The 57,671-nt window shown below is 31.1% G+C and carries 49 protein-coding genes (1 of these 49 running past the window's edge); 38 read left to right on the forward strand and 11 right to left on the reverse strand.

Annotated elements, in window-relative coordinates; translation table 11 throughout:
* Window positions 1–70 precede the first annotated feature (70 nt).
* Window positions 71–943, reverse strand: coding sequence for a hypothetical protein (locus HMPREF2897_RS03190; protein WP_002446345.1), 873 nt, complete (start codon window positions 941–943; stop codon window positions 71–73).
* Window positions 944–1,269: 326 nt separating this feature from the next.
* On the opposite strand from HMPREF2897_RS03190, the gene HMPREF2897_RS03195 reads away from it, so the two are divergent.
* Window positions 1,270–1,869: a hypothetical protein gene (locus tag HMPREF2897_RS03195; RefSeq protein ID WP_002446346.1), complete on the forward strand. Its 600-nt coding sequence runs from the start codon at window positions 1,270–1,272 to the stop codon at window positions 1,867–1,869.
* 77 nt (window positions 1,870–1,946) lie between these two features.
* Here HMPREF2897_RS03195 and HMPREF2897_RS03200 read toward each other — a convergent pair whose 3' ends face one another.
* Window positions 1,947–3,323 (reverse strand): aspartate kinase, encoded by a 1,377-nt coding sequence (locus HMPREF2897_RS03200; RefSeq protein WP_002446347.1) that lies wholly within the window; start codon window positions 3,321–3,323, stop codon window positions 1,947–1,949.
* A gap of 188 nt (window positions 3,324–3,511) precedes the next feature.
* Between HMPREF2897_RS03200 and HMPREF2897_RS03205 the strand changes: the two genes are divergently transcribed.
* The 4 genes from HMPREF2897_RS03205 (at window position 3,512) to HMPREF2897_RS03220 (ending at window position 7,653) form a co-directional block, all read left to right on the forward strand.
* Window positions 3,512–4,792, forward strand: coding sequence for a homoserine dehydrogenase (locus tag HMPREF2897_RS03205; protein ID WP_002446348.1), 1,281 nt, complete (start codon window positions 3,512–3,514; stop codon window positions 4,790–4,792).
* Window positions 4,793–4,797: 5 nt separating this feature from the next.
* Window positions 4,798–5,862, forward strand: a complete 1,065-nt coding sequence (gene thrC / locus HMPREF2897_RS03210; RefSeq protein WP_002446349.1) for a threonine synthase — start codon at window positions 4,798–4,800, stop codon at window positions 5,860–5,862.
* Window position 5,863: 1 nt separating this feature from the next.
* Window positions 5,864–6,784: a homoserine kinase gene (gene thrB / locus HMPREF2897_RS03215; RefSeq protein WP_002446350.1), complete on the forward strand. Its 921-nt coding sequence runs from the start codon at window positions 5,864–5,866 to the stop codon at window positions 6,782–6,784.
* A gap of 62 nt (window positions 6,785–6,846) precedes the next feature.
* Window positions 6,847–7,653 carry a Cof-type HAD-IIB family hydrolase gene (locus tag HMPREF2897_RS03220; protein ID WP_002446351.1) on the forward strand — a complete coding sequence of 269 codons (807 nt, stop codon included), beginning with the start codon at window positions 6,847–6,849 and terminating at the stop codon, window positions 7,651–7,653.
* A 326-nt stretch (window positions 7,654–7,979) separates the two neighbouring features.
* On the opposite strand, the gene HMPREF2897_RS03225 is transcribed toward HMPREF2897_RS03220, so the two are convergent.
* Both HMPREF2897_RS03225 and HMPREF2897_RS03230 read right to left on the reverse strand, forming a co-directional pair.
* Complete coding sequence (locus HMPREF2897_RS03225; RefSeq protein WP_002446352.1) at window positions 7,980–8,294, reverse strand: hypothetical protein; 315 nt, start codon at window positions 8,292–8,294, stop codon at window positions 7,980–7,982.
* Between the two features lie 305 nt (window positions 8,295–8,599).
* Window positions 8,600–10,048, reverse strand: coding sequence for an amino acid permease (locus tag HMPREF2897_RS03230; protein ID WP_002446353.1), 1,449 nt, complete (start codon window positions 10,046–10,048; stop codon window positions 8,600–8,602).
* A 230-nt stretch (window positions 10,049–10,278) separates the two neighbouring features.
* On the opposite strand from HMPREF2897_RS03230, the gene HMPREF2897_RS03235 reads away from it, so the two are divergent.
* The 5 genes from HMPREF2897_RS03235 to HMPREF2897_RS03255 all read left to right on the forward strand — a co-directional run bounded on the left by HMPREF2897_RS03235 (window position 10,279) and on the right by HMPREF2897_RS03255 (window position 14,638).
* Window positions 10,279–11,793 carry a catalase gene (locus HMPREF2897_RS03235; protein ID WP_002446354.1) on the forward strand — a complete coding sequence of 505 codons (1,515 nt, stop codon included), beginning with the start codon at window positions 10,279–10,281 and terminating at the stop codon, window positions 11,791–11,793.
* Between the two features lie 89 nt (window positions 11,794–11,882).
* Complete coding sequence (gene rpmG, locus HMPREF2897_RS03240; protein ID WP_001831295.1) at window positions 11,883–12,032, forward strand: 50S ribosomal protein L33; 150 nt, start codon at window positions 11,883–11,885, stop codon at window positions 12,030–12,032.
* A gap of 166 nt (window positions 12,033–12,198) precedes the next feature.
* Window positions 12,199–12,468 (forward strand): 30S ribosomal protein S14, encoded by a 270-nt coding sequence (gene rpsN, locus HMPREF2897_RS03245; protein ID WP_001831302.1) that lies wholly within the window; start codon window positions 12,199–12,201, stop codon window positions 12,466–12,468.
* A gap of 153 nt (window positions 12,469–12,621) precedes the next feature.
* Window positions 12,622–13,599 carry a GMP reductase gene (gene guaC / locus HMPREF2897_RS03250; protein ID WP_070592663.1) on the forward strand — a complete coding sequence of 326 codons (978 nt, stop codon included), beginning with the start codon at window positions 12,622–12,624 and terminating at the stop codon, window positions 13,597–13,599.
* Between the two features lie 13 nt (window positions 13,600–13,612).
* A complete protein-coding gene (locus HMPREF2897_RS03255) occupies window positions 13,613–14,638 on the forward strand; it encodes a CAP domain-containing protein (RefSeq protein ID WP_002446356.1) in 1,026 nt (341 codons plus the stop codon).
* A gap of 351 nt (window positions 14,639–14,989) precedes the next feature.
* Here HMPREF2897_RS03255 and lexA read toward each other — a convergent pair whose 3' ends face one another.
* Complete coding sequence (gene lexA / locus HMPREF2897_RS03260; protein ID WP_002446357.1) at window positions 14,990–15,610, reverse strand: transcriptional repressor LexA; 621 nt, start codon at window positions 15,608–15,610, stop codon at window positions 14,990–14,992.
* A 143-nt stretch (window positions 15,611–15,753) separates the two neighbouring features.
* On the opposite strand from lexA, the gene sosA reads away from it, so the two are divergent.
* The 7 genes from sosA to sbcC all read left to right on the forward strand — a co-directional run bounded on the left by sosA (window position 15,754) and on the right by sbcC (window position 24,001).
* Window positions 15,754–15,987 carry a DNA damage-induced cell division inhibitor SosA gene (gene sosA, locus HMPREF2897_RS03265; protein WP_002446358.1) on the forward strand — a complete coding sequence of 78 codons (234 nt, stop codon included), beginning with the start codon at window positions 15,754–15,756 and terminating at the stop codon, window positions 15,985–15,987.
* A 157-nt stretch (window positions 15,988–16,144) separates the two neighbouring features.
* The gene (locus HMPREF2897_RS03270) at window positions 16,145–16,381 is read left to right on the forward strand and encodes a DUF896 domain-containing protein (RefSeq protein WP_002446359.1); all 237 of its coding nucleotides are present in this window, start codon (window positions 16,145–16,147) and stop codon (window positions 16,379–16,381) included.
* A gap of 231 nt (window positions 16,382–16,612) precedes the next feature.
* Complete coding sequence (gene tkt / locus HMPREF2897_RS03275; protein WP_002446360.1) at window positions 16,613–18,601, forward strand: transketolase; 1,989 nt, start codon at window positions 16,613–16,615, stop codon at window positions 18,599–18,601.
* A gap of 206 nt (window positions 18,602–18,807) precedes the next feature.
* On the forward strand, window positions 18,808–19,035 hold the full coding sequence (locus HMPREF2897_RS03280; protein ID WP_001831215.1) for a YneF family protein: 228 nt from the start codon (window positions 18,808–18,810) through the stop codon (window positions 19,033–19,035).
* A 233-nt stretch (window positions 19,036–19,268) separates the two neighbouring features.
* Complete coding sequence (locus HMPREF2897_RS03285) at window positions 19,269–19,736, forward strand: CcdC family protein (protein WP_002457502.1); 468 nt, start codon at window positions 19,269–19,271, stop codon at window positions 19,734–19,736.
* A 107-nt stretch (window positions 19,737–19,843) separates the two neighbouring features.
* The gene (gene sbcD, locus HMPREF2897_RS03290) at window positions 19,844–20,968 is read left to right on the forward strand and encodes an exonuclease subunit SbcD (protein WP_002446363.1); all 1,125 of its coding nucleotides are present in this window, start codon (window positions 19,844–19,846) and stop codon (window positions 20,966–20,968) included.
* Window positions 20,969–20,971: 3 nt separating this feature from the next.
* Window positions 20,972–24,001, forward strand: coding sequence for an exonuclease subunit SbcC (gene sbcC, locus HMPREF2897_RS03295; protein ID WP_070592665.1), 3,030 nt, complete (start codon window positions 20,972–20,974; stop codon window positions 23,999–24,001).
* Window positions 24,002–24,119: 118 nt separating this feature from the next.
* On the opposite strand, the gene mscL is transcribed toward sbcC, so the two are convergent.
* Window positions 24,120–24,470 carry a large conductance mechanosensitive channel protein MscL gene (gene mscL / locus HMPREF2897_RS03300; RefSeq protein ID WP_002446365.1) on the reverse strand — a complete coding sequence of 117 codons (351 nt, stop codon included), beginning with the start codon at window positions 24,468–24,470 and terminating at the stop codon, window positions 24,120–24,122.
* Window positions 24,471–24,681: 211 nt separating this feature from the next.
* Between mscL and HMPREF2897_RS03305 the strand changes: the two genes are divergently transcribed.
* The 3 genes from HMPREF2897_RS03305 to menI all read left to right on the forward strand — a co-directional run bounded on the left by HMPREF2897_RS03305 (window position 24,682) and on the right by menI (window position 30,038).
* Complete coding sequence (locus tag HMPREF2897_RS03305; protein ID WP_070592667.1) at window positions 24,682–26,322, forward strand: BCCT family transporter; 1,641 nt, start codon at window positions 24,682–24,684, stop codon at window positions 26,320–26,322.
* A gap of 420 nt (window positions 26,323–26,742) precedes the next feature.
* The gene (gene acnA, locus HMPREF2897_RS03310; protein WP_002475187.1) at window positions 26,743–29,448 is read left to right on the forward strand and encodes an aconitate hydratase AcnA; all 2,706 of its coding nucleotides are present in this window, start codon (window positions 26,743–26,745) and stop codon (window positions 29,446–29,448) included.
* A 122-nt stretch (window positions 29,449–29,570) separates the two neighbouring features.
* Window positions 29,571–30,038, forward strand: a complete 468-nt coding sequence (gene menI, locus HMPREF2897_RS03315) for a 1,4-dihydroxy-2-naphthoyl-CoA hydrolase MenI (RefSeq protein WP_002446368.1) — start codon at window positions 29,571–29,573, stop codon at window positions 30,036–30,038.
* A gap of 48 nt (window positions 30,039–30,086) precedes the next feature.
* On the opposite strand, the gene HMPREF2897_RS03320 is transcribed toward menI, so the two are convergent.
* Entirely contained in the window at window positions 30,087–30,383 is a 297-nt protein-coding gene (locus HMPREF2897_RS03320; protein WP_002446369.1) for a HesB/YadR/YfhF family protein, read from the reverse strand.
* Between the two features lie 243 nt (window positions 30,384–30,626).
* Entirely contained in the window at window positions 30,627–31,235 is a 609-nt protein-coding gene (plsY, locus tag HMPREF2897_RS03325; RefSeq protein WP_002439653.1) for a glycerol-3-phosphate 1-O-acyltransferase PlsY, read from the reverse strand.
* 209 nt (window positions 31,236–31,444) lie between these two features.
* Here plsY and parE point away from each other — a divergent pair, with 209 nt between their 5' ends.
* The 6 genes from parE (at window position 31,445) to mprF (ending at window position 42,685) form a co-directional block, all read left to right on the forward strand.
* Window positions 31,445–33,439, forward strand: coding sequence for a DNA topoisomerase IV subunit B (parE, locus tag HMPREF2897_RS03330; RefSeq protein ID WP_002446370.1), 1,995 nt, complete (start codon window positions 31,445–31,447; stop codon window positions 33,437–33,439).
* Window positions 33,436–35,838: a DNA topoisomerase IV subunit A gene (parC, locus tag HMPREF2897_RS03335; RefSeq protein WP_002475188.1), complete on the forward strand. Its 2,403-nt coding sequence runs from the start codon at window positions 33,436–33,438 to the stop codon at window positions 35,836–35,838. The genes parE and parC overlap by 4 nt, the downstream gene beginning before the upstream one ends.
* Window positions 35,839–36,049: 211 nt before the next feature.
* Complete coding sequence (locus HMPREF2897_RS03340) at window positions 36,050–37,507, forward strand: glutamine transporter AlsT (protein ID WP_002446372.1); 1,458 nt, start codon at window positions 36,050–36,052, stop codon at window positions 37,505–37,507.
* A gap of 194 nt (window positions 37,508–37,701) precedes the next feature.
* On the forward strand, window positions 37,702–38,550 hold the full coding sequence (gene glcT, locus HMPREF2897_RS03345; protein ID WP_002457493.1) for a glucose PTS transporter transcription antiterminator GlcT: 849 nt from the start codon (window positions 37,702–37,704) through the stop codon (window positions 38,548–38,550).
* Window positions 38,551–38,696: 146 nt separating this feature from the next.
* Window positions 38,697–39,914, forward strand: coding sequence for an AI-2E family transporter (locus HMPREF2897_RS03350; RefSeq protein WP_002446374.1), 1,218 nt, complete (start codon window positions 38,697–38,699; stop codon window positions 39,912–39,914).
* Between the two features lie 248 nt (window positions 39,915–40,162).
* Complete coding sequence (gene mprF, locus HMPREF2897_RS03355) at window positions 40,163–42,685, forward strand: bifunctional lysylphosphatidylglycerol flippase/synthetase MprF (RefSeq protein ID WP_070592668.1); 2,523 nt, start codon at window positions 40,163–40,165, stop codon at window positions 42,683–42,685.
* A 192-nt stretch (window positions 42,686–42,877) separates the two neighbouring features.
* Here the strand turns inward: mprF and msrA are convergent, their stop codons facing one another.
* Window positions 42,878–43,393 (reverse strand): peptide-methionine (S)-S-oxide reductase MsrA, encoded by a 516-nt coding sequence (gene msrA, locus HMPREF2897_RS03360; RefSeq protein ID WP_070592670.1) that lies wholly within the window; start codon window positions 43,391–43,393, stop codon window positions 42,878–42,880.
* 135 nt (window positions 43,394–43,528) lie between these two features.
* Between msrA and HMPREF2897_RS03365 the strand changes: the two genes are divergently transcribed.
* Window positions 43,529–44,518, forward strand: coding sequence for an LCP family protein (locus HMPREF2897_RS03365; RefSeq protein WP_070592671.1), 990 nt, complete (start codon window positions 43,529–43,531; stop codon window positions 44,516–44,518).
* Between the two features lie 62 nt (window positions 44,519–44,580).
* On the opposite strand, the gene HMPREF2897_RS03370 is transcribed toward HMPREF2897_RS03365, so the two are convergent.
* On the reverse strand, window positions 44,581–44,766 hold the full coding sequence (locus tag HMPREF2897_RS03370; protein WP_001831035.1) for a 2-hydroxymuconate tautomerase: 186 nt from the start codon (window positions 44,764–44,766) through the stop codon (window positions 44,581–44,583).
* A gap of 143 nt (window positions 44,767–44,909) precedes the next feature.
* Between HMPREF2897_RS03370 and HMPREF2897_RS03375 the strand changes: the two genes are divergently transcribed.
* Window positions 44,910–46,172, forward strand: a complete 1,263-nt coding sequence (locus tag HMPREF2897_RS03375; RefSeq protein ID WP_046044552.1) for a Y-family DNA polymerase — start codon at window positions 44,910–44,912, stop codon at window positions 46,170–46,172.
* Between the two features lie 73 nt (window positions 46,173–46,245).
* On the opposite strand, the gene HMPREF2897_RS03380 is transcribed toward HMPREF2897_RS03375, so the two are convergent.
* Entirely contained in the window at window positions 46,246–47,334 is a 1,089-nt protein-coding gene (locus HMPREF2897_RS03380) for a prephenate dehydrogenase (RefSeq protein WP_002457488.1), read from the reverse strand.
* A 660-nt stretch (window positions 47,335–47,994) separates the two neighbouring features.
* On the opposite strand from HMPREF2897_RS03380, the gene HMPREF2897_RS03385 reads away from it, so the two are divergent.
* The 10 genes from HMPREF2897_RS03385 to HMPREF2897_RS03430 form a co-directional block, all read left to right on the forward strand.
* Window positions 47,995–49,401 (forward strand): anthranilate synthase component I, encoded by a 1,407-nt coding sequence (locus HMPREF2897_RS03385; protein ID WP_070592672.1) that lies wholly within the window; start codon window positions 47,995–47,997, stop codon window positions 49,399–49,401.
* A complete protein-coding gene (locus tag HMPREF2897_RS03390) occupies window positions 49,398–49,964 on the forward strand; it encodes an anthranilate synthase component II (RefSeq protein WP_002446381.1) in 567 nt (188 codons plus the stop codon). Before HMPREF2897_RS03385 ends, HMPREF2897_RS03390 begins: the two co-directional genes overlap by 4 nt.
* A 2-nt stretch (window positions 49,965–49,966) precedes the next feature.
* A complete protein-coding gene (gene trpD / locus HMPREF2897_RS03395) occupies window positions 49,967–50,962 on the forward strand; it encodes an anthranilate phosphoribosyltransferase (RefSeq protein ID WP_070592674.1) in 996 nt (331 codons plus the stop codon).
* 3 nt (window positions 50,963–50,965) lie between these two features.
* On the forward strand, window positions 50,966–51,754 hold the full coding sequence (gene trpC / locus HMPREF2897_RS03400; RefSeq protein WP_070592675.1) for an indole-3-glycerol phosphate synthase TrpC: 789 nt from the start codon (window positions 50,966–50,968) through the stop codon (window positions 51,752–51,754).
* On the forward strand, window positions 51,744–52,367 hold the full coding sequence (locus HMPREF2897_RS03405) for a phosphoribosylanthranilate isomerase (protein ID WP_002490508.1): 624 nt from the start codon (window positions 51,744–51,746) through the stop codon (window positions 52,365–52,367). The genes trpC and HMPREF2897_RS03405 overlap by 11 nt, the downstream gene beginning before the upstream one ends.
* Window positions 52,368–52,370: 3 nt before the next feature.
* Entirely contained in the window at window positions 52,371–53,579 is a 1,209-nt protein-coding gene (gene trpB / locus HMPREF2897_RS03410; RefSeq protein WP_070592677.1) for a tryptophan synthase subunit beta, read from the forward strand.
* Entirely contained in the window at window positions 53,572–54,303 is a 732-nt protein-coding gene (gene trpA, locus HMPREF2897_RS03415) for a tryptophan synthase subunit alpha (RefSeq protein WP_002500946.1), read from the forward strand. The genes trpB and trpA overlap by 8 nt, the downstream gene beginning before the upstream one ends.
* A 188-nt stretch (window positions 54,304–54,491) precedes the next feature.
* The gene (locus tag HMPREF2897_RS03420) at window positions 54,492–55,151 is read left to right on the forward strand and encodes a type 1 glutamine amidotransferase domain-containing protein (RefSeq protein ID WP_070592678.1); all 660 of its coding nucleotides are present in this window, start codon (window positions 54,492–54,494) and stop codon (window positions 55,149–55,151) included.
* Window positions 55,152–55,423: 272 nt separating this feature from the next.
* Complete coding sequence (locus HMPREF2897_RS03425; RefSeq protein ID WP_002490500.1) at window positions 55,424–56,677, forward strand: aminoacyltransferase; 1,254 nt, start codon at window positions 55,424–55,426, stop codon at window positions 56,675–56,677.
* A 25-nt stretch (window positions 56,678–56,702) separates the two neighbouring features.
* Window positions 56,703–57,671, forward strand: partial view of an aminoacyltransferase gene (locus tag HMPREF2897_RS03430; RefSeq protein WP_002446389.1) — the 5' portion only. Its footprint extends 285 nt past the window's final position; only the first 969 of its 1,254 coding nucleotides appear in the window; its start codon is at window positions 56,703–56,705; its stop codon lies off the right edge, out of view.

Below are 57,671 nucleotides of genomic sequence, written 5' to 3' on the forward strand. Positions count from 1 at the left end.
TATTATTTCAATAGAAATTGTCTTTTTTTATTTATCTTGGAACTTTATGTCCCAGCCTCTTTTTTGAATTTTAATTATTCATATGTTGTTTAAAGCTTTCAGAAATTTCTTCGATTTGTTTATCAGTAAGGGGGTGCTTAGATAAATCGATAGCATCCTCAATTACTTTTTCAAGTGATATCGGAGTAGATACGGTGTCAACATATTTATCACTCTCGTCGGATCCTTCAATAATATTAACGCTACCATCACTAAAGTAGATGACGCCAATACTTTGAATTTTAAAATTATAATCATTTTCAATTTTATCTTTTAATGCTTTTGCATTGTTTGCAGCTTTATCGTATGGATCGTGGTCATAAAATTCATATATTACACGATTATCCTGTAAAATCTCAATAAAAGTATAGACACCAGAACGTGTAGTTTTAAACTGACTATGATATCGATTGCTAATATAATGTCCGACAACCTTTTCGGTATTATATTGTGGTTGTCCTTCTTCAAGATGTTGATCTGGCACATCAAAATGATAGAACGTTTTTTGGTTCCAATTTTTAACATCCACATTTATCAAACCAACATCAGTAATGATAATAAAATCGAATGAACGTGCATATTCGAAAAGGGGATGTTTAACAGCCAAATTACTCGTAGGAACAATTGTAAATGATCGTAAACGACCCTCTTCTTTAAATCGATTTAATATTTTTCTTAATTCACGCTTGGCGTTTTTAAAAGCGTGCTGACCGACGTCATTGTTTGTACTTAACATTTGGTTTTTCAACGATAAATTTTCTTCACTTAAAGTTGAATTTTTAGAGATTAATTGATTTCTAGCATATTCTTCTGTTTCAATCCTATCTTTCATAAATTTTTGATTAAGAACCATAGCCATAATCAAAATAATAATTATTATAGATAAGATAATTGTTAAAGACATTACTACTCACCCAAATCTTTTAATATAATAAATTCTATTTGCAAGATAAATTATAAACTTCTTAAATTTTGAGTTCAATGAAAAGGAGAGGGGAAATGTGTTTTATCAAATAGTAGTGACGAAATATTTACATATCAATTAATTTTTCGTGAATTTTTATGAGAGCCCTATCATATGCGAAGCAAATAGTGATACAGTAACTTTTTATGAAAATAATTTTATTGAAAATAAAATAAATTTCACTAAATGTTCACATTTATTTGTTTGATAAGTGAAAAAAAGAATGTATAATTAACTATGAAAGCGCTTGCTCTAGGGGTGGTAACATGTACGTTAAAGAAGAAAAACCAGTGAATAAAATAGTCGAAATTTTAAGGAAAACATCATCTCATTTATTCAAATTTCACGGCGAGGTAGCGATGCATCTATTTCTAAATGATGATTTTATATTACCATCGAAAGTAGATATTTGTGTTGAGCGCAAAAAGTTATTGGAAATTATCAGAGTGATTCCTGAAGAATTTACGATTCATTATTATGATGAACAGCTAAATGAAAGATTAAGAGAATCTTTATCTTTATCAGATGTTGAACATGTTAAAATATTTAAAAACGATACAGAAGTCATGACAATATTTGTTTATGATGTTGTAAATGATGAATGGCTATTTAGGCTAGATCATCATATACGTTTACCTAAAAATAATATATATTTTCATTCTTTAAGTTGGAACGTAGATTATATCAAGCCAGAAATAGTTCTTATGTATGATTTAATGAGTGAACAAAAATATCATCAGTTTAGTAATTATAAAGCTGTTATTGATTCTCTTAGTTATTATCAATTCTATATTTTAAAATTAGTAGTAGGTGAACAGCGTATTAAAAAGGCTATAGTAAATAGTTCGGCTAAAAAGATATCTTAAAAAGATTTCTACATCATTGATACAGAGTTAATAAATTTACTTTATGTATTGAAAGTGATGTAGAAATCTTTTTTATTTTATTTACACAAATTTTTTAAACAAACGCCGTTGTAACAAAATTCGTACGTAGATAATACTGCTTTCTCAGCATCTGCTTCATGAATTCCAAACATCATTGAAATTTCAGAAGCACCTTGGTTTATCATTATTAAATTAATGTTTGATTCTGAAAGGGCGTGAGTAATTTTACTAGCTGTACCAACAACTTGACTCATACCTTCACCAACAATCATTAGTACTGCTAAATCATGGTCGATACTTAATTCATCAACTTCACAACGTTTGCGTATGGCATTAAGAACTTGACTTTCTTTACCTTGAATTTGATTTGTACGCATGATAATACTTATGTTATCAATACCGGAAGGCATGTGGTCAAATGATATATTAAATTCTTCTAAAACGCCAAGAATCTTTCGTGTAAATCCAACTAATCTATTCATTAAATATTTTTTAATATTAATTACAGTAAAGCCTTTATCACAACTAATTCCACTAATGACATTTTTAGAATCAATTTCACGGTCATGTAAAATGTATGTCCCTTTATCATTCGGACGATTAGTATTTTTGATAACTACCGGAATTCGATCTTTGTATAAAGGTTGTAGGGCTTCATCGTGAAAAACTCCAAATCCTGCATAAGATAGCTCTCGCATTTCCCTATAAGTTATTTCCTCAATGAGTTCAGGATTATTTATGATATTTGGATTAGCTTTATATATTCCTGATACATCAGTGAAGTTTTCATAAAGTGAGGCTCGAACGCCACGTGCTATGATAGCGCCAGTTATGTCAGAACCACCACGTGGAAACGTAACGATATAATTTTGTTTTGAGACTCCGAAAAAACCAGGAATAATTAGTTTTTCATCATAATCACGCAATTTGTATATATCATTATATGCGGAATCTAAAATTTGAGCCTGTTGTGGTAGATCAGTTACGGTTAATCCAGCTTCTTTAGGAGAAATATAACGAGTAGGAATACCTTGACTATTATTATATTGGGCTATTAATTGAGCATTAAAATTTTCGCCACAAGACAATAAAGCATCATATAAACGGTTAGGTTTGTCAGAAAGATCTTTAATATATTCCTCTAAAGTATCATTAATTGTTATTAGAATGTCATTTCCTATACCTAATTCTTCTACTATATCAGCATATCTTTGAATAATTTCTTGTTTTTTACTTTCATAATTTAATTTATTAAGTACTTTTTCATAGAGACGAATTAATAAATCAGTAGTTTTAATGTCGTCATTATGCCTTTTTCCTGGAGCTGAAACGATAATGATTTTACGTTCAGGATCTTCATTCACAATAGTTAATACTTTTTTAATTTGTTCTGCAGTTGACACAGAACTTCCACCAAACTTAGCAACTTTCATAATTTTCCTACCTTTCTAAAAAATCAGAAAATTTTATTTAGTTTTCTGATTAAGCATGGTAATATAGATTTATATTTTCAATATTAAGAACTTTACAAAAATTTAGAATGATTTTATACTAAACCATTATCTAGTATTTTTCAACAGTACAATTGTTTTTCTCAAAAGCACAAACGGAGGTAATTTACATGAAAGAGTTAAATATCGCATTACTTGGTTTGGGAACTGTCGGATCAGGTGTTGTAAAGATTATTGAAGAGAATAGACAACAGATTAAAGACACCATCAATAAGGATATTGTCATTAAACATATTCTAGTCCGAGATAAATCTAAGAAACGTCCGTTAAATATTAGTCAATATCATCTTACAGAAGATATTAATGACATCTTAAATGACAATTCTATTGATATAGTCGTTGAAGTTATGGGTGGTATTGAACCTACTGTTGATTGGTTAAGAACAGCCCTTAAAAATAAAAAACATGTGATTACAGCAAATAAGGATTTACTAGCTATCCATTTAAAATTGTTAGAAGACTTAGCTGAAGAAAATGGCGTCGCTCTTAAATTTGAAGCAAGTGTGGCAGGTGGTATCCCTATTGTCAATGCTATTAATAATGGACTGAATGCAAATAATATTTCTAAATTTATGGGAATATTTAATGGAACTTCTAACTTTATTCTCTCAAAAATGACTCATGAACAAACAACTTTTAAAGATGCGTTAGAAGAAGCACAAAGATTAGGATTTGCTGAAGCTGATCCAACAGATGATGTAGAAGGTGTAGATGCTGCAAGAAAGGTAGTTATTACATCTTATTTATCTTTTAACCAAGTCATTAAACTTAATGATGTTAAATTGGTAGGAATTAGTGACATAACATTAGCAGACATCAATGCAGCAAGCGCATTAAATTATAAAATTAAATTAATAGGTAAAGGTACATATGAAAATGGATATGTGAATGCTTCAGTGGAACCGACACTGATACATAAGAATCACCAACTTGCAGCTGTAGAGAACGAATACAATGCAATATATGTTATAGGTGATGCTGTTGGCGATACAATGTTTTATGGTAAAGGTGCAGGTAGTTTAGCAACAGGAAGTGCAGTTGTAAGTGACTTATTAAATGTGGCACTTTTCTTTGAATCAAACTTACACACTTTACCACCTCATTTTGAATTAAAGACAGAGGAAACGAAAGAAATGATGGATGGTGCAGAACCAGTGGTTATTCAAGAGAAATCTAATTACTATATAGTAATTAGTCACAGTCATAAATCTTTGGAGAAAGTTGAATATGACATAAAAAAGAAATTACCATTTCATAAATCGTTGCAACTCGTTGAGAGGGATCAAGATACCTATGCAATTATTGTTACTGGAATAGAAACATCTCCAGAAAAAGTTTTAAATCAATCAGGATTTAATGTCAAGAAAGTTTATCCTGTAGAGGGAGTTTAATAATTATGAAAAGATGGCAAGGATTAGTTAAAGAATTTAAAGAATATTTACCAGTCAATCAATCTACACCGGCACTAACACTAAATGAAGGACATACACCACTTATTTATTGTGAAAATCTTTCTCAAAAATTAGATATTCAATTATATGTTAAATATGAAGGAGCAAACCCGACTGGCTCATTTAAAGATCGTGGTATGGTTATGGCTGTAACAAAGGCAAAAGAACAAGGGAAAAAAGTTGTTATTTGTGCTTCTACTGGTAATACTTCAGCATCAGCAGCTGCTTATGCTGCAAGAGCTGGTTTAAAAGCAATTGTTGTAATCCCTGAAGGTAAAATAGCATTGGGTAAATTATCACAAGCAGTTATGTATGGTGCAGAAATTGTGTCTATAGAAGGAAACTTCGATGAAGCACTTGAAATTGTCAAAGAGATTGCTGAAGAAAATGATGAAATTGAATTAGTTAATTCTGTTAATCCATTTAGAATTGAAGGACAAAAGACAGGTGCCTTTGAAATTGTTGAACAGTTAGATGGTCAAGCCCCTGACATTTTAGCAATACCAGTGGGAAATGCAGGTAATATAACTGCTTATTGGCAAGGATTTGTTGAGTATCATAATAAAAAGAATACTCAATTACCACAAATGTTTGGCTTCCAAGCAGAAGGAGCATCTCCAATTGTTCAAAATAAAATAATCAAAAATCCAGAAACAATAGCTACAGCTATTCGAATAGGGAATCCTGCTAGTTGGCAAAAAGCTGTTAATGCACTCGATGAATCAAACGGTTTAATTGATAGTGTGACAGATGAAGAAATTTTAGAAGCTTATCAATTAATGACAACAAAGGAAGGTGTTTTTAGTGAACCAGCGAGTAATGCTTCAATTGCAGGTCTAATCAAACTTCATCGCTCTGGTAAGTTACCTAAAGGTAAAAAGATAGTAGCAATATTAACTGGGAATGGACTTAAAGATCCTGACACAGCTATTTCTCTTTTAGATAATCCTATCCAACCTTTACCCAATAATAAAGAAAGTATAATCAGATATATCAAAGGGGCAATCTAGTATGGAGGAAGTTTTAAAACTCAAAATCCCTGCATCAACCGCGAATCTAGGCGTAGGATTTGACTCAATTGGTATGGCATTGGATAAATATTTGCATATGTCTATACGTAAGATTGAAAAATCTAATTGGGATTTTCAATATTATAGTTCAGAACTAGAAGGTTTACCTAAAGATGACAATAATTATATTTATCAAACTGCTGTAAATGTTGCGCGTAAATACAATGTTACACTCCCAAACTTGCAAATCGAAATGAGAAGTGATATTCCATTAGCTAGAGGATTAGGTTCATCTGCCTCTGCATTAGTCGGGGCTCTTTTTATTGCTAATTACTTTGGTAATATTCAATTATCTAAATACGAATTGTTACAGCTAGCGACTGAAATTGAGGGACACCCTGATAATGTAGCACCTACAATATATGGAGGTTTGATTGCAGGTTTTTATAATCCAATAACTAAAATAACAGATGTTGCTAGAATAGAAATTCCGCACGTAGATATAATTTTAACTATACCTCCATATGAGCTTCGCACTGAAGACTCTAGAAGGGTATTACCCGATACATTTTCACATAAAGGTGCTGTGCAAAATAGTGCCATTAGTAACACTATGATTTGTGCTCTCATTCAGCACAAATATAAACTTGCTGGAAAGATGATGGAACAAGATGGTTTTCATGAACCATATAGACAACATCTTATTCCAGAATTCAATCAAGTACGTCAACTATCACGTCAACATGATGCATATGCAACCGTTATAAGTGGAGCTGGACCTACGATACTCACTCTTTGTCCAAAAGAAAAAAGTGGTAAATTAGTTAGAACACTACGTGAGAAAATTAATAATTGTGCTTCAGAACTAGTAACAATTAATGAAATGGGTGTTAAAGAGGAAGTAGTGTACCTAAAGTCCTAAATTATTGTAAAATATAGTTAAGAATAAACTTTTAATAACTCTTGAAAGGAGTTCTATACTATATGACTCAGTATAAAATGGTAGTTTTAGATATGGATGATACTTTAATGAACAGTGATAATAAATTGTCCATTGAGACAAAATCTTACTTATTAGATATTCAAAAGCGTGGTTATTATGTGGTATTGGCCTCTGGTCGTCCAACAGAAGGTATGTTACCTACTGCGAGAGATTTAGAGTTAAATAAATACAATAGCTTCATTATTAGTTATAATGGAGGTAAAACTATAAATATGGCTAATGAGAATGTAGAGGTCGATCAGCCTGTTTCAAAAGAAAATTTCGATAATATTGTAGATTATTGTAGAGATAAGAACTTTTTAGTACTTACTTATGATAATGGATATATCATTCACGATAGTAGTCATGAATACATGAACATAGAATCACAACTTACCGGATTAACTATGAATCGTGTTGCTGATTTGAAGGAATATATTAATCATAGTGTGCCTAAAGTTATGGGTGTGGATTATGTAAGTCATATTACTGAGGCACGTATTGAATTGGATGGTAACTTCAATAAAGACATTGATGTGACAACGAGTAAGCCTTTTTTCCTAGAGTTTATGGCAAAGAATGTTTCGAAGGGAAACGCAATAAAAGCACTTTGTAAAAGATTACAAATTCCTCTAGAAGAAGTCATAGTATTCGGGGATAGTTTGAATGATAAGTCAATGTTTGAAGTTGCTGGATATTCTGTAGCAATGGGAAATGCTAGCGATGAACTCAAGAAAATTGCTGACGAAGTAACTTTAGATAATAATTCTAATGGTATTCCTTATGCATTAAAAGAAATTTTGGTTTAAAGCATTATTTCAATGAATTAGTGTGAAAATTAATAATTTTAAGGTTAATTGAAACTGACTTCTCTGCCTATGAGTGGTAAGTCATAAAACAACGTCGATATAAATATAAGTAAGAACTTTTCATGTTAATATATTATATGAGTCTGTGACATAATTCCTAGAAAAATAGCCCGTAAATGAATTTTCAAAATTTATTTACGGGCTTCTTTATTCATTATATAAGTTAGATAATTAATCTTCATCCATGCCAATGAATATATTTAAATTTTTGTTTACTTTTCCTTTTCTTTCAAATCAATTAAAAATCGACATTTTTAATTGATTTGCTATTTCGCAGTATGTGTCCAGTCATGTTTCCCTTTAAAGCGTTTAACATGTGCATAGACTTGATCTGCAGCATAATCTAGATTTGTATAAACTGTAATACTATATGCTGATTGATTGACACCAAAAGGTTCTTCAAGAAATACTTCTTTAAGATGAGAGAAAAGGTCATTCATTTGCGTGTGCTCTAAGCTTGGATATTCTCTCAAAGTCCGTTTTAAGAGCTTACCATTTTTTTCTTCAAGTGCTTGAACAACTATAACAAAGCGTTCCTCTTTCTTTATAACATCATCGAATAAATTTGTTTGTCCAACCATGTTATCCACCTCTATACCATTTTATTATCTTTATTATACATTATAAGTTTTAATCATAAAATAACGAAAATTTATGTACGGTATTAAATCATAAATAAGAAGGTGAACAAAATTCCTATCGAATTCGAAGCTCCAACACAGTCTATAGTCACGATGTATATTTTCAGTAAAAATTAAGTATGAAGTACTCTTTAGCATCGAGGATATTGATATTGAAAGTGATGTAAGCATTTTGGGGTCAACTATCAATTACTAATATTAAGAAGGCCTGTGGCAAATACACACGTCACAGGCCTTCTTAATAATTAATTCTTGTAATTATGCGGAGTTAAATCTATTTCTTCCAGTTTGACAAAATGTGTCCGTTTGATTAATTTATGAGCAATATAGATGATTGCTAGAATAAATAATGGTGTAAAGTTTCGAATGACACCTAAAATATCACCAGATGCGATACTACCAAAGGAACTACCTAATAATAAGAATAATAATGTGAAAAGGACAATAATAGGTCCTACTGGGTAAAAAGGTGCTTTATATGGCAACAGTTTATCTGGATTTTTACCCTGTTTTTTAATTGCTTGTCTTAATCTAATTTGTGACCAAATACTAGATCCCCAAACGACAATAACCATAGATCCTATGATATTTAATAAGTTAAATACAGCATTAGCATTAAAATTAGCATAAACAATGACTAATACAATAATAATATATGTTGTAATTAATGCACGCATAGGTAATTTAGTCTTATCATTGAGTTTTCCAAAGAATTTAGGTGCTTGTTTATCAGCACTTAAAGAAAATAGCATTCTACTTGTTGTATAAATACCAGAGTTAGCTGCTGATAATAATGATGTTAAGATAACAGCATTGATGACTGATGCAGCAAAAGCGATTCCTATTCTATCGAAAACAATTGTAAACGGACTTTGTGATACAGACTCACTTTCATTAAGTAAAAGTGGGTCCGTATATGGAATGATGGCAGCTATCACAGCTATAGACAATACGTAAAAGAGTAATATTCTCCAAAATACCTGTTTGATAGCTTTAGGCATTGATTTTTCAGGATTATTTGATTCACCAGCTGTTACTGCAACTACTTCAGTACCACCAACTGAAAATCCAGCAACTAAAAGAACGCTTAATATGCCTGATATTCCACCGACAAAAGGTGCTTGACCTTTTGTATAATTCTCAAAGCCATATGTATGACCACCAAGAATACCGAAAATCATCATAATTCCAAAAATAATAAATACTATTATAGTAATGACTTTGATAAGTGATAACCAAAACTCAGTTTCTCCAAAAGCTTTAACAGAAAAAATATTAATTAAAAACAACAGAGTTAAAAAAATTAAGCTCCATGTAAGTGGATTTAAAACTTTAAATACATCCCAATATTGTAATACATTGGAAGCAACAATGATATCTACACTTGTTACAAGTGACCACATACCCCAATACAACCAACCCATTGTAAAACCAAGTGACGAATCAACAAATCTGGTAGAGTATGAACTAAAAGAACCAGAAACCGGATAGAAAGTTGCTAATTCTCCTATTGATGACATTAAAAAATAAAGCATGATACCAATTAGTATATAAGCTAATATAGCTCCTCCCGGACCAGCTTGAGAAATGACACTTCCAGTTGCCACAAAAAGTCCAGTACCTATAGCGCCACCTATAGCTATCATGGATATATGTCTCGAATTGAGACCACGTTTCATATTATTATCTTCCATATGCCGTCTCCCATCTATCTTAAAATATATCCTTCATTTTAATCTTTTTAAAGATACTATTCAATAACTTTTTAGTACTTTAAAGCGTAATTGTTAAATTTTTCTGATATTTCTTATATTTTTCTAACAATAACTTTAAAATAAGTTTATTTGCTATCGGAAAAGGGTTTAATTAAAATGGGTACTACATAGTAATCAATATTAAATATAAAGGTGAGGGGGAGCTTGCTATGTCAAAACAGGATGGAAAATTAACTGGACTTTTTGGTGCTCCAGTTTCGGATAGAGAAAATAGTATGACAGCAGGACAACGTGGACCATTATTAATGCAGGACGTTTATTATTTAGAACAAATGTCTCACTTCGATAGAGAAGTGATTCCTGAACGTCGTATGCATGCGAAAGGTTCAGGTGCATTTGGAACGTTCACAGTTACAAATGACATCACACAATATACAAATGCGAAAATATTCTCAGAAGTCGGAAAACAAACAGAGATGTTTGCACGTTTTTCTACCGTATCAGGAGAACGTGGAGCAGCAGATTTAGAACGTGATATACGTGGGTTTGCTTTGAAATTCTACACTGAAGATGGAAACTGGGATTTAGTAGGTAACAATACGCCAGTTTTCTTCTTTAGAGATCCTAAACTATTTATTAGTTTGAATCGTGCTGTAAAACGAGATCCACGTACAAATATGAGAAGTGCACAAAATAACTGGGACTTTTGGACAGGTCTCCCTGAAGCATTGCATCAAGTGACAATATTAATGTCAGACAGAGGTATGCCAAAAGGATTCCGAAATATGCATGGATTCGGATCTCATACGTATTCTATGTATAATGATAAAGGTGAACGTGTATGGGTTAAATATCATTTCCGTACACAACAAGGAATTGAAAACTATACTGACGAGGAAGCAGCTAAAATTGTAGGTATGGATAGAGATTCTTCACAGAGGGATTTATATAATGCTATCGAAAATGGAGATTATCCAAAATGGAAAATGTACATTCAAGTTATGACAGAGAAACAAGCTAAAAATCATCCAGACAATCCTTTTGATTTAACAAAGGTATGGTATAAAAAAGACTATCCACTGATTGAAGTGGGAGAATTTGAGTTGAATCGTAATCCTGAGAATTATTTTCTTGATGTAGAGCAGGCAGCGTTTGCGCCTACAAATATTGTTCCTGGGTTAGATTATTCACCAGATAAAATGCTACAAGGACGTTTATTCTCATATGGAGATGCCCAACGTTATCGTTTAGGAGTTAATCATTGGCAGATTCCTGTCAATCAACCTAAGGGAGTTGGAGTTGAGAACTTGTGTCCATTTAGTCGTGATGGACAAATGCGTTTCTTAGATAATAACCAAGGTGGAGGCCCACATTATTATCCTAATAATCAAGGTATATATGAGTCACAGCCTGAACACAAGAAGCCACCATTCCCGACAGATGGTGATGGTTATGAATATAATTATCGCCAGGATGATGACAATTACTTTGAACAGCCAGGTAAATTATTCAGATTACAGTCCGAAGATGCAAAAGAGCGTATCTTCACAAATACAGCTAATGCAATGGATGGGGTCTCTAAAGATGTCAAAGTTCGCCACATTCGCCACTGCTATAAAGCTGATCCAGAATATGGGAAAGGTGTAGCAAAAGCTTTAGATTTTGATATCAATCAAATTGATTTAGAGACAAACCAAGACGAAACATATGAAAACTTTAAATAATCTAAAATTCATAGATTGCTTACCACTGAATTTTATGATACAATCTTAAATCGTAAGAATTCCTAACAACATTAGAAAGGGTGTTTAACGTGCGCGTAAATATTACATTAGCCTGCACAGAGTGTGGCGATCGTAACTATATTACTACTAAAAATAAACGTAATAATCCTGAACGCATTGAAATGAAAAAATATTGCCCAAGATTAAATAAATATACGTTACATCGTGAAACAAAATAATTACTTATCTTTCAAATACGACAATTTGAAACGAAAACTCTCCTTAACTCATAGGGGAGTTTTTTTAGTTTATACATAGATAGAAGGATTTTCACTTGTATATTTTGAAATATATGTTATTCTATAAAACGTAATAATTACGATTTATAGAAAGAGGTTATAATATATGGCGAAAAAATCTAAAATAGCAAAAGAGCAAAAAAGACAAGAATTAGTAAATAAATATTACGAGTTACGTAAAGAATTAAAAGCAAAAGGAGACTACGAAGCATTAAGAAAGTTACCAAGAGATTCATCTCCAACTAGACTAACTAGAAGATGTAAAGTAACTGGTAGACCTAGAGGTGTGTTACGTAAGTTTGAAATGTCTAGAATTGCATTTAGAGAACATGCGCATAAAGGTCAAATTCCAGGTGTAAAAAAATCTAGTTGGTAAAAATTTACTACTTAGGTCCATTTACAATAGAAGAAAAACAATGTACATTTAAAAAGGATGAATAATATGAATGATTTTTACAAAATTAAAGGTATTATTCGTATATTGAATAAATATTTTGAAGATTAATTCTATTGTAAGGGGTTAAAAAAGATGAAAATTTTTGATTATGAAGATATACAATTAATTCCCAATAAATGTATTGTTGGAAGTAGATCTGAGTGTAATACTTCGGTTAAATTTGGGCCTCGTACTTTTAAATTGCCAGTTGTTCCAGCAAACATGCAAACAGTCATGAATGAAGAACTTGCGCAATGGTTTGCAGAAAACGATTATTTTTATATCATGCATAGATTTAATGAAGAAAATAGAATTCCATTTATAAAAAAAATGCATCATGAAGGGTTATTTGCTTCTATTTCTGTTGGTGTTAAAGAAAACGAATTTAATTTTATTGAAAAATTAGCTTCTTCATCGCTCATACCAGAATATATAACAATTGATATTGCTCATGGTCACTCAAATTCAGTTATAAATATGATTAAGCATATAAAAAAACATTTACCAAATAGTTTTGTGATAGCTGGAAATGTTGGGACTCCTGAAGGAGTAAGAGAACTTGAGAATGCTGGTGCAGATGCTACAAAAGTAGGTATTGGTCCAGGAAGAGTATGTATTACTAAAATTAAAACTGGATTTGGTACAGGAGGTTGGCAACTTTCTGCGTTAAACCTTTGTAATAAGGCAGCTAGAAAACCTATTATTGCAGATGGAGGGTTAAGAACCCACGGTGATATAGCCAAATCAATTCGTTTTGGTGCCTCTATGGTGATGATTGGGTCTTTGTTTGCTGCCCACGAGGAATCACCGGGTGAAACCGTCGAGCTAGATGGCAAAAAATATAAAGAATATTTTGGTAGTGCCTCAGAATATCAAAAAGGTGAACATAAGAACGTTGAAGGTAAAAAAATGTTTGTAGAACACAAAGGATCTCTTAAAGATACGCTTACTGAAATGGAACAAGATTTACAGAGTTCAATTTCATATGCAGGAGGAAAGGACTTGAAGTCATTAAGAACAGTTGATTACGTCATAGTTAGAAATTCAATTTTTAATGGTGATAGAGATTAGTAAAAAGTAGTAGGTGAATACAATTAAAAGATTTCTTTTATTGATTACAGTTTTACTTTGCATCGTTATTTTTACGCCAGTCAAAGAAACTACTTTTATGATAAAAGCTCAAAATGATATACGTCATCAAATTAATCGATGGATTGATTCTGATTCAAATGACGATAATACTCAATTAGCGATTCCTAAAAAACAAGAATTTGCAATCAACAATATACAGATGAATATGACTAGAAAAGATGTTGAAGCACAGTTGGGACGGCATAAGCGTATGACTTCGAGTGTGTATGGCACAAATTGGTACACATATTATTCAAATGATTATAATCAATTTTTGATGGTGAGTTATATTAACAATCATGTTAATGCATTGTATACAAATCAAAATCTTATTTCATCTAAATCTCAAATTAAGTATGATACTCCTAAAGATGTTGTTAGGGAAAGATATGGGTCCCCGATTCAAGTTATAAAAAAAGGAAAAGTTGGTTTTGATGTAAAAAGTAATGAGTATGATGTTTTCCATAAAGACCATATTTATACCACAGTATTTTATGATAAACACAGAGATAATGGTGTGAAGTCATTATTACAAGTGAGTGAGAAAATGGAAAATCGTTTAAGATATCAATATGGTAGACCATCTAAATTACTTGCAAAGAGTTTTGAGTTGCAAAATTTTGACATTGTTAATGCTGAAAGAAAACAACATGGCTTAAAAACATTAGATTATTCCAAGGATGTTTCTCATACTGCGCGTAAGCATAGTATTGACATGGTTAAGCATAATTACTTTGACCATGTAAATGAAAAGAAACTTTCTCCTTTTGATAGATTAAAAAAAGATGGAATCGAATTTAAAGCTGCTGGAGAAAATTTAGCATATGGACAATTGAATAGTATCTATGCACATGAAGGTTTGATGAATTCATTGGGGCATAGAAAGAATATTTTAAACACTCATTTTGATTATTTAGGCGTAGGTGTATATTTCAATGATCGAAGACAACCCTTTTGGACTGAAAATTATACAAGTTAAATGTTTATATATATGACTTATGGGTATAAATAGTCCGTAAGGATGTAGATAAATATGAAGCAAAAAAGTAAAAAGCAAACTGATATACTTGAAAAAGTGAAAGAAATATTAGATAAGAACAAAAAAACAAAATCGGTTGGTCAGAAGTTGTATTGAATTTTTCTCTCACAACAGGTGTAGTTCAGAGTAAAAAATTTGATAAAAGCCGTTATCTTAACACTAACACTGGCATCGAGATTAATATATTAAATACCCTAGGACATTAGTGGCTGTCCTAGGGTATTGTTTTTAAACCATATAAAAAATATAAGGAGGCCTACACTTAAAAATAAGAAATTGATTATAAATTTATTACATTTCTCTATATAATCCTATTACTTTACCTATTACAATGACATTATCTAAGTAAATAGGCTCCATAGTACTATTTTCAGGTTGTAGTCTATAACGATTTTTTTCTTTATAGAAGCGTTTAACAGTAGCTTCTTCATCTTCAGTCATAGCTACTATAATATCACCATTTTCAGCAATAGTTTGACTTCGTACAATTACTTTGTCGCCATCTAATATTCCAGCTTCAATCATACTTTCCCCAACTACATTTAAAATAAATATATCGCTGTTATGTGTTGAAGTTAAGTGCTCTGGTAGTGGAAAATATTCTTCTATATTTTCTACAGCGGTAATTGGAACGCCGGCCGTAACTTTACCGATAACCGGAACATGAATTGTTTCCTCTACATTTACCTCATCTAATTGTTCGCTAACTATCTCGATAGCTCTAGGTTTAGTAGGATCTCTTCTTATATATCCTTTTTCTTCTAATCTAGATAAATGTCCATGTACTGTAGAACTTGAAGCTAAACCGACAGCTTCGCCAATTTCTCGAACACTTGGTGGATAACCTTTTGTTTGAACAATTTTCTTAATATAATCATATATTTCACTTTGTCGCTTAGTGAGTTCTCTCATAAATAGGCACTCCTTATTATTGTTTGAGATAATTATATCATTAATTACCTTTTCTAACAAACATTTGTTCGCAATGTTGTTGACACAGAACTTATGTTCTGATAAATTACTTATACAAACAAATGTTCTAGGAGTGATATTGGATGATTTTAAAATACAAATATAAATTTTTAACATATATGGCAATAGTAATAGTGTCTTGTATTGTTTTTTTAACTTTCTTTTTAAGCGTTAACCAAGGTGCTCAATCAGAACAAACGTACGAAATGACTGACCACAAGATTCATCAACATAATCAAAAAGGAACTACTCAAAACTATAAAGACAAACAAAATAGCGAACAGAATGATCAGTCTGTGTTCGCATTAGTCAATTAATTTTCATATTATCTACTGTAAAATGAGCGTAACAATTTGGTTATGCTTATTTTTTTGATATATTCTACTCAAGTAATAAGTATCATTAAAACTAACAGAATATTTGTTAATTATTATCATAACAATAAAATTTTATGCATTAAGAAAGAGGTTTCAAATGAGTAAAGAAAATTTAAATATTGATAGAATAAATGAATTAGCCAGAAAAAAGAAAGAACAGGGCTTAACCAATGAAGAGGCTAAAGAACAGACTAAATTAAGAAAACAGTATTTAGAAGAATTTAGAAAAGGTTTTAAACAACAGATAGAAAATACTAAGGTCATTGATCCTGAAGGAAATGATGTGACACCTGAAAAGTTAAAAAAGATACAAGAAGAGAATCACAATAAATAAAACAATAGAGTTCGACTCATCATTGATATATAAGTTGAAAATTTTCGTAGTCATTGATGATTTACTTAGAAATAATTTATTTTTAATTAACTTTTAGGGAGTTAAACTAGGTATATAGTTTGAATCCAGTTATATCCTTAGATCTAATTTATCTGATTTTTCTTTATCATTTTAAAATAAAATAAGTTATAATTAAAAATAGATATTAATTGTAGAAGGGAAGACACAACGATGTTTAATGAAAAAGATCAATTAGCTATAGATACGATACGTGCTTTAAGCATTGATGCAATCGAAAAAGCAAATTCAGGACACCCTGGATTACCTATGGGAGCGGCACCTATGGCGTATACTTTATGGACGCGCCACCTTAATTTTAACCCTCAATCTAAAGATTTTTTTAATAGAGATAGATTTATTCTATCAGCAGGTCATGGTTCGGCTTTATTGTATAGCTTATTACATGTCTCTGGTAGTTTAGAACTTGAAGAACTTAAACAATTTAGACAATGGGGTTCGAAGACGCCTGGACATCCAGAATATAGACATACTGATGGCGTAGAAGTTACTACTGGTCCATTAGGTCAAGGTTTTGCCATGTCTGTAGGGATGGCGTTAGCAGAAAGTCATTTAGCAGGTAAATTTAATAGGGACCAATTTAATATAGTTGATCATTACACTTATGTACTAGCGTCAGATGGTGACTTAATGGAAGGTATCTCACATGAAGCTGCATCTTTTGCAGGTCATAATCAGTTAGATAAATTAATTGTCCTTTATGATTCAAATGATATATCTTTAGATGGAGATTTAGATAAATCATTTTCTGAAGACACAAAACAGCGTTTTGAAGCCTATGGTTGGAACTATATTCTAGTTGAAAATGGTAACGATTTAGATGAGATTGATAATGCAATCACTCAAGCTAAATCACAACAAGGACCTACTATTATCGAAGTTAAAACTATTATTGGTTTTGGTTCTCCTAATAAAGCTGGTTCAAATGGAGTTCATGGTGCCCCACTTGGTGAAGAAGAACGTGCACTTACATTTAAAGAATATGGATTAGATCCTGAAAAACGTTTTAATGTTCCTGAAGATGTATACGAAATATTTAAATCAACAATGTTAAAACGTGCAAATGAAAATGAAGAGGCTTGGAATAATATGCTTAAAAATTATAGTGAAGCCTATCCAGAATTAGCTGAGGAATTTAAATTAGCAATGAGTGGTAAGTTACCAAATCATTACGCTAATGCCTTACCAGAATATGATTTAAATCACAGTGGTGCTTCTAGAGCTGATTCAGGAGAAATAATTCAAAAATTAAGTGAATTTGTTCCTTCATTCTTTGGTGGATCAGCAGACTTAGCAGGTTCAAATAAATCTAACGTTAAAGAAGCTAAAGATTATAATAAAGATACTCCAGAAGGTAAAAACGTATGGTTTGGTGTACGTGAATTTGCAATGGGAGCAGCAGTAAACGGTATGGCAGCACATGGTGGACTTCATCCGTATGCAGCAACATTCTTTGTATTCAGTGATTATCTAAAACCAGCTTTACGATTATCATCAATCATGGGGCTCAATTCAACATTCATCTTTACTCATGATTCAATTGCTGTAGGTGAAGATGGACCCACACACGAACCTATAGAACAATTAGCAGGTCTTCGTGCCATTCCTAATATGAATGTTATTCGTCCAGCTGATGGTAATGAAACACGTGTAGCTTGGGAAGTTGCACTTGAATCAGAACAAACGCCAACATCATTAGTGTTAACTCGTCAAAATTTACCAACTTTGGATGTTGATAAACAAACAGTTGAAAATGGTGTGAGAAAAGGTGCGTATATTGTTTTTGAAACAGAACAACAACTTGAATATTTATTATTGGCATCAGGATCAGAAGTTAATTTAGCTGTAGAAGCTGCAAAAGAATTAGAGCAACAAGGTAAAGGTGTACGAGTTATTTCTATGCCAAACTGGTACGCATTTGAACAACAATCTTCTGAATATAAAGAATCAATTTTACCTTCTGATGTTACTAAACGTATAGCTATCGAAATGGCATCACCACTCGGTTGGCATAAATATGTTGGTATTGAAGGTAAAGTTATTGGTATAGATAGTTTTGGTGCTAGTGCTCCTGGAGATTTAGTAGTTGAAAAGTATGGATTCACTAAAGAAAATATTTTAAAACAAGTCCGTTCATTATAAATTTAGACAATGATTTAGTTGAACTTTTTAGGTTACTAACCATCAAAATTGGTTAGTAACCTTTTAGATATTAAAATAGAATTTAATAATATCTTTGGCTTTGTTATGATAATAAATGGAGTACTAATCGTTATTATTCAAGAATGTCTTGAAATAACAGAACGAATTTAGTAAAATTCATAAGGATACAGAAAGCGGGTGAAACAATGGCAATTTGGGTAGCAATTATTCTGATCGTTATAGCACTTATTGCAGGTTTAATTGGTGGTTTCTTATTAGCTAGAAAATATATGAAAGATTACTTAAAGAAAAATCCACCTATCAATGAGGAAATGCTACGTATGATGATGATGCAAATGGGACAAAAACCATCTCAAAAGAAAATCAATCAAATGATGACAATGATGAATAAAAATATGAATCAAAAAATGTAAGGTTCATAGACATTATATTAATGAGTGTTACAGAAACTTATCAAAATAACTGTAGCGCTCTTTTTTTACTTATTATTAATATATTAATTTTATGTTCTAGTAATGAATTAAATACTATATATGTATTAAAATGTTAAAACTTGAACATTTAAAGTGTCAATTTTATAGTGATAGTGATATACTATCAGATGATTATTTAAGCGAATAAGTTTATGTCAAAAGAGGGTGTCAATTTGGCTTATTTAGTCTTTTCCATTGTGTTTGCATTTCTAATGGGTGCTGTCGTTATAGTGATAAGAATGAAAGCACAACAGTTTCCAGTCAATGAAAAGAAAATTATCTTACCACCATTTTTCATGGCTACCGGTGCATTGATGTATGTGGTACCATATTTTAGATTAACTGGTATGGAAATGTTAGAATCTTTGATATTAGGTGTTTTGTTTTCTACTGTTTTAATCTGGACTTCTAGATTTGAAGTTAAAGATGATAATATTTATATGAAACGGTCTAAAGCATTTCCAATTATTTTAATATCATTATTAATAATAAGAACAGTTATTAAAATATTTATAAGTAGCGAAATTGATCCAGGTGAAATTGCTGGTATGTTTTTTTTACTCGCATTTTGTATGATAGTACCTTGGAGATGTGCAATGCTTTATAAATATAAAAAATTGCAAAAGAATCTTATTAAGTAATATGTTTAACCACTTATCATTATTTTGATAGGTGGTTTTTTACTTGAAAAAGGTAAAAAAAGCATATAGAATTGAAACGAACAAACGTTCTTATCAGGAGGGTAATTATGAAAATTGTACATACCGCTGATTGGCATCTGGGTAAAATTTTAAATGGAAAGCAATTGCTTGAAGACCAAAAATATATTTTAACTCAATTTAAACAACATATGGAGAAGGAACAACCAGATTTAATAGTCATTGCAGGTGATTTGTATGACACCTCATATCCAAGTAAAGAAGCGATAGGTTTACTAGAAGAGACTATTGAATACTTAAATATAGAACTTGAAATTCCAATAATCATGATAAGCGGTAACCATGATGGTAGGGAAAGATTGAATTATGGCGCTAAGTGGTTTGAGAATAATCAACTTTACATAAGAACTCAACTAGAAAATATTGATGATCCAATAGAATTGAGTGGTGTTCAATTTTTCACTTTACCTTTCGCAACTGTGAGTGAAATGCAAAATTATTTTAAGGATAAGCAAATAGAAACATATCAACAAGCATTAAACGAATGCTTAGAGCAAATGTCTAGTTCCATAGATAATAATAAGGTAAATATACTAATTGGTCATTTAACTATAGAGGGCGGTAAAACTTCAGATTCGGAAAGACCATTAACTATTGGAACAGTAGAATCAGTTGATATGCATTCTTTTCGGTTGTTTGATTATGTAATGCTTGGGCACCTACATCATCCATTTAGTATAAATAACTCTTTTATCAAATATAGCGGTTCGATATTGCAATACTCTTTCTCTGAAGTAACTCAATCTAAAGGATATAGAGTTCTTGATATTGAAAATAATCAAATATTAAATGAAACTTTTGTTCCTTTAAAACCTCTAAGAGAATTAGAAGTTATTGAAGGTGATTATGAAGATATTATTCAAGAAAGAATAAAAGTAAAAAATAAAAATAATTATTTTCATTTTAAGTTAACGAATGTTTCTCATGTTACTGATCCAATGACGAAACTGAAACAGATTTATCCCAATATATTAGCGCTATCGAATGTAGCATTTGAGCATAGTGAGAATTTTAGCCATGCCGAAATCAAAAAGCAAGATGATCAGACAATTATAGAAAATTTTTATGAAAATATGACGGATCAACATCTGAGTCAAGTTCAATCAGACAAAATAAAGCACTTGTTAAGTTTTATATTGGATAGGGAGGGATAAGATTTGAAGCCTTTACATATAGTTATGGAGAACTTTGGCCCTTTTATTAAAGAAAGTATTGATTTTGAGCAAGTTGAAACTGATCAACTCTTTCTAATTAGTGGTAAAACTGGATCTGGTAAAACAATGATATTTGATGCTATAGTATACGCTTTATACGGTATGGCTTCGACCAAAACTAGAAAAGAAGGAGATTTGAGAAGTCATTTTGCAGATGGTAAATCGCCAATGTCAGTAATTTATCAATTTAAAGTTAATAATCAAACCTTTAAAATTCATAGAGAAGCACCTTTTATTAAAGAGGGGAATATAACTAAAACACAAGCCAAGTTAAATATATATGAATTAGTTGATAATCAATTTGAATTAAGAGAAAGTAAAGTGAATCAAGGTAATCAATTTATTGTACAATTATTAGGCGTTAATGCTGAACAATTTCGTCAATTATTTATTTTGCCTCAAGGAGAATTTAAAAAGTTTCTTCAGTCAAATAGTAAAGACAAACAATCGATTCTTAGAACTCTTTTTAATAGTGAGCGATTTGATGAGATTAGACATCTACTTGTAGAAAATGTAAAGCAAGAAAAAGTACAAATTGAAAATAGATACACTCAAATTGAAAATTTATGGAATGATATAGATACATTTAATAATGATGAATTGGCCTTATATAAAGAATTAGAGAGTTCTCAGACAGATAAAATGATTGAAAAATTCCCACAATTTAATGATTATGGATACAAAATTCTCAAGTCATTTGAAGATGCTAAGATTAAAATAACTAAAGAATTAGATGATTTAAATCATAAATATAAAATGAACGTTGAATTAAGTGAGAATACTAAAAAATTAAAAGCGGAAACAATCAAATTTGACGAATTAAAAAAAGAACAAAACTATATTGATAAATTGAATCAAGAATTAAAAATGATTCAGGAATCTAAAGTATTAATTACCTATTTTACTAGGCTGCAAAGTTTAAAAAAAGGTAAAGATGAATTAGAGTCACTTCATGAGCAATCAAAATTAAATGAAACAAACTATTGCAATGAAATTAAAGATTTTCAAAAGCAACGCGACCATTTATCAACACGAGAAAATGAAATAACTCAATTTAATCAGTATCTAGAAAAAAACCAAGTTTTCTTTAATCAATTAGATATGATTATTAGTAGTTATCAACAAAAACCGGTAATTGAAGAAGAAATAAAAAGATTATACAGTGAATATAATGATTTAATAACCAAAAAAGAAAAATTGACGAAAGAATTGAACGATAAAAACAAAGATTTTGCAATTATTGATCATTACACTGAAGAGATTTATAACCTGAAAAAGATTATAGATGAATATGAAAGACAAAAAAAGGATGAGAAATTATTTGATAAATTACAACAAAATAAATCATCTTATCTTAGTAAATTAAATGAGAAGAAAGAACAGTTAAATGAAATTGAATCATCAATAATTAATATAGATGCGACTTTAATTGATTTGAATGACAAAAAGGATTTTGTAAATGAAATAAAGTCCGCTTTGTCAGTAGGGGATACTTGTCCAATTTGTGGTAATGAAATACATTCATTGGGAGAACATATCGATTTTGAATTAATTGCTCAAAAAAATAATAAAATAAAACAGTTTGAAAGTAAGAAGGTAAAAATTCGTGATGAAATAATCAAAATAGAAACTCGAATTGAGGAATTAAATCATAGAGAAAAAGAATTAAATTTTGAGAAACAAGAAAAGAAGGATATTAGTGAGCTTCAAAAACAACTTAATCATTTGAAACAACTAAAAGATGAACAACAAAGCGTAAATAAGTTAGTAGAAAATTTTGAGAAACAAGAAAAAGAAATAGTTAATAAAATACATCAGTTTGATTTAGATTTGAGTAGAAAGAACACGCAAAAAGAAAAACTGGAAATTCAAATTAATGATTTTGAACGACATTCACAATTTTCATCAGTAAAGGATTTTGAAGCTTATTATTCTCATGCTAAAAAACAAGTTGAGAACTATGAGTATGATAAAGAAAAAACTAAAAATAAATTGAACGAGTTAAATAATAAGTTAAAGATAGAAATGAATGATCAAAAACATTTAACTGAGAATTTAACTCAAACAAGTAAAGAAATAAATAATTTAGAATTAAAAATGGAAAAAGAAATGCAACAACTTGGTTTTGAGTCTTATGATCAAGTCAAAAGCGCTGCAGATTTAAGTGCCCAAAAAGATGAAATAGAAAGAGAAATTAGTATTTATAATAAGAACTATCAAAGTTTTGAAATAGAGATTAACAGACTCAATGAATTAGTTAAAGGAAAAAAATTATTAAATTTAGAAGATTTACGACAATCTATAGAAAAAACAAACTTGAAACTAGATGAAACGAATTCACAGATAGCTACGATTAGCTATAAAATAGATAATAACTCTAACAAATTTAATAACATAAAAAATATAATTCAGATCCTCGATGATGAATTAAAAGTGCAAAAAGAAATTTTCTTGCTATCAGAAATATTAGCAGGTAAAAATGATTATAAATTAACACTAGAAAATTATGTTTTAATTTATTACTTGGAAAAAATAATTTTTCAAGCGAATCAACGACTTTCATTTATGAGTGGTAATAGATATCAACTGATTAGAAGAGAGGCCATTTCCTTAGGATTAAGTGGATTGGAAATTGACGTGTTTGATTTTCATTCAAATAAATCGAGACACATAAGTTCACTTTCAGGAGGAGAAACATTTCAAGCATCACTGGCTTTAGCTTTAGGATTAAGTGAAGTCGTACAGCAAGAATCAGGTGGAATCACTTTAGATTCTATGTTTATAGATGAAGGATTTGGCACTTTAGATCAAGAAACACTTGAAACTGCGATAGATACATTAATTAATTTAAAATCATCTGGGCGCATGGTTGGTATAATCTCACATGTAAGCGAGCTTAAGCAACGCATTCCTTTGATTTTAGAAGTGACAAGCAATCAATACGAAAGTCATACACAATTTAGAAAAAATTAAAAAAATAGAGACTTAAGATTTTGTGACATGCTCTAATTTAAAGCTATTGATTTTTCAATACTTTAATAAAAACATGCATAATTTCTTTAAGTCTCTATAATTGAATATAGTGATTTGATTATTTTTTAAGCAAGTCTCTAATTTCTGTTAATAAAACAGTATTTTCTTCCACTTCTTCTTCTTTCTCTTCTTTTTTCATAACTGTATTAGCTATCTTAACAAAGATAAATAAAGCAAAAGCAATTATAATGAAGTCAATTATTGATTGTATGAAAAGTCCATACTTGATACCCCAAAAAGACCAATCTTCAGCAAAATCAACTGAACCAAATAATTTACCAATTAATGGCATGATAATGTATTGGACTAGGGATGTAACTATTTTATTAAACGCTGCCCCCATAACTACAGCAATAGCTAAGTCTAAAACATTGCCTTTGAGTGCAAACTCTTTAAATTCTTTTAACATAAAGCATATCCCTTCTTTTAAAATATATTTCTGATTATACAATATATAAATATTTTAGCAAATACTATAATTATGTAAATTTGATAATGTTGAAGACCTTTGTTAATCTATTAAAGTGTATTGGTAAAGTTAAAAATTTTAAAATAAAATTTAATTTTTTGATTTTACTGACTTGAAAAATTAAATATTCGAATGAAGGGAGTAATTAATTATGGATTCTTCTTCACAAGAGAAGAAAAATAAAAAGTTTTCTTCGGTTTTCATCTATAGTTCAATTATTGCAGCTATAGTAGTGATTATCGGTGCTGTTTGGCCTGAGAAATTCGATAGCGTTACTAATACAGCTAAGATGTGGATTACTAATAATTTGGGTTGGTATTACCTTATTTTAACAACAGTAATTGTATTCTTCTGTATTTTCTTGATATTCAGTCCAATTGGGAAACTTAAATTAGGGAAACCTAATGACAAACCAGAATTTAATACAATTTCTTGGTTCGCAATGCTATTCAGTGCTGGTATGGGTATTGGTTTAGTATTCTATGGTGCAGCTGAACCTATGGCACATTTTGCAGCTCCACCAACAGCTGATCCTGAAACGACAAAAGCATACACTGAGTCTTTAAGATCTACATTTTTCCATTGGGGATTCCACGCATGGGCAATTTATGGTGTGGTAGCTTTAGCCTTAGCTTATTCTCAATTCCGTAAAGGAGAACCTGGATTAATTTCTAGAACTTTACGTCCATTATTGGGAGATAAAGTTGAAGGACCAATAGGTACTTTAATTGATGTATTATCTGTTTTTGCTACATTAGTTGGTGTAGCTGTATCTCTAGGTATGGGCGCGCTTCAAATTAATGGTGGCTTACATTATTTATTTGACGTGCCGAACAACACTTTTGTTCAAGGTATTATTATTGTTATTGTAACAATTTTATTTATTGCTAGTGCTTGGTCAGGTTTAAGCAAGGGAATTCAATATTTAAGTAATTTAAATATAGGTCTTGGTACGGTATTAATGATTGTTACATTAATTGTTGGACCAACTGTTTTAATCTTAAATATGATGACAAGTTCTACAGGTAGTTTATTAAATTCATTCTTATTTAACAGTTTTGATACCGCTGCGTTAAACGGTCAAAAGCGTGAATGGATGTCAACGTGGACATTATACTATTGGGGTTGGTGGCTAAGTTGGAGTCCATTCGTTGGTGTATTCATCGCACGTGTATCTAAAGGTCGTTCTATAAGGGAATTTATTTCAGGTGTTTTATTAGTACCGGCACTTGTTAGTTTTATATGGTTCAGTGTTTTCGGCGTATTAGGAATTGAAACTGGTAAAAAACATTCGGATCTCTTTAAAATGTCACCTGAAACGCAGTTGTTTGGTGTATTCAACCATATTCCGTTAGGTATTGTTTTATCTATCATTGCATTATTGCTTATTGCTTCTTTCTTTGTTACTTCAGCTGACTCAGCAACATTCGTATTAGGTATGCAAACTACATTTGGATCATTAAATCCAAGTAGTCTAGTTAAAGTAACTTGGGGAGTTGCGCAAGCACTTATTGCCTTTGTACTATTATTAGCTGGTGGAGGAGATGGCTCTAAAGCCTTGAATGCTATTCAAAGTGCTGCCATTATAAGTGCTTTCCCATTCTCATTCGTCGTCATAATGATGATGATAAGTTTCTACAAAGATGCAAATAAGGAACGTAAATTCCTTGGATTAACACTTACGCCAAATAAACATCGTTTACAAGAATATGTTAAATATCAACAAGAAGATTATGAAACAGATATTCTAGAAAAAAGAGAAGTTAGAAGAAATAAAGAAAAAGAAGAATAAAGTGTAATTGCTTTATAAACCTGAGACAAACAAAATTGTCTCAGGTTTTTTTATAAAAATCACTAATATCTCACTACTAAAATTTTATTATTATATCTGCTGATAGATACAGTATCAAATTGATATCATTTCATTTTTGAGCGCATACGCTTATAAGTTTGTGTTCATTCAATTTGTATGAAGAAACCGAATAGTAGTTTGATATTTAAAATGATGTTCATTATTGATAACCATTCTCAATTAATAACATTTACTTATTGCGCTAATATCTTACGATAAGTTTTTCTTATATAAACTGATTACAAAAGCGAAATGAAAATAAAGCGTTTTCTAAAGGTACATAGTTGTTTTGATAAACATATAATAATACAATTTAATTAACGGCATATAAATATATATAAATATCAAGGGGGATATAAAATGGCTTCTAATATTAAAGAACAAGCAAAGAAACAATTCGAATTAAATGGTCAATCATATACTTACTATGACTTACAAACATTAGAAGAAAAAGGGCTAACTAAAATTTCTAAATTACCATATTCAATTCGCGTATTGTTAGAATCTGTGTTACGACAAGAGGATGATTTTGTTATAACTGATGATCATATCAAAGCATTAAGTGAATTCGGTAATGAAGGTAACGAAGGTGAAGTTCCATTCAAACCTTCTCGTGTTATTTTACAAGACTTTACAGGTGTGCCAGCAGTAGTAGATTTGGCTTCATTACGTAAAGCTATGAATGATGTTGGTGGGGATATTAATAAAATCAACCCAGAAGTACCTGTAGATTTAGTTATCGACCATTCTGTTCAAGTCGATAGTTACGCTAATCCAGAAGCATTAGAACGTAATATGAAATTAGAATTTGAACGTAACTATGAACGTTATCAATTCTTAAACTGGGCAACAAAAGCTTTTGATAACTATAATGCAGTACCTCCTGCTACAGGTATTGTCCATCAAGTAAACTTAGAGTATTTAGCAAATGTTGTACATGTAAGAGATGTTGATGGTGAAAAAACAGCATTTCCTGACACTTTAGTTGGTACTGATTCACATACTACAATGATAAATGGTATTGGTGTTCTAGGTTGGGGCGTTGGTGGTATCGAAGCCGAAGCAGGTATGTTAGGGCAACCGTCATATTTCCCAATTCCTGAAGTTATCGGAGTGCGTTTAACTCACTCTTTACCACAAGGTTCAACAGCTACCGATTTGGCTTTACGTGTGACTGAAGAATTACGTAAAAAAGGTGTGGTTGGAAAATTTGTTGAATTCTTTGGTCCAGGTGTTCAACACTTACCATTAGCAGACAGAGCTACAATTGCTAACATGGCCCCAGAATATGGTGCAACGTGTGGTTTCTTCCCAGTAGATGAAGAATCATTGAAATACATGAAACTTACTGGCCGTGACGAAGAACATATTGAATTGGTTAAAGAATATTTACAACAAAACCATATGTTCTTTGATGTTGAAAAAGAGGACCCTGAATATACAGATGTTATTGATTTAGACTTATCTACAGTAGAGGCATCACTTTCTGGTCCAAAGCGTCCACAAGATTTAATTTTCTTAAGTGATATGAAAAAAGAATTTGAAAAATCAGTAACAGCTCCTGCTGGTAATCAAGGTCATGGACTTGATCAAAGTGAATTTGATAAAAAAGCAGAAATTAATTTTAATGATGGATCTAAAGCTACAATGAAAACAGGAGATATCGCAATTGCTGCTATTACCTCATGTACTAACACTTCTAACCCATATGTTATGTTAGGTGCTGGTTTAGTTGCTAAAAAAGCTGTAGAAAAAGGATTGAAAGTACCAGAGTTCGTTAAGACGTCACTTGCTCCAGGTTCAAAAGTTGTTACAGGGTATTTGAGAGATTCTGGATTACAACAATATTTAGATGATTTAGGTTTCAACCTTGTTGGTTATGGTTGTACTACATGTATTGGTAACTCAGGGCCACTATTGCCTGAAATTGAAAAGGCAGTTGCAGATGAAGATTTATTAGTAACTTCAGTCTTATCAGGTAATCGTAATTTTGAAGGTCGAATCCACCCATTAGTGAAAGCAAACTATTTAGCATCACCACAACTTGTTGTAGCTTATGCGCTTGCTGGTACAGTAGATATTGATTTACAAAATGAACCAATTGGTAAAGGCAAAGATGGTAAAGATGTATACTTACAAGACATTTGGCCTTCAATACAAGAAGTTTCTGATACTGTAGATAAAGTTGTTACACCTGAACTATTCTTAGAAGAATATAAAAATGTATATCATAACAATGAAATGTGGAATGAAATAGATGTAACCGATGAACCATTATATGATTTTGATCCTAATTCAACATATATTCAAAATCCAACATTTTTCCAAGGATTATCTAAAGAGCCGGGTAAAATTGAACCGCTTAAAGGTTTGAGAGTTATGGGTAAATTTGGTGATTCTGTTACAACAGACCATATTTCTCCAGCAGGTGCTATCGGCAAAGATACACCAGCAGGTAAATATTTATTAGATCATGATGTTGCAATTCGCAACTTTAACTCTTATGGTTCCCGTCGTGGTAACCACGAAGTAATGGTACGTGGTACATTTGCCAATATTCGTATCAAAAACCAACTTGCTCCAGGTACTGAAGGTGGATTTACAACATATTGGCCTACCGGAGAAATAATGCCTATATATGATGCAGCAATGAAATATAAAGAAGATGGAACTGGCTTAGTTGTCTTAGCTGGTAATGACTATGGAATGGGATCTTCTCGTGACTGGGCTGCAAAAGGTACGAATTTGTTAGGCGTTAAAACTGTCATAGCACAAAGTTATGAACGTATTCATCGCTCTAACTTAGTTATGATGGGGGTATTACCGCTTCAATTCCAACAAGGAGAATCTGCAGAAACACTAGGTCTTGATGGTAAAGAAGAAATATCTGTAGACATTAATGAAGATGTACAACCACATGATCTTGTAAATGTGACTGCTAAAAAAGAAAATGGTGAAATCATTAATTTCAAAGTTATTGTACGTTTTGATTCACTAGTAGAATTAGACTATTATCGTCATGGTGGTATTTTACAAATGGTATTAAGAAATAAACTCGCGCAGTAATTTAATATAATTTTGACTCATTATTAATTCAAAGCAGTCATGCTAACTATTGTGTTGGTATGACTGCTTTATGTTATCCTTAATTGAAAGAATAAGTTAAAGTTGAAAGAAGGATTACTCCAATGATATACAGTTTGACTGAAATTGAAGCAAGATATCAAGAAACGGATAAAATGGGGGTTATCTATCACGGTAACTACGCAACATGGTTTGAAGTTGCGAGAACTGACTATATAAGAAAACTTGGCTTCAGTTATGCCTCTATGGAAGAACAAGGTGTTATTTCACCAGTTGTAGATTTAAAAGTGCAATATAAAAAATCAATTTACTATCCTGAAAAGGTTACAGTAAAAACATGGGTAGAAAAATATTCTAGATTACGTTCAACGTATTGTTATGAGGTTTATAATGAAAATGGAGAATTAGCTACGACTGGTTCAACAGAGCTTATCTGTATTAAAGCAGATACATTTAAACCCATACGCCTGGATAGATATTTTCCTGAGTGGCATGAGACTTATAGTAAGGTTAACCAGTTAAATAAAGAAGGTAAAGATGCTGAGGTTACGTTTGGCACTGATCATTTATAAATAGAAGCGAAGTGGTTTATCGCTTCTTTTTTTATATGTATAATTATATTAATTTCGTTTGTAGATGATCTCATCTTCATGATCGATTGCATCTACTGTTAGTGTTTCATCTTGAAAATACCATAAATCTTTTTCCGCAATAACGACATTTATTTCGAAGAATGTTTGTTCAAAACCTATTTCAATAGCATCTTTATTTTCTACGGTGAACGCTGGACTAAATCCTTGTTTTAATTGGAATTCTCCTCCATATTTTACATAAAACTGAAGAACTTTATTGCTTATAGGTAAATCCAATTCGTTTTTAAACCATTCTACTGCCTTTTGAGTTAATTTTATATTCATAGTGTTATCACCTTACTTTTTTAAATTTTTATTTATCTAAATTTTAAAGGCATGATAGCATAATACATTTGATATGCTCTTTTATTGTAATCGAGTAAATATAAATTCATAGAAAATAATGAATCTTTTCAAAATTTTAAGTCTTTATTTTATTTTGCCCATTAAGTTATTAATCGCTAATATATTAATAATGCCTGGAACATTGATTTGAAGTCCCAGGCTCTAAACAATTAGAAATTTGAGTTACATCCATTTAATTTTAGGTTCTTCTCCTTTAAAAATTCTAACTATATTAGATTTGTGTCGAATGATTAATATGATTGAAACAATTCCGCTAACAGCAAGTAAAATATAATCATGAATGATAATTGAACCGATCACACAACTAATTGCTGCAATGATACTTGATAAAGAAACATATTTAAAGATTTTTAATACACTAAAAAAGATAATTGCCAATATAAGAAGTAAAATAGGATTGACACCTAATACAACTCCTGCACTGGTAGCTACTGCTTTTCCGCCATTAAATTTCAGATATATTGGATACACGTGACCGAGTATTGCAAACAATCCTACTATTAAACCATTTGTAAAGAAGGTGCTTATAACACCATCCGCATGAACTGGGAACCATAGTGGAAAAAAGACTGTAATAAATCCCTTGAAAATATCTAAAAACGTAACTATAAATCCGGCTGGTCTTCCAAGAACACGAAAACTGTTAGTTGCTCCAGTATTTCCACTACCGTATTGTCTTATATCTTTTTTAAAAAATAATTTACCAATAATTAACCCACTTGGGAATGCACCAATCAGATAACTCAAGATTAACATGACGATGATCATCATAAAAACTTACACATCCTTTAGAAACTTAGCTTCATTCTACCACACTCAATATTAATTAGAACATTGTTAATTTAATTTAATTCAATAAAGTTACTCAAACAACTTAGTAATTTAAATGACACTTGCAATTTAGGTGAATTTATATAAGAATAACTATTGTATAGTTTTAATAACGAACGTACGTTTGTAGGAGGGCGAAATCATTGGCAATGAATAAACAAAATAATTATTCAGATGATTCAATTCAGGTACTTGAAGGACTAGAAGCAGTTAGAAAGAGACCTGGTATGTACATTGGATCAACTGATAAACGAGGATTACATCATCTTGTATATGAAGTTGTCGATAACTCCGTCGATGAAGTATTAAATGGTTATGGTGATGCAATTACAGTAACAATTAATCAGGATGGTAGTATTTCTATAGAAGATAATGGTCGAGGTATGCCAACAGGTATACATGCGTCTGGCAAACCTACTGCAGAAGTTATATTTACTGTTTTACATGCTGGAGGTAAGTTTGGACAAGGGGGTTATAAAACATCTGGAGGTCTCCATGGGGTTGGTGCTTCTGTTGTAAATGCCCTTAGTGAATGGCTTGAAGTTGAAATTCATAGAGATGGTAATATCTACACCCAAAATTTCAAAAATGGTGGTATTCCAGCGACAGGCTTAGTAAAAACTGGAAAAACAAAAAAAACAGGTACTAAAGTTACATTTAAACCAGACTCAGAAATATTTAAGTCAACGACGACTTTTAATTTTGATATTTTAAGTGAGCGTTTACAAGAATCTGCATTTTTACTTAAAGATTTAAAAATTACACTTACTGATTTACGTAGTGGAAAAGAACGAGAAGAAATTTACCATTATGAAGAAGGAATTAAAGAATTTGTTAGTTATGTCAATGAAGGTAAAGAAGTATTACATGATGTTACTACATTTGCAGGGCATTCCAATGGAATAGAGGTAGACGTAGCATTCCAATATAATGATCAGTACTCTGAGAGCATATTAAGTTTTGTAAATAATGTTCGTACAAAGGATGGAGGTACTCATGAAGTTGGTTTCAAAACAGCGATGACTCGTGTTTTTAATGAATATGCACGTCGTATAAACGAACTGAAAGATAAAGATAAAAATTTAGACGGTAATGATATTCGTGAAGGTTTAACAGCGATTATTTCAGTACGTATACCAGAAGAACTTCTTCAATTTGAAGGGCAAACGAAATCAAAACTTGGCACTTCAGAAGCAAGGAGTGCTGTAGACTCTGTTGTTTCAGAGAAATTACCATATTACTTAGAAGAAAAGGGCCAATTATCTAAATCATTAGTTAAAAAAGCAATTAAAGCTCAACAAGCACGCGAGGCTGCTCGTAAAGCTAGAGAAGATGCACGCTCCGGAAAGAAAAGTAAACGTAAAGATACATTGCTATCAGGTAAGTTAACTCCTGCGCAAAGTAAAAATACTGATAAAAACGAGTTATATTTAGTTGAGGGTGATTCAGCGGGAGGTTCTGCAAAATTAGGACGCGACCGTAAATTCCAAGCTATTTTACCTCTTCGTGGAAAGGTGATTAATACAGAAAAGGCACGTTTAGAGGATATTTTTAAAAATGAAGAAATTAATACGATTATTCATACTATTGGTGCTGGTGTTGGTACTGACTTTAAAATTGAAGATAGTAATTACAACAGAATTATTATCATGACAGATGCTGATACGGATGGTGCACATATTCAAGTATTATTGCTTACATTTTTCTTTAAATATATGAAACCACTTGTTCAAGCTGGACGTGTCTTTATTGCGTTACCGCCTTTATACAAATTAGAAAAAGGTAAAGGTAAGAATAAAAAAGTTGAGTACGCTTGGACTGATGAAGAATTAGAAAATTTACAAAAACAATTAGGAAAAGGTTTCACATTACAGCGTTATAAAGGTCTTGGTGAGATGAATCCAGAACAATTATGGGAAACTACAATGAATCCAGAAACTCGAACATTAATTAGAGTTCAAGTTGAAGATGAAGTTCGTTCATCAAAACGTGTCACTACTTTGATGGGGGATAAGGTTGCCCCAAGAAGAGAGTGGATTGAAAAACACGTTGAATTTGGTATGCAAGAAGATCAAAGTATTTTGGATAATAAAGAAGTCCAAATACTGGAGAATGAAAAATATATTGAGGAGGAAACGAATTGAGTGAGATAATTCAAGATTTGTCACTTGAAGATGTTATTGGTGACCGATTTGGACGTTATAGTAAATATATCATTCAAGAACGTGCATTACCTGATGTACGTGATGGTTTAAAACCAGTACAACGACGTATACTATTCGCAATGTATTCTAGTGGTAATACGTATGATAAAAATTTCCGTAAAAGTGCGAAAACTGTCGGTGATGTTATAGGTCAGTATCATCCTCATGGAGACTCTTCAGTATATGATGCTATGGTGCGCTTAAGTCAAGATTGGAAGTTACGTCATGTTCTAATTGAAATGCATGGGAATAATGGTAGTATCGATAACGATCCTCCAGCTGCTATGCGTTACACAGAAGCTAAACTTAGTCAATTATCAGAAGAACTATTAAGGGATATTAATAAGGAAACAGTATCATTTATTCCAAACTATGATGACACAACTTTGGAACCAATGGTATTACCAGCGAGATTTCCTAATTTATTAATTAATGGATCTACGGGGATTTCTTCTGGATATGCTACTGATATCCCGCCACATAACCTTGCCGAAGTGATACAAGGTACATTGAAGTATATCGATCAACCTGATATTACAATTAATCAGCTGATGAAATATATCAAAGGGCCTGACTTTCCTACAGGTGGTATCATTCAAGGAATAGAAGGTATAAAAAAAGCATATGAGACTGGTAAAGGAAGGGTTGTCGTGCGTTCACGAGTAGATGAAGAACCTTTAAGAAGTGGACGTAAACAATTAATTGTGACTGAAATTCCTTATGAAGTGAATAAAAGTAGTTTAGTTAAAAGAATCGACGAATTACGTGCTGATAAAAAGGTTGATGGTATTGTAGAAGTTCGAGATGAGACTGATAGAACTGGATTACGAATTGCAATCGAATTAAAAAAAGATGCTAATAGCGAATCAATCAAAAACTATTTATATAAGAATTCGGATTTACAAATTTCATATAATTTTAATATGGTTGCTATTAGTGAAGGCCGCCCTAAGTTGATGGGATTACGTGAAATTATAGAAAGTTATTTAAATCATCAAATTGAAGTGGTTACAAATAGAACGCGCTATGACTTAGAGCAAGCTGAAAAACGTATGCATATTGTGGAAGGATTAATGAAAGCTTTATCTATACTTGATGAAGTTATTGCATTGATACGTAATTCTAAAAATAAAAAAGATGCCAAAGATAATTTAGTTGCAGAATATGGCTTTACTGAAGCTCAAGCAGAAGCTATTGTCATGTTACAGCTATATAGATTAACAAATACTGACATTGAAGCTTTGAAAAAAGAACATGAAGAGTTAGAAGCTTTAATAAAAGAATTAAGAAATATCTTAGATAATCATGAGGCGCTTTTAGCAGTAATTAAAGATGAACTAAATGAAATTAAAAAGAAATTTAAAGTGGATCGACTATCTACAATCGAAGCTGAAATTTCCGAAATCAAAATTGATAAAGAAGTTATGGTGCCTAGTGAAGAAGTGATTTTAAGTTTGACACAACATGGCTATATAAAACGTACATCTACACGTAGTTTTAACGCAAGCGGTGTGACTGAAATCGGTTTGAAGGACGGTGACCGCTTATTAAAACATGAAGCCGTGAATACTCAAGATACTGTTCTTGTATTTACAAATAAAGGTAGATATTTGTTTATACCTGTTCATAAATTAGCCGATATCCGTTGGAAAGAGCTTGGTCAACACATATCACAAATTGTGCCAATAGATGAAGATGAAGAAGTAGTAAATGTATACAACGAAAAAGATTTTAAAAATGAAGCCTTTTATATTATGGCTACTAAAAACGGCATGATTAAGAAAAGTAGCGCTTCACAATTTAAAACTACTCGTTTTAATAAACCACTCATAAATATGAAGGTTAAAGACAATGATAAACTTATTAATGTCGTTCGATTAGAGACTGATCAGTTAATTACTGTTCTAACGCATAAAGGCATGTCATTAACTTATTCAACTAATGAATTATCGGATACAGGCTTAAGAGCAGCTGGTGTTAAATCAATTAATCTTAAAGATGAAGACTATGTTGTTATGACAGAAGATGTGAACGATTCAGATTCCATAATAATGGTTACACAACGTGGTGCTATGAAGCGTATTGATTTTAATGTTCTTCAAGAAGCTAAACGCGCACAACGTGGAATCACTTTACTAAAAGAATTAAAGAAAAAACCGCATCGGATTGTGGCGGGTGCAGTAGTTAAAGAAAATCACATGAAATATGTTGTATTCTCTCAACATCATGAAGAATATGGTAAAATCGATGATGTACACTTATCTGAACAATATACGAATGGATCATTTATTATTGATACTGATGATTTTGGAGAAGTAGAAAGTATGATTCTAGAGTAAAAGTATATGCAATCACAAAATAAAATGATAAAATAAAAATTAATAATAGCAACTAAAATGAGCCCAAGGGATTTATGTCTAATTTGAACTATCAAAGTGATAATATACATTTATTGTTAATATGAATGTTTAATCTTTGTTAATGAAATTAAAGCATAAATCTCTTGGTGTATTTAAAACGATAAATTTAAGTGGATGAGAGGGATTCGTTTTGCAAGATTTCGATAACTTAATTCCTGGCTGGTTTAAAACATTTGTTCAAGTCGGGAATGACTTAATTTGGTCTCAATATCTTATTGGATTATTATTAACAGCAGGTTTTTTCTTTACAATTAGTTCTAAATTTATTCAACTCAGAATGTTACCAGAGATGTTTAGAGCATTAACTGAAAAGCCAGAAACTTTAAGTAGTGGTGAGAAGGGTATTTCACCATTTCAAGCTTTTGCGATTAGTGCTGGGTCAAGAGTAGGAACTGGAAATATTGCCGGTGTTGCAACTGCTATTGTTCTTGGTGGTCCCGGTGCAGTCTTTTGGATGTGGGTTATTGCTTTTATTGGTGCAGCTAGTGCATTTATGGAAGCAACACTTGCGCAAGTTTATAAGGTACATGACAAAGAAGGTGGGTTCCGTGGCGGACCAGCCTATTACATAACAAAAGGACTTAACCAAAAATGGCTTGGAATTGTATTTGCTGTTTTAATTACAGTTACATTTGCTTTTGTATTTAATACTGTTCAAGCAAATACAATTGCTGAATCATTAAATACTCAATACAATATTAGCCCAGTAATTACTGGAATAGTACTTGCAGTTATTACAGGTATTATCATTTTTGGTGGTGTTCGTAGCATAGCTACACTATCTTCACTTATTGTGCCTATTATGGCTATTGTTTATATAGGTATGGTTTTAATCATTTTATTACTCAATATAGATCAAATTGTACCTATGATTGGCACTATTATCAAAAGTGCATTCGGAGTTCAGCAGGTTACTGGTGGTGCTGTAGGAGCAGCTATTCTTCAAGGTATTAAACGTGGTTTATTCTCAAACGAAGCTGGTATGGGATCTGCACCTAATGCTGCTGCTACAGCTGCTGTGCCTCATCCCGTTAAACAAGGTTTAATTCAATCATTAGGTGTATTCTTTGACACTATGCTTGTTTGTACAGCTACAGCAATTATGATTTTATTATATTCTGGTTTACAATTTGGTGATAGCGCGCCTCAAGGTGTAGCAGTTACACAATCAGCGTTGAACGAACATTTAGGTTCAGCAGGAGGTATTTTCCTAACTGTAGCAGTTACCTTATTTGCATTTTCATCTGTTGTAGGTAACTATTACTATGGTCAATCCAATATCGAATTTTTATCTAACAATAAGATGATATTATTTATTTTTAGATGTTTTGTAGTACTTTTAGTATTTGTAGGTGCTGTTGCTAAAACAGAAACAGTATGGAGTACTGCCGATTTATTTATGGGTCTTATGGCAATAGTAAATATCATATCAATTATAGGTTTGTCGAATATTGCGTTTGCAGTGATGAAAGATTATCAAAGACAGCGTAAAGAAGGTAAGAGACCTGTGTTTAAACCCGAAAACTTAGAAATAAATTTATTTGGCATTGAGACTTGGGGACAACATGCAAAAATGCCAAAAAAATAGTGAATAAATCAATAAAATAACGGCTTGATACATATCCCTTGATGTATCAAGTCGCTTTATTTTTGGCAAGATTTAAAGTATTGATGTCATTGATTCAATCTCTATATAACAGTAAAAACTTTCAAAATAGATTCCTTTTCAATTTAGGTATTAAGCATTATAATTTTAATAATGATATTAGAAAGGTGATTATGATGAGCAAGTATGTAATAACGAAAACACTCAATAATAATGTCATCATATGCACAAAAAATCATCAAGAGGTTGTTTTAATTGGTAAAGGTATTGGTTTTAATAAAAAGGTTGGTATGACAGTTCAAGAGAATGCTTCGATAGAAAAAATTTATAAATTAGAACAACAAGAGCAACAAGAACACTACAAAACACTTTTGGAGCTCGGAGAAGATCATGTTGTTCAAGCGGTGATAGACTCAGTTAATATTATCAATGAATCTGGTCTAATTACAGATGATAAAAATTTGGTTGTTGCACTTACAGATCACATCATTTATGCCTATAAAAGACTTAAGCAACATCAAATGATTACAAATCCATTTGTGATTGAAACAAAACATCTTTATAGTAATGCGTACAATGTTGCTCGAAAGGTAATCGATAAATTAAATAAAACCTTAGACGTACATTTTCCAGAAGATGAAATTGGATTCATCGCATTACATATTGCATCCAACTCTGAAAAATTATCAATTCACGATATTTCAGTAATAAACAAGTTAATCAATAAGAGTATTACAATTATTGAAACTGATTTACAACATTCAATTGATAAACAAACAATACAATATCAGCGTTTTATAAGGCACATACAATTTTTAATATATCGATTAACTAAAGGTGAGTATTTAGAAGCACAAGAGAATTTTATATCGATGATAAAAACTATGTATCCACGTAGTTTTAATACGGCTTATAAAATATTAAAAATGATTCAACGTGAATTTAGTGTGTATGTATACGAAGCGGAAATAGTTTATTTAACACTACATATCAATCATTTTGAAGTTCAAATTAGTAGTAAATAAATCTTAAAATATTCTTTTAATAAGAAAAGTGACCTTAATGATTAGAATATTGTTATTTGTGGTAAGATAAATATTGTGTTTTTAAGCTTATTTTTACAATAAAATTAAAAAGTAAATAGATGTATTTTTAAGGCGTGGTGAATTTAATGAAAAATGAAAAAGAAATAAATGGAAAGAAAAGCCATTTTTTTAGTTTGTCAGAGTCTAGATTTATGAGGTTTTTAGGCGGAAATGACCTTATTTATGCTTTAATTGCATTGGTTCTTTTAGGTATTGTCATTTTTATCTTTGATAAAATTTCATATGTCTTTCAACCATTTATTATTGTATTTAATACAATAGCAGCACCTATTATTGTTTCGTTAGTACTATTTTATTTATTCAATCCTATTGTAAATATGATGGAGAGGTATCGTATTCCAAGACTATTAGGTATAACAATTATTTATGTTGCAATTGTTGGTATTATTACATTAATAGTTAATTTACTTATTCCAATTATTGGATCACAGATAGAAAGTTTTATCAAAAATACACCTAATTATTTACATAAAATTACGCGATCACTTGATAAACTTAATAATAATACAATTTTATCTGGTTATATGGGACAAGTGAACGAATGGTTAGAATCTGCTCAGAAAAAGATACCATCTATGGTTTCAGATTACTCAGATGGATTTGGATCTAAACTTGCAACTTTTGCTGAAGCAGTCGCGAATATCGGTATTGTTATTGGGACTACACCTTTTGTGTTGTTCTTTATGTTAAAAGATGGTCATAAATTTAAAGATTATACTACAAAAATTATGCCACCTAAATTTAGAAAAGATTTTCATGACTTGTTAGAAAAGATGAGTGTACAAGTTGGTTCGTACATTCAAGGTCAAATTATTGTGTCATTTTGTATTGGATTATTACTATTTATTGGCTATTCAATTATTGGTCTTAAGTACGCCTTGGTTTTAGCAAGTATTGCTGCAGTCACTAGTGTAGTTCCTTATTTAGGACCGACAATAGCAATATCGCCTGCGATTGTTATCGCGATTATTACTTCACCTTTGATGTTATTAAAGTTAGCTGTTGTATGGACGCTTGTCCAATTCTTTGAAGGCCACTTTATCTCTCCTAACGTTATGGGTAAAACATTGAAAATTCATCCTTTAACAATTATTTTCATTTTATTATGTGCAGGAAATTTAATGGGCATTGTTGGAGTGATTATTGGTATTCCTCTATACGCTGTACTTAAGGTATTGGTTTCACACATATTTATGTTATTTAAACGAAGATACAATCGCTACTATGGAAATGATGCTGGTGAGTACACTATCACTGAAGAAGAAAAAGGAATTAAACAATAATATATTAATTTAGACTGGAACAACAAAAACAATGTTCCAGTCTTTTTTATTTTAAATCACATACATTTACAATCATGATATGCTTAGTAATCATATGTTAAATGATTTTATTCAAATTAATCCCTCGGATGATGTGAAAATTGTATTACAATAATGTAAGGTTCATCTTGCTTATTGATATTCTATATGACATAGCTTTATGATATATTTTGATATATATCATATTGAATTAGAATCGAAGTGAAAACATGACACAAGAATTAAAAAGTAAATTACTTTCTTTTTTAAAACTTATTTTCGCCACTGCTTTATTTATCTTTGTAATTTTTACACTCTATAGAGAATTATCACATATCAATTTTAAAGAGACATTCATACAGTTTGGCAAAATTAATAGATTATGGCTCGTACTACTATTTGCTGGTGGGGGACTGTCACTCATTTTATTATCACTGTACGATATTATTTTAGTAAAATCTCTTAAACTTAAAATGCCGATGATTAGAGTCTTTAGAGTGAGTTATATTATCAACGCCCTAAATTCTATAATTGGTTTTGGAGGGTTTATAGGTGCAGGTGTAAGAGCTTTTGTATATAAAAATTATACTAATGACACGAAAAAGCTTGTGCAATATATTTCTATTATTTTAGTATCTATGCTTACGGGATTAAGTTTATTATCTATCTTAGTTGTTCTGCGTATATTTAACGCTTCTCACATGATTGATGAAATTTCATGGGTACGTTGGATTTTATATATTGTTGCATTATTTTTACCTATCTTTATTTTCTATACCGTGGCACGACCTGTAGATAGAAATAATCGTTTTATGGGTGTGTATTGTACAGTTGTATCATGTGTTGAGTGGATGGCAGCAGCTACTGTATTATATTTTGCTGCACTGATTGTCGATATACATATCTCATTTATGACTTTTGTAGGTATATTTGTTATTGCAGCTTTATCTGGTTTAGTTAGTTTTATTCCAGGTGGTTTTGGCGCGTTTGATTTAGTCGTGTTACTAGGACTGAAATCACTTGGTATTTCTGAAGAAAAGATACTTCTAGCATTAGTTTTATATCGATTTGCTTATTATTTTGTGCCAGTGATGATTGCACTTATATTATCTTCATTTGAATTTGGAAATACTGCTAAAAAATATCTCGACAATTCGAAGTACTTTATACCTGTAAAAGACTTCACTTCATTTTTGAGATCTTATCAGAAAGATATTTTAGCTAAAATACCTTCATTTTCGTTAGCAATTTTAATATTTTTAACTAGTATTATTTTCTTTATTAACAATTTAACTATTGTCTACGATGGATTGTATGACGGAAATCATTTTGCCTATTATATTGCCTTAGCTATACAAACGGGTGCTTGTTTGTTACTTATTCTAAATGTAAGAGGTATTTATAAAGGCAGTCGTCGTGCAATAATTTATGCCTTTATTTCTATTATTTTAATTGCTAGTGTGACTATATATACTTATGCGTCATTTTTATTATTGTCATGGCTCATTATCATATTTGTGTTACTGATTTTAGCTTATCAACGTGCTCAAGTACTTAAACGACCATTACGCTTTAAAAAGTTGGCGTTTATGCTACTTCTTAGTATCTTTATTCTTTATTTAAATCATATTTTAATATCAGGAACTTTATATGCATTAGATGTTTATCATATTGAGATTGATACGTCTTTATTACGATATTACTTTTGGATGACCATTATTATTATTATGCTACTCGTTGGCGTTATTGCTTGGCTTTTTGATTATAAGTATAAACGTTCTCATCATAGTGTTGATTTAACACTTTGCGATGAAATTATTCAAAAATACGGTGGTAATTATTTAAGTCACCTGGTTTATAGTGGTGACAAAGATTGTTTCTTTAATGAAAATAAAGATTCTTTTATTATGTATCGATATAAGTCCAATGCCCTTGTCGTTTTGGGTGATCCAATTGGCAATACTAAATCATTTGAGTCATTATTAGAAGCATTTTATCAGTTTGCTGAGTATCAAGGTTATGAAATTATTTTTTATCAAATAAGTGATCAATATATGCCTTTATATCATAATTTTGGTAATCAATTCTTTAAATTAGGTGAAGAAGCTATTATTGATTTAACAACGTTTACAACATCTGGTAAAAAACGACGTGGTTTTAGAGCGACGCTTAATAAGTTTGATGATTTAAATATCAATTTTGAAATTATTGAACCACCATTCACTCAAGATTTCTTTGATGAACTTAAATTTGTGAGTGATAAATGGTTGGATGGAAGAAGTGAGATGCATTTTTCTGTAGGTCAATTTACTCAAACTTATTTATCGAAAGCACCTATTGGAGTAATGAGAGATAATTCTGGCAAGATGATTGCATTTTGTAGTTTGATGCCTACTTATTCTAATAATGCAATATCTGTTGATTTAATTAGATGGCTGCCTGAATTGGATTTACCTTTAATGGATGGATTATATCTTCATATGTTGTTATGGAGTAAAGAAAAGGGGTATAAAGCATTTAATATGGGAATGGCGACACTCTCCAATGTAGGTCAATTGCATTATTCTTATTTAAGAGAGAGAATGGCGGGGCGTGTATTTGAACATTTCAATGGTTTATACCGTTTTCAAGGATTAAGACGTTATAAAGAAAAATATAGCCCCAATTGGGAACCTAGATTTTTAGTTTATCAAAAGCATTATTCTCTGTGGGAGAGTATGCTTAAAGTGATGAGAGTCATACGCCATAAATAATGAGTGTTTTAAACATTTATCTCTAAATATCTCTAAATATAGCCTGGAACATCAATTGTTGTTCCAGGCATTTTTAATGTAAGGTAGTTGTTGACTAAATTGAAAAAATCTTTTTATCAAAAATCTACATTCATATTTTTATTCTCAAGATGGAGTGATATATTCAAAATGAATCACGGTCCAATCTATTATTTACATATGATTATCTTTGATATAATTAGCACGGTCTTGTTGTTCTTGTTTATAACGTTCAGGGTTCTTTTTGTAAAAATCTTGATGGTATGCTTCCGCTTCATAAAAAGTTGATGCCGGTAAAATTTTTGTTGCAATTGCTTTATCAGCGTTAAAACTATCTTGGAGTTCACATATATATTGTTCAGCTAACTGTCTTTGATGTTCATTTGAATAGAAAATAACGGTCTTATATTGAGAACCTCTATCTTGAAATTGACCACCATCATCCAAAGGATCGATAACTGAAAAGAAAATTTCTAATAATTTATGATATGAAAATAGAGCAACATCATACTCAATTTTAACCACTTCATAATGCCCAGTAGATCCAGTTTTTACTTCTTCATAAGAAGGATTAACTAAGTGTCCTCCCATATATCCCGATGTGACTTTTTCGATACCATCAAATGTATCAAAAGGTTTAGTCATACACCAAAAACAGCCACCAGCAAAGTATGCAGTATTGATATTCATTTATGCCATCCTCTCATTGGACCTTAGTACCATTTATTAAAAAACTCTTGCAATTTGAATACTTTTTCTATAACGTTAATACATATTAATTATAGTATATAGATATGTAATTTTGAAGGTATAAGGTAGGTAAATATGACTGAACAGAAGGATATTAAAGAAACAGAGTATCGACGACAGAAAGGAACAACTTCGACACCTTCTAGGCGAAGAAATAAAAAAAGAATGCGGAAGTTACCTTTTATCATTTTAATCATTCTTATTATTTTAATTTCTATCATTGTGTATATTACCCATCAGTATAACAGTGGTATGAAGTATGCTAAAGAACATGCTAAGGATGTGAAAGTGCATAAATTTAATGGGAATATGAAAAATGATGGGAAGATTTCAGTTCTTGTCCTTGGTGCAGATAAGGCTCAAGGTGGCAAATCACGTACTGACTCGATTATGATTGTTCAATATGATTACGTACATAAAAAAATGAAAATGATGTCTGTCATGAGAGATATTTATGATGATATTCCTGGTTATGATAAATATAAAATTAATGCCGCATATTCACTTGGAGGCCCGGAATTGTTAAGAAAATCACTTAACAAAAATTTAGGTATTAATCCTGAGTATTACGCTGTAGTAGATTTTACGGGATTTGAAAAAATGATAGATGAACTACAGCCTAATGGTGTCCCAATTGATGTGGAAAAAGACATGTCTGAAAATATAGGTGTGTCTTTGAAAAAAGGACACCATAAGTTAAATGGTAAAGAATTACTTGGTTATGCTAGATTTCGTCATGATCCGGAAGGAGATTTTGGTCGTGTGAGAAGACAGCAACAAGTGATGCAAACATTAAAACAAGAGTTAGTTAATTTCAATACAGTTGCGAAACTACCAAAAGTTGCTGGTATTTTAAGAGGTTATGTTAACACAAACATGCCTAACTCTGCGATTTTTCAAACAGGTATAAGTTTTGGAATTCGTGGAGATAAAGATGTGCAATCTTTGACAGTTCCTATTAAAGGAAGCTACCAAGATATTAATACAAATAATGACGGTAGTGCGCTTCAAATAGACTCTGAGAAAAATAAGCAAGCAATTAAAAATTTCTTTGAAGATAATTAAAAAATGAATCCCTGAAAGTAAGACAATTAATAATAATTGTTTTACTTTCAGGGATTTTATGTTTACTGATCAGATTTTCTTACGCCACCGACAGCATAATGATCTTTTCTCATTTCTTCAATGACCACGTGAATCGCTTCTTTATTTGCACCTGTAGTTTTTTCTACAGCATGAGTGACTTCCGTAACCAAATCCTTAAGTTGTTCATCAGAACGGCCTTCTAATAATTTCACATTAATGATTGGCATAATCAACATTCTCCTTTGCTATATAACATTGGTTCTTTTAGTATAGCATGAAAATGAGAAGAATGAATAAGAACAAATGTTCTTATTAGCATTGAAATAGAACAAGTGTTCCTATATAATGATTTTGTAAGGGAGGATCAGTTATGTATGATTACAATTTATTAGAAGATAGGGATGTACTCTGCATAGACCAAAAAAGTTTTTTTGCAAGTGTATCATGTATGGAAAAAGGATTGGACCCATTAACAACTAAGCTAGCAGTTGTAGCAGATACGAAAAGGCAAGGTTCGGTCGTTCTAGCAGCAACTCCAAAGTTAAAAGAATTAGGTATTAAAACGGGATCAAGACTTTTTGAGATACCGCATCGTAATGACATTTATATTATTAATCCAAGTATGAGAAAGTATTTAAATGTATCTGTTGCAATTTCAAAGATTGCACTGCGGTACGTTCCACCTGAAGATTTACATCAGTATAGTATTGATGAATTTTTCATGGATGTAACGGATAGTTACCATAGATTTAATTCAACAGTTTTTGCTTTTTGTAAAAGATTTCAAAATGAAATATTAGAAGAAACAGGTATTCACTGTACCATTGGAATAGGCTCGAATATGCTATTGAGCAAGGTTGCAATGGATATTGAAGCTAAGCATACGGAAAACGGTATAGCTGAATGGCGTTATCAAGATGTACCTGAAAAATTATGGCCAATTCAACCACTTAGAGATTTTTGGGGGATTAATAAGCGTACAGAAAAGAAATTGAATAAAAGAGGAATATTTACAATAGGAGATTTAGCAAAGTATCCATATCATTATTTAAAAAGAGATTTTGGAGTTTTAGGTATAGATATGCATCTACATGCAAACGGTATTGATCAAAGTAAAGTAAGAGAAAAATATAAAGTAACAAATCCTTCAATATGTAAAAGTCAGATTTTAATGCGAGACTATCAATTTGAAGAATCCAAAGTTGTCATGCAAGAATTGATAGAAGATGTAGCAAGTCGTTTAAGAGCAGAAAAGAAGCTTGCGCGAACAATTCATTTTTCTTTTGGTTATGCAGAAGGTGGCGGCATACATAAGCAATACACCTTGGAGGAGCCTACAAATTTAGAAAGAGATATATTCAAAGTCATTAATTATTTTGCAAATCGTCTGTGTGACAAAAAAGCATTGTATAGAACGTTAAGTGTATCGTTAACTCAGTTTATTAAAGAAAGCGATCGACAACTTAACTTATTCATTGATGAATATGAACGTAAGAAAGATGAAAAACTTGCTAAAACCATTGATCACTTACATTTAAAATATGGAAAAGGAATTGTGTCAAAAGCGACTTCATACACCGAAGCTGGTACAAAGCATGGTCGATTAGGACTAATGGCTGGTCATAAAATGTAGATATACAAAGAGAGTTCCCCCTCGTCGTGCAACATATAGAAGCGAAAAGATAACGACTGGAAGGGGAATTTATTTAATAATAAGTATCAAAATTTGCGAGGGCTTTTATAGCATTCTCTCGATCTTCGGGATTTTTAAAACTGATTTGTAAAGCACCATAAATATCTTCACGTACTTCTAAAATCTTCAAGTTTATAATAGAAATATTATGTGAACTTATGATGTTTGTAATTTGACTTATCATACCCGGTTTATCAGGGATATCAACATAAAGATCATACGCAGTAGATATTGCACCGTGTTGTTTAACAGGAAGTTGATCACGATAATCTTTAGCTTTAACGAAGAAATCGTAAATACTATTACTATTTTGTTCTTGTATCAAATGTTCAATACCAGTAATTTGTTCTTTAATCTCGTTAAGTAAAGATAAAATATGATTTGGATTATTTAAAGTGATGTCCTTCCACATCTGAGCATTACTACTTGCTATACGAGTTATATCTCTAAAGCCACCGGCTGCTAATTTTTCGATTAAAGAATGGTCTTTGACATGATTAGCACTTAGATGAACTAAAATTGAAGCGATGATATGTGGAACATGACTCACTATACCGGTTACGAAATCATGTTCATTTGCATGGGTAACGATAAATTTTGCTAAAGTAGGTTTAAGTAATTGCTTTAAATATGTCGCGGATTCATTGTTTTCCATTTCATTAAATACAAGAATGTAATAAGCATTTTCAAATAAATGTTTTTTCGCGTTTAAAACACCAGATTTATGACTTCCTGCCATAGGATGACCACTAATTAAATGAATATCATGTTTTAATAATTCTTTTTCAAATGATTGTATAGTAAGTTTGGTACTACCTGTGTCTGTTACAATCAAATGAGTTTTTGTATTGTAATTTGTAAGTTCAGATAGATACTTAATTGTTTGCTCAACAGGAGTCGCAAAGATGATTATATCTGCTATCTCAACAGCAGCAGCATAATCATTAACTTTTTGATCAATAATACCTATAGAAAGGGCTTTATCAAGTTGTGTGTAGTCTGAATCGTATGCAAGAATATTGAAATTACTGTAATGATATTTTAAATTACTCGCCAAGCTACCGCCAATAAGGCCTAACCCTACAAATAAAATATTTCGCATAGAGCGCCTCCTTATTTCAGAATTTTCAGAATAACAATATTGTATATGAGTTATTTCAAGTATTCAATAACAAATATAACTTATGTATGATTTTAAGTTATTAAATAAAGAAGAATTTATAGTTTAATTTCAGTACGTTTTTATATAGGACATAAAGATAAACTCAACAAATTTTTCAATTTAATTTTAAAGTCAGTTGACAAATTAGAGAAAGATAGGTATTATACTAAATAATTAGAAAAATCAGATAATTTGATTGATAGAGTAATCATTATATTTTGTAGCAAGCAGAAAGCTAATGGTAGATGTAAATTAGCACATGATAATAGATGAAATGGGCTATCAAATTTTAACTTAATCATTAAAGTGAACATATTTGTTAACTAAGGTGGCACCACGGTAACGCGTCCTTATAGAATGATAGCGTTATTGTGGTTTTTTTGAAGCAAAATGAAGTATCTAAAGTTGAGGTAGCACCAGAAAGTTAGTGGTAGATGAGAACTAACACCGTCTTTAGTGAAATTGGGTTTTGTGGAACAACTTAAAATAAATTGAACAAGTGAGCTATGAATATATTATATTCTGCTAATAAAGGTGGTACCACGCGTCAGCGTCCTTATAACGAAGGAGGCTGATTTTTTTTGGAAAAGGAGGAAATCAATGGATATTGTATACAAAAAAGTGAATGCTCAAATTACGCCAGAGGCTTTAGCAAAATTAAAACAAAAAAAGATTATTTTTGAAAGTACCAATCAACAGCAACTTAAAGGTAGGTACTCGATAGTAATATTCGATCATTATGGCAAAATTACATTAGATAATTCTCAACTTTTAATTAAGCTAGACAACCATTGTGAAATAGTTAAGAATCAACCATATCAACGACTTAAGGAATTAGTAGATAAATATTATTTTGAAATAAAAGATAAATATTTAAAAGATTTGCCTTTTATTTCCGGCTTTATAGGGACTTGTAGCTTTGATTTAGTACGACATGAATTTAAAAAATTACAAGATATTAAATTAGAAGATCATCAAACTCATGATGTCCAATTTTATCTAGTGGAAGATGTATTTGTTTTTGATCATTATAAAGATGAATTATATATTATCGCAAGTAACTTATTTTCTGATAGAACAAAAGAAAGATTAAAGGAATCTATTGAACGAAAAATTGAAGACTTAAAAAAGATACACTTTTCGGTTGAGGATATAAAATATAAATCCATCCCTCGACATATAACCACCAATATATCAGAGCAAAAGTTTGTTCAGACTATAAGAAGACTAAAAAAGAAAATTACTGAAGGAGATATGTTTCAAGTAGTTCCTTCAAGAATTTATAGTTATAAACACCATTTTCAACATAATTTACATCAATTAACTTTTCAGTTATATCAAAATTTAAAGAGACAAAATCCTAGTCCATATATGTATTACATTAATAAAGATATGCCGATTGTAATAGGAAGTTCTCCTGAAAGTTTTGTAAAGGTGAAAAATGGAAAAGTTTATACGAATCCTATAGCTGGAACAATTAAAAGAGGTCAAAATAAAATAGAAGATGAAAACAATGAAAAGACATTAATGAAAGATGAAAAGGAATTGAGTGAACATCGTATGCTCGTAGATTTAGGAAGGAATGACATTCATCGAATAAGTAAAACAGGCACTTCACAAATTACAAAACTAATGACAATAGAACGTTATGAACATGTCATGCATATCGTTAGTGAAGTCACTGGAGAATTAAAACCAAATCTATCTCCTATGAGCGTCATCGCAAGTTTACTACCAACAGGTACTGTCTCAGGTGCACCTAAACTTAGAGCTATACAGAGAATATACGAATCTTATCCATATAAAAGAGGTATCTATAGCGGTGGTGTTGGGTATATCAACTGTAATCATCATTTAGATTTTGCATTGGCTATACGCACCATGATTATCGATGAGGAAACCGTCAGTGTCGAGGCAGGATGTGGAGTAGTATATGATTCTATTCCAGAGAAAGAACTTGAAGAAACAAAACTTAAAGCTAAAAGTTTATTGGAGGTAACTCCATGATATTAATAATAGATAACTATGATTCTTTTACCTATAATCTTGTAGATATTGTAGAAAAACAATGTGAAACGATTGTTAAATATCCCGACGATCCAAATATATGTAATCTGAAAGGTATTACAGCAGTCATTATCTCACCAGGACCTGGACATCCATTAGACAATCAATTATTAATTAAATTAATTGAAAATTTCGAAAATTTACCCATTTTAGGTGTTTGCTTAGGTGCACAAGCGCTCACTTGTTATTACGGTGGCGATGTCATACAAGGTAGTTGTGTCAAACATGGAAAAGTAGATACTTTAACTATTGTTAATCGGTCACCTCTATACAAAGGAATTAAGTCAAGTTTCAAAGTTATGCGTTATCATTCATTAATTAGTGATCCATGCTCATTTCCAGAAAGTTTATTAATCACTGGCCAAACATATGATTGTATACAATCTTTCCAACACAAAAATAGAAAGCATTATGGCATACAGTTTCATCCAGAGTCTTTCGCTACAGAAAATGGGAAACAAATCATTATTAATTTTATCAATATAGCAACGAGAGGAAGTTGAAAATGACCCTTCTTGAGAAAATTAAACAAAATAAATCCTTATCTAAAAAAGATATGCAATCATTTATTATTACACTATTTGATTCAAATATTGAAACCAATGTAAAGGTAGAATTATTGAAAGCTTATACAAACAAAGACATGGGTCAATATGAGCTAACGTATTTAGTTGAATACTTTATTCAGACAAACTATCCAGACCAACCATTTTATAATAAAGCTATGTGTGTATGTGGCACAGGTGGAGATCAATCAAATAGCTTTAATATTTCTACAACTGTAGCTTTTGTTGTAGCAAGTGCAGGAGTGCCAGTAATTAAACACGGAAACAAAAGTATTACTTCACATTCAGGAAGTACAGATGTACTACATGAAATGAATATAAAAACAAACAAAATGAACGAAGTAGAGCAACAATTAAATTCGAAAGGATTAGCATTCATAAGTGCAACGGATTCTTATCCAATGATGAAAAAGCTTCAATCAATTAGAAAATCGATTGCAACACCTACAATTTTTAACTTGATTGGACCATTAATTAATCCTTTCAAATTAACTTATCAAGTGATGGGAGTATATGAAGCTTCACAACTTGAAAATATAGCACAAACTTTAAAAGATTTAGGTAGAAAACGAGCAATTTTAATTCATGGTGCAAATGGTATGGATGAAGCCACGCTCTCTGGTGAAAATATCATTTATGAAGTTAACAGCGAAAGCGCATTAAAAAAATATAGTTTAAAAGGAGAAGAAGTCGGTTTAGTTTATGCAAAGAATGGCACGTTGATAGGTGGTTCACCTCAAAAAAATAAACAAATTGCATTGAATATTCTAAGTGGCAACGATCACTCAAGTAAACGAGATGTAGTTTTGTTAAATGCAGGAATTGCTTTATATGTTGCTGAGCAAGTGGAAAGTATCAAACATGGCGTAGAGCGAGCTAAATATCTCATTGATACAGGTATGGCAATGAAACAATATTTGAAAATGGGAGGTTAAGAAATGACTATTTTAAATGAAATTATAGAGTATAAAAAAACTTTGCTTGAGCGTAAATACTATGATAAACAACTTGAAATTTTACAAGATAACGGAAATGTTAAGAGGAGAAAGCTGATTGATTCACTTAACTATGATAAAAGATTATCAGTTATTGCTGAAATAAAATCGAAAAGCCCATCTGTACCTCAATTACCGCAACGTAATCTTGTTCAACAAGTTAAAGATTATCAAAAATATGGTGCTAATGCTATTTCAATATTAACTGATGAAAAATACTTTGGCGGTAGTTTTGAACGATTAAATCAGTTATCAAAGATAACATCGTTACCAGTTTTATGTAAAGATTTTATTGTTGACAAAATTCAAATAGATGTTGCAAAACGAGCTGGTGCATCCATTATTTTATTAATAGTAAATATTTTAAGTGATGATCAATTAAAAGAATTGTATTCATATGCGACAAACCATAATTTAGAAGTTCTAGTAGAAGTTCATACAATTAGTGAACTTGAACGTGCACACCAAATTAACCCTAAAATTATTGGTGTTAATAATCGTGATTTAAAGCGATTTGAAACCGATGTTCTACATACAAATAAATTACTAAAGTTTAAAAAGTCTAATTGCCGCTACATTTCAGAGAGTGGCTTTCATACAAAAGAAGATGTTGAGAAAATTGTAGATTCAAGTATTGACGGTTTACTTGTAGGGGAGGCATTAATGAAAACAAACGACTTAAGTCAGTTTTTGCCTAGTTTAAAGTTAAAGAAGAATCTCTATGATAGTTAAATTTTGTGGTTTTAAAACCGAAAGTGATATTAAGAAAATTAGAAAATTAGAAGTTGATGCAGTAGGGTTTATACATTATCCCCATAGTAAGAGACATGTCTCACTGAAACAATTAAAATATTTGGCTAAAATAGTGCCAGATCATATAGAGAAAGTAGTAGTTGTTGTAAATCCTCAAATGTCTACCATAAAGAGAATAATTAATCAAACTGATATTAACACAATCCAATTACATGGAAATGAGAGCATTCAATTAATAAGAAATATTAGGAAACTTAATTCAAAAATAAGAATCATAAAAGCAATTCCAGCAACAAGAAATTTAAATAATAACATACAAAAGTATAAAGAAGAGATAGACATGTTTATTATAGATACACCATCAATCACATACGGTGGTACAGGTCAAAGTTTTGACTGGAAATTATTAAAAAAAGTAAAAGATGTTGATTTTCTCATTGCGGGTGGTTTGGATTTTGAAAAGATAAAACGATTAGAAAAATATTCATTTGGACAACGTGGTTATGACATCTCAACGGGCATTGAATCACATAATGAAAAAGATTTTAATAAGATGACTCAAATATTAAAATTTTTGAAAGGAGACGTATAATTAATGAAAATTCAAACAGAAGTAGATGAATTAGGCTTTTTCGGTGAATATGGTGGGCAATATGTACCTGAAACATTGATGCCAGCTATTATTGAACTAAAAAAGGCATATGAAGACGCGAAATTAGATACTCACTTTAAGGAAGAATTTAATTATTATTTAAGTGAATATGTTGGTAGAGAAACGCCTTTAACATTTGCTGAATCATACACAAAATTGTTAGGAGGTGCCAAGATATATCTTAAAAGAGAAGACTTAAATCACACTGGTGCTCATAAAATTAATAACGCGATAGGACAGGCACTATTAGCTAAAAGGATTGGGAAAGCTAAATTAGTAGCCGAAACAGGTGCTGGTCAACATGGTGTAGCAAGTGCCACCATCGCTGCTTTATTCGATATGGACCTTATTGTTTTCATGGGAAGTGAAGATATCAAGCGTCAACAACTTAACGTATTTAGAATGGAATTGCTAGGGGCTAAAGTAGTGTCTGTGTCAGATGGGCAAGGAACATTATCAGATGCAGTAAATAAAGCTTTACAATATTGGGTGAATCATGTTGAAGATACACATTATTTGTTAGGCTCAGCGTTGGGACCTGATCCGTTTCCAACAATGGTCAGAGATTTTCAGAGTGTGATTGGTAATGAAATTAAAAGCCAAATTTTAAGTAAAGAAGGACGACTTCCAGATGCGTTAGTCGCGTGTGTGGGTGGAGGATCCAATTCAATAGGTACGTTCTATCCATTTATACAAGATGACGTTAAATTATATGGGGTAGAAGCTGCAGGAAAAGGAAGTCATACGCATAATCATGCCTTAGCCATAGGGAAAGGTAAACCAGGTGTATTACATGGTTCTAGAATGTACCTTATTCAAAATGATGATGGACAAATTGAATTAGCACACTCAATATCAGCGGGACTTGATTATCCAGGTATTGGACCTGAACATTCGTATTATAATGATATTGGTCGTGTATCATATGTAAGTGCTACAGATAATGAAGCTATGGAAGCACTTATAACATTCTCAAAAGTTGAAGGTATCATTCCAGCAATTGAAAGTGCACATGCATTGAGTTACGTTGAAAAGTTAGCGCCAAATATGGATGAAAATGAAATTATTGTTGTGACTATTTCAGGTCGTGGAGATAAAGATATGGAAACAATTAAACAATACAAAGAAAACGGTGGTGAACAAAATGAGTAAATTATTCATTCCGTATATTATGGGTGACTTAAATTTTATTCATCATTTAAAAACATTAACTGAGAATGGAGCAGACATTGTTGAAATTGGTGTGCCATTTTCTGATCCAGTTGCAGATGGACCTATAATTATGAAGGCAGGACGCAAGGCTATTGATGAGGGTTCAAACATTAATTTCATTTTTGATGAATTAATAAAAAATAAAAATACTATTTCATCTAAGTATGTACTGATGACTTATTATAATATTCTAAGTGCTTATGGAGAAAAATTATTTTTGGATAAGTGTGATGAAGCTGGTGTTTATGGTTTAATTATCCCAGATTTACCTTACGAACTTACAAAAAAGTTTAAAAAAGAATTTTATCATCATTCTGTTAAAATAATATCGTTAATTGCTATGACCGCAAGTGATGCTAGGATTATGCAAATTGCAAAGAATTCAGAAGGATTTATTTACACGGTAACAATGAATGCCACAACAGGTAATAGTGGGGAGTTCCATCCAGATTTAAAGAGAAAAATTGAATATATAAAAAAAGTTTCAAAAATTCCTGTGGTTGCTGGATTTGGTATCAAAAATCCTGAACATGTTAAAGATATAGCGTCCGTTGCAGATGGTATTGTAATTGGTAGTGAAATTGTAAAACGTATTGAAATAGATTCAAGAAAAGAATTTATCACTTATATCAAATCAATCAGAACTACGTTGAATTCTTTTTAAGAATATATAAAGTTAAATCAAAGTTAAGAAAACAGATGAAAAATATACATAGCAAAAACAATGATTACTCTATGAATTAACTATTATGCTAATAGTAACTTCAAAAAATTAAATGAGCCTAATTGAATAACCTACTACTAATGTGGGTAAATAATAATTACAATTAATTTGAAGAGGTGTATATATTCATGAGTAAAAAAGTTTTATTTGTTTTAACAAGTACAAGTCAATTTACAGATGGTACAGAAACTGGATTATGGTTAGAAGAAGCAGGAGCACCATATAATATATTGACTGAAGAAGGTATCAATGTTGATGTTATATCTATTAAAGGTGGAAAAGTAAATCTTGATCCAAATTCTGTTTCTAATGAATCACTTAATCAGTATGCTAAATTCGTGTCACACTTAAACGATACACCTAGTATCGAAAATGTAAATGCAGATGAGTATGACGCTATTTATCTACCAGGTGGACATGGTACTGTATACGATTTTGCCAATAATGAGAAATTAGCTGATATTTTACTTCAATTTAAAAATAGTAATAAAGTCATCTCTTCAGTATGTCATGGACCTAGTGCGTTTGTAGGTGTAAAAGATGCAAATAATGACTATCTAGTAGATGGTGTCAAAATAACTTCATTTACTGATAGTGAAGAAAAAGCAATGGGATTTGAAAATAAAGTGCCATTTTTAACTCAATCTAAATTAGAAGAGCAAGGTACAAATTTTGTAGTGAAAGATGACTTTACATCTCACGTAGAAAAAGATGGGCAATTTATCACTGGACAAAATCCCCAATCAAGTGAAGAAATTGGTAAAGCACTTGCAAATGAATTAAAATAATAGTAAATAATTAGTGATATGGGCGACATTACTGTTTAGCCCATATTATTTTATACATAAACAGAATAAACGAGATTTAACTTTTAATTTTACATATAAGTTTTGCAGGATAATATTTTAGTTTTCACTACAACTATTGTATACTTGTTTAGATTAGAAATATAAATAGTATTAAATGAACCGAATGTTAAATATAAAAGGTGAAGTAAAACGACCTATTTTTCTAAAAATAAAAAGAAATAGATATAAAGATATAAATGGGAGTTATGAAGATGAAGTTTACGAATTTGACAGCTAAAGAATTTAGTGACTTTACTGATCGTATGACATATAGCCATTTTACACAAATGGAAGGTAATTACGAATTAAAGGTTGCTGAAGGTACCGAGTCACATTTAGTTGGAATTAAAAATAATGATAACGAAGTGATTGCAGCTTGTTTATTAACAGCTGTTCCTGTAATGAAAATATTTAAATATTTCTATTCCAATCGCGGTCCAGTAATAGATTATAATAATAAAGAGCTTGTACATTTTTTCTTTAATGAATTGAGTAAATATGTAAAAAAATATAATTGTTTATATTTAAGAGTTGACCCATACCTTCCATATCAATATTTAAATCATGAGGGAGAAATAACTGGAAATGCAGGTCATGATTGGATTTTTGATGAATTAGAGAGTTTAGGATATAAACACGAAGGATTCCATAAAGGATTTGATCCTGTATTACAAATCCGATATCATTCTGTTCTAAATTTAGCAAACAAAAGTGCTAATGATGTTTTAAAAAACATGGATGGTTTAAGAAAGCGTAATACTAAAAAAGTTAAGAAAAATGGAGTTAAAGTCCGCTTTTTATCTGAAGAAGAATTACCTATATTTAGGTCATTTATGGAGGATACCTCTGAAACTAAAGATTTTGCAGATAGAGATGATAGTTTTTATTACAACAGATTCAAACACTATAAAGACCGTGTTTTAGTACCACTAGCCTATATTAACTTTGATGAGTACATAGAGGAACTAAATAATGAAAGAAATGTGCTTAATAAAGATTATAATAAAGCTTTAAAAGACATTGAGAAGCGTCCAGAGAATAAAAAAGCACATAACAAAAAAGAAAATTTAGAACAACAACTTGATGCAAACCAGCAAAAAATTAATGAAGCCGAAAACTTAAAACAAGAACATGGCAATGAATTACCCATCTCTGCTGGCTTCTTTATAATCAATCCGTTTGAAGTAGTTTACTACGCTGGTGGAACTTCAAATCGTTACCGCCATTTTGCAGGGAGCTATGCGGTTCAATGGAAGATGATTAACTATGCAATTGAACATGGTATTGATCGGTATAATTTCTATGGTATTAGTGGTGACTTTAGTGAAGATGCCGAAGATGCTGGCGTAGTTAAGTTTAAAAAGGGCTATGATGCCGATGTTATAGAATACGTTGGTGACTTTATTAAACCTATTAATAAACCAATGTATAACATTTATAGAACACTTAAAAAACTAAAGAAATAGATTTTAAGAAGGGAATTATCTAATTATGAAATTTACAGAGTTAACAGTTAAAGAATTTGAAAACTTTGTACAAAATCCATCATTAGAAAGTCATTATTTCCAAGTGAAGGAAAATATTGCTACACGTGAATCAGATGGGTTTCAAGTAGTGTTATTAGGTGTAAAAGACGACGACAATAGAGTGATAGCAGCTAGCCTGTTTTCTAAAATCCCTACAATGGGCAGTTATGTGTATTATTCCAATAGAGGCCCTGTAATGGACTATTCAGATTTAGGTTTAGTGGATTTTTATTTAAAAGAGCTTGATAAATATTTACATCAACATCAATGCTTATATGTAAAATTAGATCCTTACTGGTTGTATCAAGTTTATGATAAGGATATTAATCCTTTAACAGAAAAAAATGATGCTTTAGTAAATCTATTTAAATCACATGGTTATGATCATCATGGATTTACAACCCAATATGATTCTTCCAGCCAAGTTAGATGGATGGGGGTATTAGATTTAGAGGGCAAAACCCCTACATCTCTAAGGAAAGAGTTTGATAGTCAAAGAAAACGAAATATTAATAAAGCGATAAACTACGGTGTGAAAGTTAGATTTCTTAGTAAGGATGAATTTGATTTATTCTTAGACTTATACCGAGAGACTGAAGCTAGAACTGGATTTGCTTCTAAAACTGACGATTATTTCTATAACTTTATAGAGCATTATGGCGATAAAGTATTAGTTCCTTTAGCTTACATAGATTTAAGTGAATATATACAACATTTGCAAGAATCACTAAATGATAAAGAAAATCGACGTGATGATATGATGGCGAAAGAAAATAAAACAGATAAACAGTTAAAGAAAATCGCTGAGTTAGATAAACAAATTGATCACGATAAAAAAGAATTACTTCAAGCTAGTGAATTACGTCAAACAGATGGCGAAATTTTAAATTTAGCGTCAGGAGTATACTTTGCTAATGCATATGAAGTGAACTAT

It is taken from the genome of Staphylococcus sp. HMSC065D05 (genome assembly GCF_001813195.1).
Lineage (GTDB): Bacteria > Bacillota > Bacilli > Staphylococcales > Staphylococcaceae > Staphylococcus > Staphylococcus epidermidis.

Bases quoted from the DNA above. Each gene is read 5' to 3' on its own strand.
- HMPREF2897_RS03190 (WP_002446345.1), bottom strand. From the start codon at position 943: ATGTCTTTAACAATTATCTTATCTATAATAATTATTATTTTGATTATG.
- HMPREF2897_RS03370 (WP_001831035.1), bottom strand. From the start codon at position 44,766: ATGCCAATCATTAATGTGAAATTATTAGAAGGCCGTTCTGATGAACAA.
- HMPREF2897_RS03225 (WP_002446352.1), bottom strand. From the start codon at position 8,294: ATGGTTGGACAAACAAATTTATTCGATGATGTTATAAAGAAAGAGGAA.
- HMPREF2897_RS03220 (WP_002446351.1), top strand. From the start codon at position 6,847: ATGACTCAGTATAAAATGGTAGTTTTAGATATGGATGATACTTTAATG.
- menI (WP_002446368.1), top strand. From the start codon at position 29,571: ATGATATACAGTTTGACTGAAATTGAAGCAAGATATCAAGAAACGGAT.
- HMPREF2897_RS03280 (WP_001831215.1), top strand. From the start codon at position 18,808: ATGGCAATTTGGGTAGCAATTATTCTGATCGTTATAGCACTTATTGCA.
- thrB (WP_002446350.1), top strand. From the start codon at position 5,864: ATGGAGGAAGTTTTAAAACTCAAAATCCCTGCATCAACCGCGAATCTA.
- HMPREF2897_RS03270 (WP_002446359.1), top strand. From the start codon at position 16,145: ATGAGTAAAGAAAATTTAAATATTGATAGAATAAATGAATTAGCCAGA.
- HMPREF2897_RS03375 (WP_046044552.1), top strand. From the start codon at position 44,910: ATGTATGATTACAATTTATTAGAAGATAGGGATGTACTCTGCATAGAC.
- HMPREF2897_RS03365 (WP_070592671.1), top strand. From the start codon at position 43,529: ATGACTGAACAGAAGGATATTAAAGAAACAGAGTATCGACGACAGAAA.
- sbcD (WP_002446363.1), top strand. From the start codon at position 19,844: ATGAAAATTGTACATACCGCTGATTGGCATCTGGGTAAAATTTTAAAT.
- guaC (WP_070592663.1), top strand. From the start codon at position 12,622: ATGAAAATTTTTGATTATGAAGATATACAATTAATTCCCAATAAATGT.
- HMPREF2897_RS03425 (WP_002490500.1), top strand. From the start codon at position 55,424: ATGAAGTTTACGAATTTGACAGCTAAAGAATTTAGTGACTTTACTGAT.
- trpA (WP_002500946.1), top strand. From the start codon at position 53,572: ATGAGTAAATTATTCATTCCGTATATTATGGGTGACTTAAATTTTATT.
- HMPREF2897_RS03380 (WP_002457488.1), bottom strand. From the start codon at position 47,334: ATGCGAAATATTTTATTTGTAGGGTTAGGCCTTATTGGCGGTAGCTTG.
- mscL (WP_002446365.1), bottom strand. From the start codon at position 24,470: ATGTTAAAAGAATTTAAAGAGTTTGCACTCAAAGGCAATGTTTTAGAC.
- thrC (WP_002446349.1), top strand. From the start codon at position 4,798: ATGAAAAGATGGCAAGGATTAGTTAAAGAATTTAAAGAATATTTACCA.
- glcT (WP_002457493.1), top strand. From the start codon at position 37,702: ATGAGCAAGTATGTAATAACGAAAACACTCAATAATAATGTCATCATA.
- mprF (WP_070592668.1), top strand. From the start codon at position 40,163: ATGACACAAGAATTAAAAAGTAAATTACTTTCTTTTTTAAAACTTATT.
- parE (WP_002446370.1), top strand. From the start codon at position 31,445: ATGAATAAACAAAATAATTATTCAGATGATTCAATTCAGGTACTTGAA.
- HMPREF2897_RS03200 (WP_002446347.1), bottom strand. From the start codon at position 3,323: ATGAAAGTTGCTAAGTTTGGTGGAAGTTCTGTGTCAACTGCAGAACAA.
- HMPREF2897_RS03305 (WP_070592667.1), top strand. From the start codon at position 24,682: ATGGATTCTTCTTCACAAGAGAAGAAAAATAAAAAGTTTTCTTCGGTT.
- HMPREF2897_RS03420 (WP_070592678.1), top strand. From the start codon at position 54,492: ATGAGTAAAAAAGTTTTATTTGTTTTAACAAGTACAAGTCAATTTACA.
- HMPREF2897_RS03195 (WP_002446346.1), top strand. From the start codon at position 1,270: ATGTACGTTAAAGAAGAAAAACCAGTGAATAAAATAGTCGAAATTTTA.
- plsY (WP_002439653.1), bottom strand. From the start codon at position 31,235: ATGATGATCATCGTCATGTTAATCTTGAGTTATCTGATTGGTGCATTC.
- HMPREF2897_RS03230 (WP_002446353.1), bottom strand. From the start codon at position 10,048: ATGGAAGATAATAATATGAAACGTGGTCTCAATTCGAGACATATATCC.
- trpD (WP_070592674.1), top strand. From the start codon at position 49,967: ATGACCCTTCTTGAGAAAATTAAACAAAATAAATCCTTATCTAAAAAA.
- trpB (WP_070592677.1), top strand. From the start codon at position 52,371: ATGAAAATTCAAACAGAAGTAGATGAATTAGGCTTTTTCGGTGAATAT.
- acnA (WP_002475187.1), top strand. From the start codon at position 26,743: ATGGCTTCTAATATTAAAGAACAAGCAAAGAAACAATTCGAATTAAAT.
- HMPREF2897_RS03350 (WP_002446374.1), top strand. From the start codon at position 38,697: ATGAAAAATGAAAAAGAAATAAATGGAAAGAAAAGCCATTTTTTTAGT.
- HMPREF2897_RS03385 (WP_070592672.1), top strand. From the start codon at position 47,995: ATGGATATTGTATACAAAAAAGTGAATGCTCAAATTACGCCAGAGGCT.
- HMPREF2897_RS03320 (WP_002446369.1), bottom strand. From the start codon at position 30,383: ATGAATATAAAATTAACTCAAAAGGCAGTAGAATGGTTTAAAAACGAA.
- msrA (WP_070592670.1), bottom strand. From the start codon at position 43,393: ATGAATATCAATACTGCATACTTTGCTGGTGGCTGTTTTTGGTGTATG.
- lexA (WP_002446357.1), bottom strand. From the start codon at position 15,610: ATGAGAGAACTCACTAAGCGACAAAGTGAAATATATGATTATATTAAG.
- HMPREF2897_RS03405 (WP_002490508.1), top strand. From the start codon at position 51,744: ATGATAGTTAAATTTTGTGGTTTTAAAACCGAAAGTGATATTAAGAAA.
- HMPREF2897_RS03235 (WP_002446354.1), top strand. From the start codon at position 10,279: ATGTCAAAACAGGATGGAAAATTAACTGGACTTTTTGGTGCTCCAGTT.
- trpC (WP_070592675.1), top strand. From the start codon at position 50,966: ATGACTATTTTAAATGAAATTATAGAGTATAAAAAAACTTTGCTTGAG.
- rpsN (WP_001831302.1), top strand. From the start codon at position 12,199: ATGGCGAAAAAATCTAAAATAGCAAAAGAGCAAAAAAGACAAGAATTA.
- HMPREF2897_RS03390 (WP_002446381.1), top strand. From the start codon at position 49,398: ATGATATTAATAATAGATAACTATGATTCTTTTACCTATAATCTTGTA.
- tkt (WP_002446360.1), top strand. From the start codon at position 16,613: ATGTTTAATGAAAAAGATCAATTAGCTATAGATACGATACGTGCTTTA.
- HMPREF2897_RS03205 (WP_002446348.1), top strand. From the start codon at position 3,512: ATGAAAGAGTTAAATATCGCATTACTTGGTTTGGGAACTGTCGGATCA.
- sosA (WP_002446358.1), top strand. From the start codon at position 15,754: ATGATTTTAAAATACAAATATAAATTTTTAACATATATGGCAATAGTA.